This window comes from Pseudomonas sp. NY15463 (genome assembly GCF_048068415.1).
GTDB classification, from domain to species: Bacteria; Pseudomonadota; Gammaproteobacteria; order Pseudomonadales; family Pseudomonadaceae; genus Aquipseudomonas; species Aquipseudomonas mosselii_C.
The window spans coordinates 515661-567043 of record NZ_JBLUQD010000004.1; the positions used below are offsets into that span (position 1 = coordinate 515661).

Here is a 51383-nt window from a genome sequence, read left to right on the forward strand (position 1 = left end):
GACCACGAAGGTGCAGTCGCGGTGGGCGTTGATGTAGGGAGAAGCATGGCGCAGCCAGTTGACGTAATCGGGCATGACAGGGCCTGTGGATAAGTGAACGGAGAACGAAAAGGCGCACAACGTTCGAAAGTCATCGTCGGATCAGGCTTGCGGTCACGCGCGGTCTCCTCTAGGCAGGAACGAATCAGGTCAATGGACGTTTAGGTCAGGCAATAGTGCCGGATCAAGTCACGCAATAGACGCACGGTAGGCTCGATGCGTGACATTTCAAGGTATTCGCCGGGCTGGTGGGCACAGGCAATGTCGCCAGGCCCCAGCACGATGGTCTGGCAACCGAGCTGCTGAAGATAAGGGGCTTCGGTGCCAAAGGCCACCGCTTCGGCGCGATGGCCGGTCAGGCGTTCGGCCAGTTGCACCAGCTCGGCGTCGGCAGCCTGCTCGAACGGCGGCACCTCGGGGAACAACGGGGCGTAGTCGATGCGGACTTCGTGACGCTCGGCCAGTGGCGCCAGCTTGCTGCGGATCGCCGCGCGCAACTGCTCAACATCCATGCCAGGCAGCGGGCGCAGGTCGAACTCCAGGGCGCATTGGCCACAGATGCGATTGGGGTTGTCGCCGCCGTGGATGCAGCCGAAGTTCATGGTCGGCGTAGGAACGGTGAACTGCGGGTTGCGGTATTTTTCCTGCCATCCACGGCGCAGGTCCATCAATTCGCCCATTACCGCGTGCATCGCCTCCAGGGCGCTGTGGCCGAGGCTCGGATCCGACGAATGGCCGCTGCGCCCCAGGATATCGATGCGGTCCATGAGGATGCCCTTGTGCATGCGGATCGGCTTGAGCCCGGTGGGTTCGCCGATCACCGCAGCGCGACCGAGTGGTTGGCCGGCTTCGGCCAGGGCGCGGGCGCCGGACATCGAGCTTTCTTCATCGCAGGTGGCGAGGATCAGCAGGGGTTGCTTGAAATCATGTTCGAGCAGTGGCGTCACCGCCTCGATCACCAAGGCGAAGAAGCCTTTCATGTCGCAGCTGCCCAGGCCCACCCAACGGCCATCGACTTCGGTCAGCTTGAGCGGGTCGCTGCTCCACAGTTGCGGGTCGTAGGGCACGGTGTCGCTGTGGCCAGCCAGTACCAGACCGCCAGGGCCACTGCCACGGCTGGCCAACAGGTTGAACTTGCCGGGGGTGATCTCTTGGATTTCGCAGTTGAAGCCAAGATCGCCAAGCCAGCCGGCCAGCAGGTCGATCACCGCACGGTTGGACTGATCCAGCGCAGGCTGGGTGCAACTGACCGACGGGGCGGCGATCAGGGCGGCGAACTGGTCTTTCAGCGACGGCAACGGCATGCGCGAACTCCTCAAAAGCATGCGGGCATCATAACAACGCCTTCCCTGCGCAGGGCAACCCATTACCGGCGCCCAAATCCGGCAGGCTACAACCGACTCCTGTAGACTCCCCACCCACGATGCCCCTCCCTGCGAGCCCGCGATGCACAAAGAAACCGAACTCAAACTCCGCGCCAGCCGCGAGACCCTTGCCGCCCTGCGCGAGCACCCTTTGCTGAAAAAGCGCAACAAGTCCGGCTGGCAGACCCGCGAACTGCTCAATCAATACTTCGACACCCCTGAGCGCGACCTGTCCGCCGCGCGCGTGGCGCTGCGCCTGCGCCGCGACGGCGAGGTCATCATCCAGACCCTCAAGTGCCGCGGGCAAAGCGTGGCTGGCCTGTCCGAGCGCAACGAGTACGAATGGCACCTGGACAAGGTCAAGCTCGACCTGAAGAAGCTCGATGCCACCTGCTGGCCCGAGCAACTGGCCGAGCTGGACAAGAAGACCATCAAGCCGCTGTTCACCACCGACTTCACCCGTGAATACGCCGAGATCTCCTGGGGCCGTGGCAAGGCCAAGGTGGTGATCGAAGCCGCCCTGGACCAGGGTTTCGTGATTGCCGGCAAGCGCAAGGAAGAAATCTGCGAGCTGGAACTTGAACTGCGCGAAGGTGCGCCCGAAGCCCTGCTGGAACTGGCCGCCGAGCTGTCCGCCAGCGTCGCACTGATGCCGTGCGATATCAGCAAGGCCGAGCGTGGTTACCGCCTGCTGGACGAGAACAGCTACGAGCTGGACCTGCCTGCCAGCGAGCTGGACGCCGAAATGCCACTGGACGACGCCTATGCCGCGCTGGCCTGGCAACTGTTGGGCAGCAGCCAGCGCCTGGCCGAACAATATCGCCACAACGGCCACTGGCGCCTGCTGCAGGACTGGGTACGCTGCCTGGCCGAACTGCGCGCGCTCACCGCAAGTCTTGGCCAGGCAGCTCCGCGCCCGGTCACCCGCGCCCTGCGCGCGAGCCTCGACGCGCTGCTGGAAGACTGGCGCCCGCTGGTACAGGCGGGCAATGACGACGAAGACATTCGTCGCGCCGCGCCCGAACAGTTCGCCGAAGAGCTGCAAGACCCACGCTGGGGCCAGTTCTCGCTGGAAACCGCGCGCTGGCTGACTGCCCGTGCATGGACCGTCGAGCGCAAGGGCCGTGGCGAGCGCCAGGGCAAGGCGCAACTGGCTAGCTGGCTGCACCACCAGCTCGGTGAAGAGGCCCGCGCGTTGAAGCTGCCGTTGTACGTGCAACGCCCGGAAGACCTGGCCGAGCAATTGCCGCGCATCGAAGGCATCCTGGCCTGGCTGCATCATGCTCGCCAGGTACTCGATGTCCCGCAGCAAGACCGCCTGTACGGCGAGTTGAACAAGCTGCACGAGCTGGCCGAACAAGCGCTGGGCGAAGAACACCAGGACGAACTGCTGGAAGCGCGCATCGAGCAGGCTCGCGCCATCGAACAAAACCGCGCCTGGAAGCAACTGCTCAAGGCCTGACCTGTGCGCATTCGCGGGTAAACCCGCTCCTACGCCAGAAGCAAGCGCTGCACCTGTAGGAGATCACCCAGCCCTTTGGGCTGCGCTGTCGCGCAGAGAACTGATTTCGCAAGCGCTCCGCGTACCCTGTGGGAGCGGCGGTTCGGCGCCCCGACTTGCCCGCGAAGCAGGCGACTCGGTGGATGGCACCGGCTTTGCCGGTGTTCGCGGGCAAGCCCGCTCCCACAGATTCCTTATAAATCAACAAGTTATGTGTAGTTCCATGAGGGCGGCCTCGTGCCGCGATGGGCTGCGCAGCAGCCCCAAGAATCCCAGCTGCCGCACAAATCCTGGGGCTGCTTTGCAGCCCATCGCGGCACAAGGCCGCTCCTACGCGGCGGCGCTCAGCGGCCCAGCGGCAAGCTGGTGGTGCTCTTGATCTCCGACAGTGCCACGATCGAGTTCACCTCTTGAATACCCGGCACGTTCGACAGCTTTTCAAAGAAGAACTGCTCATACGCCTCGATATCCGAGGTGACGATCCGCAGCAGGAAATCCACCGCCCCCATCAATACGTAGCACTCCAGCACTTCCGGGAACCCGCGAATCGCCTCGGTGAACTCGGCAAAGTTCGAGCGCCCATGAGCGTTGAGCTTTACCTCAGCGAAGATCTGCGTGTTGAGCCCAACTTTCTTGCGATCGAGCAGGGTTACCTGGCCACGAATAACCCCCTCCTCCTTCAAGCGCTGGATACGCCGCCAGCACGGTGATTGCGACAGCCCCACGCGCTCGGCGATCTGCGCGCTGGAGAGCGAGGCGTCCTCCTGTAGCAATTCCAGAATCCGACGATCATAGGCATCCAACCCGCCCTGCATGATTGATTCTCCAATTTGCATGTTTATGAATTGTTCAATTCGCTATCAACGGAAATTGGTTGAGTTATAGCGAAACAATACCCGAATCGACGTGCAAGAATTTCCCCACTTTCGCGGAGATCCAGCATGAACGCACTCGAACGCCCCCTGGCCACACCCCGCCTCGATGCCTGGGCCGCCTCGGCCGCCCACAGCACCGTGCACTACCACCTGCACGCCGAGGCCGAACCCGACAGCCTGTGCCGGATTCTCAACCTCTTCGCCTTGCAGTTCCTGACGCCGTACAGCCTGCACGTGGAGCAACACGACGACCTGTTCGACGTGCGTATCGGCATCGGCGGCCTGAGCTGGCATCGCGCCGAGGTGATCGCGCAAAAATTGCGCAACCTGGTCTGCGTCGCCCAGGTCAGCCTGGAAAACCTACCGCAGCTGGCTGAGGTCACTGCCGGCGCCAGTGCATCACGGTAAAGTTCGGAAACCCTTTGCCGGCTCGCAGGCTGCCGCGTGCGGCTAGCCTTCCAGGTCCAACCACCTGGCAAGGATGCCGCCATGCTCGCCAACGACACCCTGGATCTCGACCTGCGCCGCCTGCTCGACGCCCTGCTGGACGAGCAACGGATCACCGCCAACGCAGCCCTTCAGGCCTTGGAGCGGGCCCAGACCAATGCCGCCGAACACCCACTCGAACTGATCGCAGGGCTGGCCTTGCCCGACCCGAAACAACCCGGCCAGCAACTGAGCCTTGAACGCCTTTGCCAGTGGCTGGCGGCGCGGGTAAAGCAGCCCTACGTGCACATCGATCCGTTGCAAGTCGACCTAGCCCAGGTTGGCGCACTGATGTCAGCCGCCTTCGCCAGGCGCCACGGCATCCTCGCCATAGCCATCGACGCCACGAGCGTGACCGTGGCAAGTGCCCAGCCCTACCAACGGGACTGGGAGGCCGACCTGGCCCGCAGCCTGGGCAAGCGCGTACGCCGGGTCGTGGCCAGCCCCACGCAGATTCGCCAGCTCGCCGCCACCTTGTTTGGCTTGGCCCACTCGGTACAGGGCGCCGACCAGCAGCAACCCGCCGCGCTCGGCGAGTTGGAACAACTGCTGGAGCTGGGCGCAGGAAACAGGCCTGCTGCGGCGGACGATGCGCATATCGTGCATGTGGTCGACTGGATGTTGCAGTACGCCATCGAGCAACGCGCCAGCGATATCCACCTCGAACCCCGCCGCGAACAAGGCCACCTGCGCCTGCGCATCGATGGCCTGCTGCACACGGTCTATGCGTTCCCAACAGGGGTCACGCTGGCGATGAGCAGCCGCCTGAAGCACCTGGGGCGCATGGACGTGGCAGAAAAACGCCGGCCACAGGATGGTCGCCTGAAGCGTCGCCTGCCCGGCGGCGACGAGGTCGAACTGCGGCTTTCCACCCTGCCAACGCCGTTCGGCGAAAAACTGGTGCTGCGCTTGTTTGATCCCGGGCAACGCCACGAAACTCTCGAATGTCTTGGCCTGGAAGGCACCCTGCTGGAGCGCTGGCGCTCTCTGCTCAGCCAACGCCAAGGCATTCTGCTGGTGACTGGCCCCACCGGTTCCGGCAAGACCAGCACCCTCTACGCCAGCCTGCGACACCTGGCGACCCCGCAGATGAACGTGTGCAGCATCGAAGACCCCATCGAACGCCTGGAACCTGCGATCAACCAGTTACAGGTGCAGCCCGCCCTGGACCTGGGTTTCGCCGACGGCGTGCGCGCCATGCTGCGCCAGGATCCAGACATCATCATGATCGGCGAGATCCGCGACGCGCAAACCGCGCAGGCGGCGGTGCAGGCTGCCCTGACCGGGCATCTGGTGCTCTCGACCCTGCACACCAACGATGCCTGCGCCGCCATCACCCGCCTGTTGGAAATGGGCGTGGCCCACTACCTGATCAGGGCCACGCTGATCGGCGTCATGGCGCAACGCTTGGTGCGGATGCTGTGCCCGCTGTGCCACCCCACGACACAAGCGAACGGGCAGGTTTGTCAGCAATGCCGGGGAACCGGCTTTCACGGCCGTACCGGGTTGTTCGAATTGCTCAGGGTCAGCGACGGCGTGCGTGAGCGGATCACCCCCGGCGTGGACTTGGCGGCTTTGCACCAGTACGCACAGGCCGAGGGTATGCGTGACCTGCGCCGCTGTGGCGAAGACCGCATAAACCGGGGCATGACCTGCGTGGAGGAGGTGCTCAGGGTCTGTGGATAACCGACAAATGCCCCGTGTGGCCGGGAACTTGGATCAGGGCAGGAGGATCAAAGCGAACATATCCACAACCCTCATCGACCGAGGTGATTCACCATGCGTTTCAAAACAGCCATCGCAGCCACCGTCCTGTTCGCACTGCCCATCGGTTCGGCCATGGCCGACGGCTTCTGGCGCAACATCATCTCGTCGGGAGCCACTACTGCCTCGACCTACCTGACCTTCAAGGACCATAAGCTGATCGTCGCTGCCCAGGACGATGCCGGCAGCTTCGTCGCAAGCGACGGGGCTATCCGTGGCCCGTTCTTGGAAGCGGCCATTCGCCAAGTGCGCGCCGACAACCCAGGCGTGCAGGCCAGTGACATGGACCTGGCCAACGCGATCCTGGCCAAGAACGCCGTGGCCGAGTGAGCCTCGTCGGATAAGCCCGTTCTCGCGCAGGTTCGATCAAGCCCCTGCGCGAGAGCCCCCGCCCGTTAGCGATAGGCTTGCAACGGAACACACGCACAGAACAGGTTCCTGTCCCCATAGACGTTGTCGACCCGGTTCACCGCCGGCCAGTACTTGTGCTGGCGCGCGTGAGCGCTGGGGGCGATGCCCTGCTCAATGCTGTAGGGGCGATGCCACGGTACTAGCACATCGGCCAAGGTATGCGGGGCGTGCTTGAGCGGATTGTCCTCGGCGGGCCAGTGGCCCTCCTGCACCTGATCGATCTCGGCCCGGATCGCCAGCATCGCTTCGACGAAACGATCGAGTTCGGCCTTCGACTCGCTCTCGGTGGGCTCGACCATCAGCGTGCCCGGCACCGGGAACGACATGGTCGGGGCATGAAAGCCATAGTCCATCAGGCGCTTGGCCACGTCCTCCTCGCTGATGCCGGTAAGCGCCTTGAGCGGGCGCAGGTCGAGGATACATTCATGCGCCACGCGCTGGTTACGACCACGGTAGAGCACCGGGAAAGCATCGTGCAACTGACAGGCCAGGTAATTGGCGGACAGGATCGCCACTTCGCTGGCATCAGCCAGTTGCCAGCCCATCATGGCGATGTACATCCAGCTGATCGGTAGAATACTGGCGCTGCCCCAGGGCGCGGCGCTGACCGCGCTGTTGTTCGGGTCCAGCCCAGGCACCGGCACTACCGGGTGACTGGCAACGAACGGCTTGAGGTGGGCGCGCACGCCTATCGGGCCCATGCCCGGCCCTCCTCCACCGTGGGGGATACAGAAAGTCTTGTGCAGGTTCATGTGCGAAACGTCGGCGCCGATGTCGGCCGGACGCGTCAGCCCGACCTGGGCGTTGAGGTTGGCGCCATCCATGTACACTTGGCCACCGTGCTGGTGGATCACCTCGCAGATCTCGCGAATGCCTTCCTCGTAAACCCCATGGGTCGACGGGTAGGTAACCATCAGGCAGGACAGTCGCTCCCCGGCGGCTTCAGCCTTGGCCTTGAGGTCGTCGATATCGACGTTACCGTGCACGTCGCACTCGACGATCACCACCTCCATGCCGGCCATCTGCGCCGACGCCGGGTTGGTGCCATGCGCCGAGGATGGGATCAGGCACAGCGTTCGCCCCGGCTGCTGGCGGCTGCGGTGGTAGCGGGTGATCGCCATCAGCCCGGCGTACTCACCCTGGGCACCGGAGTTGGGCTGCATGCAGATGGCATCGAAGCCGGTGATGGCGCACAACCAGCTTTCCAGCTCGTCGATCATCGCCTTGTAGCCCTGCATCTGCGCCGCAGGCGCAAAGGGGTGCGGCTGGGCGAACTCAGGCCAGGTGATGGGAATCATCTCGCTACTGGCGTTGAGCTTCATGGTGCATGAACCCAACGGGATCATCGACTGGTTCAGCGCCAGGTCCTTGTTCTCCAGTTGCTTGAGGTAGCGCAGCATCTCGGTTTCGCTGTGGTGCAGGTTGAACACCGGATGTTGCAGGATAGGCGTGCGCCGCAGCAGCGCAACGGGGATGCCCTCGGCCAGCGCCTGCTGGTCGAGGGCATCGATATCCAGGCCATGGTCGACACCCAGGAAGATGTCGAACAGCTTCAGTACGGTGGACTCATCGCACGTTTCATCCAAGCTCACACCCAACTGCCCGCGCCCGAGGATGCGCAGGTTGATGCGTGCGGCCTCGGCGCTTTCGATGATCGCAGCCTGGGTGCCGCCGACGTCCAGGGTAAGGGTGTCGAAAAAATGCGAATTGAGGCGCTTGAGGCCTTTGCTATGCAGCCCAGCGGCAAGGATGGCGGTCAGCCGATGCACCCGCTGGGCAATGCGGCGCAGGCCTTCAGGGCCGTGGTAGACGGCATAGAAGCCGGCGATGTTGGCCAGCAGCACTTGCGCGGTGCAGATATTCGAGTTGGCCTTCTCGCGGCGGATATGCTGCTCGCGGGTCTGCAGCGCCATGCGCAGGGCGGTGTTGCCACGCGCATCGCGAGACACGCCGATGATGCGCCCAGGCATGGCCCGCTTGTAGTCGTCGCGGCAAGCGAAATAGGCCGCATGCGGTCCGCCATAACCCATGGGCACGCCAAAGCGTTGGCTAGAACCCAGCACCACATCCGCCCCTTGCTCGCCGGGTGGGGCGAGCACCACTAGGCTGAGGATATCGGCGGCAACGCAGGCCAAGGCCTGCTGGCTGTGCAACTGGTCGATCAGCGGGCGCAGGTCGCGCACCTCGCCATGGGTGTTGGGGTATTGCAGCAAGGCGCCGAATACCGCGTGCTGGCCAAGGTTATCCACAGCATCGACGATCAGCTCGAAACCGAAGCCTTCGGCACGGGTCTTGAGTACCGAGAGCGTCTGCGGGTGGCAATGCTCGTCCGCGAAGAACGCGTTGCTCTTGCTGCGCGCGACACGCCGGGCCAGGGCCATGGCCTCGGCGGCAGCGGTGGCCTCGTCCAGCAGCGAGGCATTGGCCAACGGCAGGCCGGTGAGGTCGATGACCATCTGCTGGTAGTTCAGCAACGCTTCCAGCCGACCTTGGGCGATTTCCGGCTGATAGGGGGTGTAGGCGGTATACCAGCCCGGGTTTTCCAGCACATTGCGCAGGATGACCGTAGGCGTGAGGGTGGCGTGGTAGCCCATGCCGATCAGGCTGGTCCAGAGCTGGTTCTGTGCGGCGTAGCCGGCAAGCTTGGCCAGCGCGGCCTGCTCGTCCAGGGCCGCAGGTAGCGCCAGCGGGCCATTGAAGCGAATGCCTGGCGGTACGGTCTGCTCGATCAGTTCGCTGCGGCTGGCGACACCCAGCGCGGCGAGCATGGCCTGCTGCTCCTGGGCATCGGGCCCCAGGTGGCGTTGCAGGAACGGGTTGGCGACGTGCAGTTGACGCAGGGAGGGCGACTGGGACATGGCGAGATCTCTTCCTGGACCAGTTCTCTAGGAGACTTACAAGTCTAGGAAGGATTGCCGATTGTGCGGGGATTATTGCGCTTTTGCAGCGCACGCTATCGCCGAACAAGCCCGCTCCTAGCAGAAGGGGCATGCTCGGCGAACGATCATTCGCCGATAGCGGCCTTGTAGCCGGCAGCGTCGAGCAGCTTGTCCAGCTCGGCCTTGTCGCTTGGCTTGAGCTTGAAGATCCACGAGGTATAAGGGTCTTCGTTGAGCTGTTCCGGGCTGTCGGCCAGTTCGTCGTTGACGGCGATCACTTCGCCACTCACCGGGGCATAGATGTCCGATGCGGCCTTCACCGACTCGACCACGCCAGCAGCGTCGCCAGCGGCGAAGACCTTGCCGATTTCGGCCAGCTCGACGAACACCACGTCACCCAGGGCCTGCTGGGCGTGATCGCTGATACCCACAGTCACGCTGCCGTCGGCTTCCAGGCGGGCCCACTCGTGGCTCTCGGCGAAACGCAGGTCGGCGGGAATATTGCTCATGTCTTGTCTTCCTCGTTTGGGTCAGCGGTCGGCCCGCCGTTGAATGTTCAGATCAGGATCTTGCCGTGACGCACGAAGGTGGGCTTGACCACCCGTACCGGGTACCACTTGCCGCGAATCTCCACCTCGGCACGCTCGCCAGTGGCCATGGGCACCCTGGCCAGGGCAATGGACTTGCTCAGCGTAGGCGAGAAACTACCACTGGTGATCTCCCCTTCGCCAATCCCGGATACCCGCACCACCTGATGGGCGCGCAATACACCGCGCTCTTCGAGCACCAGCCCGACCAATTTTTCCTTAACGCCCTGCTCGATTTCCGCCAGCAGGCCGGTACGGCCAATGAACGCGCGGGCGGCGGGCTCCCAGGCGATACTCCAGCCCAGGTTGGAGGTCAGCGGGGTATGGGCTTCGTCGAGGTCCTGGCCGTAGAGGTTCATGCCGGCCTCAAGACGCAAGGTATCACGTGCGCCAAGGCCGCTCGGGGCGATGCCGGCGCCCACCAGGTCGTTGAAAAACGCAGGCGCCTGATCACCCGGCAGGATGATCTCCAGGCCGTCTTCACCGGTATAGCCGGTACGCGCGATGAACCAGTCAGCTTCGGCGACGCCCTCGAACGGACGCAGCTCACGAATCAGGGCAGCGCGCGACGCACTGAGCAACGCGGCGACCTTTTCGCGGGCGTGCGGGCCCTGGATCGCCAGAATCGCCAGCTCCGGCCGGGCGTGCACGCCGACCTTGAAACCCTCGCTCTGAGCACGCAGCCAGTCCATGACCTTGTCACGGGTAGCAGCGTTGGCCACCAGGCGGTAGCCGTCTTCGGTGCGATAGGCGAGCAGGTCGTCGATGACCCCGCCGTCGTGCTTGAGCAGAGGGCTATAGAGTGCCATGCCGGGGCGCTCCAGGCGTGCCACGTCGTTGGCCAATACGTGCTGCAACCAGGGCGTGGCGGCGGCGCCGTCGATGTCGATCACCGTCATGTGGGAGACATCGAACACCCCACAATCACTGCGCACCTGATGGTGCTCCTCGACCTGCGAGCCATAATGCAGGGGCATTTCCCAACCGCCGAAGTCGACCATCTTGGCGCCAAGCGCCAGGTGAAAGTCATACAGAGGCGTACGCTGTCCCATGGGTTTCTCCTTCCGGGCGTGGCGAGGCGGCGGGTGGGCGGTGTTTATTCACCACCTGTTCTTGTAGGAGCCGCCGCGCGAATGCCGCGCATTGTAGCCGCAAGGGCACGGCCTGACACCCTTAGCGCGATTGTCCCGGACGATGGGCCGAACGGCGGATCAGGCCAATAACTGGCAACAGGCCAACCAGCACCAGGCTCAGTGCTGGCAGCGAGGCCCGCGACCACTCGCCCTCGCTGGTCATCTCGAACACCCGCACCGCCAGCGTATCCCAGCCAAATGGGCGCATCAGCAGGGTGGCCGGCATTTCCTTGAGCACGTCGACGAACACCAACAGCGCAGCGCTCAGGGCACCGGGCACCAGCAGCGGCAGATACACCCTGAAAAACAATCCTGGCCCCGAAACCCCGAGGCTGCGTGCCGCCTCCGGCAGCGACGGGCGGATACGCTCAAGACTGCTTTCCAGCGGACCATAGGCCACGGCGATGAAGCGCACCAGGTACGCCAGCAACAGCGCCGACAGGCTGCCCAGCAGCAATGGCTTGCCAGCGCCACCGAGCCATAGCGACAGCGGGATCACCAGTTGGTTGTCCAAGTAACTGAACGCCAACATGATCGCTACCGCCAGGACCGAACCTGGCAAGGCATACCCCAGGTTGGCCAGCCCGACCCCGGCAGCAACCGCAGGGGTCGGCGCCTGACGCCGGGCGAAAGCCAGCAGCAGGGCCACGCATACCGTGACCAGCGCGGCCATCGCGCCCAGGTAGAGTGTGTGCAGCACAAGGCTCACGTAGCGCTCGTCGAGGTCGTGCCGGCCGCGTTGCCAGAACCACGCCAGCAGTTGCAGCAGCGGGATCACGAACGCGCACGCGAATACCAGCAGGCACCAGCCGCTGGCCGCCCAGGCCTTGAGGCCATGCAGGTGATACAGCGCCTGCCCGCGTGGCCGCTCGTGGCCGCTACGGCTGGCACCGCGCGCACGGCGCTCGCCGTACAGCACTAGAATCACCGCCAACAGCAACAGGCTGGCCAACTGCGCCGCGCTGGAAAGGCTGAAGAAGCCGTACCAAGTCTTGTAGATGGCGGTGGTGAAGGTGTCGAAATTGAACACCGCCACCGCGCCGAAATCGGCCAGGGTCTCCATCAACGCCAGCGCGATACCGGCGCCGATGGCAGGGCGCGCCATGGGCAGCGCCACGCGCCAGAACGCTTGCAGCGGCGACAACCCCAGTACCCGCGCAGCCTCCATCAGGCCCTTGCCCTGGGCCAGGAAGGCGGTACGCGCCAAGAGGTACACATAGGGATAGAACACCAGCACCAGCACGGTGATCACGCCACCGGTGGAGCGCACCCGAGGCAGGCGCATGGGCCCGAACACTTCGCGCAGTGCGGTCTGCACGGGGCCGGCGAAGTCCAGCAGGCCGACGAACACGAACGCCAGCACATACGCCGGGATGGCGAACGGCAGCATGAGTGCCCAGTCCAGCCAGCGCCGCCCGGGGAATTCGCAAAGGCTGGTCAGCCACGCCAGACTCACACCCAGCACGCTCACCCCCACACCCACGCCCACCACCAACGTCAGCGTGTTGCCCAGCAATCGGCCCATCTGGGTATCGAGCAGGTGCGCCCAGATCTGCCCGTCGACCGTTTGCCAGGACAGCAGCAGCACGCTCAGCGGCAGCAGCACCAGGATGGCAGTGAGGCCGACGGGGACGTACCAGCGGCGTTGAGGGGTGTGGGGCAAGGGCAAAGATCTCGGTGGCGGTGCAATCGCATCGCGGGCATGCCTGCGCCCACCAGGGCCGTATTCGCAGAACCGGTGGGAGCGGACTTGCCCGCGAAGGGGCCGCAGAAGGCCCCGCAAGGATAAAGCCTGGCGCTTAGTTCCAGCCAGCCCGGTCCATCAGCTTGATGGCTTCGGCCTGGCGTTTGCCGGCCACTTCCACCGGGATGCTGTCTGCCTTGAAGCTACCCCAGGCCGCCACCTCCTGCGATGGCTTGACCTGCGGGTTGGCCGGGAATTCCTGGTTGATGTCGGCAAACAGCTTCTGCGCCTTCTCCCCGGTCATCCATTCCACCAGCTTGGTGGCGGCCTGCGGGTGCGGTGCATGCTTGGTCAGGCCTATACCCGAAAGGTTGACGTGTACACCACGGTCGCCCTGGTTGGGCCAGAAAATCTTCACCGGCAGCTTCGGATCCTGCTGGTGCAGACGTCCGTAGTAGTAGGTGTTGACGATGCCGACGTCGCACTGGCCGGCTGCAATCGCCTGGATCACCGCGTTGTCATCGGAGAACACGTCGGTGGACAGGTTGTTGATCCAGCCTTTGACCAGCTTCTCGGTGGCAGCCTCGCCGTGGTTCTCGATCAGGGTGGCGGTCAGCGACTGGTTGTACACCTTCTTCGCCGTGCGCAGGCACAGGCGGCCTTCCCATTGCTTGTCGGCCAGGGCTTCGTAGGTGCTCAGTTCAGCGGGCTTGACGCGATCGGTGGAGTAGACGATGGTCCGCGCGCGCAGGCTCAGGCCGGTCCAGTCATGCGACGAAGCGCGGTACTGCGGCGGGATGTTCTGGTCGATGATGCTCGACTTGATCGGCTGCAGGATGCCCATCTGCTCGGCCTGCCAGAGGTTGCCGGCATCGACGGTCAGCAGCAGGTCGGCCACGCCGTTCTGCCCTTCGGCCTTGATGCGCTGCATCAGCGGCGCTTCCTTGTCGGTGATGAACTTGACCTTCACACCCGTTTCGGCGGTGTAGGCGTCGAACACCGGCTTGATCAGCTCGTCGATACGCGAGGAATACACCACCACTTCGTCGGCTGCCTGGGCGGTGCCACCGAACAGGGTGAGGGCCAGAGCGGCCAGTAGGGGCTTGCGGGGCAACATGGGGGCACTCCTCGCTGAAATGAGAGGTGCGAATGGTAGTGAATCCCATTTTTGCGCTCATCCCTGGAGCAGTTACCGGATGTTGCAGAAGGTGTTGCGGGGCACGTCGCAGCGGTGCGCCCCGCGCCTGGCCTCAAGCCCTGGCCAGCGCCGGCAGGTCCCCGGACAGCCCCAGTGCCTGGCGCACGAACAACGCCTTGGCCTCGGGCATTTGCTCCACCAGCTTCAGGCCACTGTTGCGCAGCCAGCGCAACGGCAGCGGGTTGGCCTGGAACAGGCGCTCGAAGCTCTCCATGGCGGCCATCAAGGCCAGGTTGTGTGGCATGCGCCGACGCTCGAAACGGCTGAGCACCTTCACATCGGCCAGACGCTCGCCGCGCTCGCAGGCCCGTACCAGCTCTTCGGCCAACACCGCCGCGTCAAGAAAGCCCAGGTTCACCCCCTGCCCCGCCAGCGGGTGGATGGTGTGGGCCGCATCACCGATGAGCGCCAGACCTTCCTGGACATAGCGCTTGGCGTGGCGCTGGCGCAGCGGTACGCAGAGCCGAGGGTCTGCCGCCAACACCTGTCCCAGGCGCCCTTCGAAAGCGCGCTCGAGCGCCTGGCAGAACGCGGCATCGTCCATTGCCATGGCCTGCTCGGCCTGCTCGGGGGTAGTCGACCAGACAATCGAGCACCAATCCTGCTGGCCGTCCCGGTTCAACGGCAGAAACGCCAGCGGGCCTTCGTCGGTGAAACGCTGCCAGGCCGTGGTGCGGTGCGCCTGGCTGCAACGCACGCTGGTCACGATGGCGTGGTGCAGGTAATCCCACTCGCGGGTTTCGCAGCCGGCCAAGCGGCGTACGGCGGAATTGGCGCCATCGGCGGCGATCACCAGCGGCGCGCGCAAGCGGCGGCCATCGGCAAGGGTCAGCAGCCACTCGTCACCCGAGCGGCGCAATTGCTCCAGGCGCGCGTTGGGTAGCAAGCCCACGTCGCTGTCGTGCAGACGCTCCAGCAGGCCGTCCTGCACCACCCGGTTCTCAACGATATGCCCCAGCACCTGGGCATGCACACTGGCAGCCGAGAAGTGGATCTGGCCTGTGCCGCTGCCGTCCCAGACGTGCATGTCCGAATACGCCGACACCCGTCGCCGGGCGATGCCTTCCCACGCACCCAGGCGCTCGAGGATACGCTGGCTGGCCGCCGACAGGGCACTGACGCGCGGCTCGAATGGCGCCTGCGCATCGAACGGTTTGACCGACAGCGCACTGCCATCGAGCAGGAGAATCTCCAGGCCACTGTGACGCAAGGCCAGGGCCAGGGCGCTGCCGACCATACCGGCACCGACAATCACTAGATCTGCGCGCATTTCCATGCCTTACGCCTGCCTCGCTTGCGGCTTGAGCCGCACATATAGGGTTTTCTCGACCCGCGCCACCAGCTCGCCGGCCGCGTCGCGGATCTCTACCTGCAGATGTGGCAGGTACTTCTTGCCGCTGGCGGTCTGCTGGCGGATGTCCTCAAGCAGCGCATCATCGACGTGGAACTCGGCGTACACCGGGCCTTTGCCGGGCGAGATGAAATCGATGCTGGCAGCCTTGTCCCAGACGATGTAGTCGCGCCCCAACTGCTCGATCAGCAGCAGCATGTAGAACGGGTCGACCATCGAATACAGGCTGCCGCCGAACTGGGTGCCGACGTAGTTGCGATTCCACCGCGTCAGCTTCATGCGCACCTTGACGCTGCGCATGTCAGGGCTGATCGACAGGATGCGAATACCGGCACCGAGGTAGGGCGGGTAAAGGTTCAGCAGCCAACGCAGCATGCGCGCGCGCCGCACCCGTTTACGCGTCTGGCTCATGCCTGGCCTCGCGGATCAGGGCGAGTACCCAGGCCCATGGCCTGGCGGGCAAACCAGCTTCTTGCCGGTGGCAGCAGGTCCAGCCCCAGCAGGCCGATGTTGCGCCCAGCGGCCATCAACGGCTGGTTGCTGCCGAACAGGCGTGTGACCTGATCGGAGAAGCCGATGGTCAAGGCCTGGTCGAGGCGCTGGCGCTGATGATAGCGCTGCAGCGTGGCCAGATCACCTGGGTGTTGCGGACCGGCCAACAGTGCATCGGCGAGCGACTGCACATCGCGCAGCGACAGGTTGAAGCCCTGCCCGGCGATCGGGTGCAGGCTATGGGCGGCATTACCGAGCACGACCAAGTGCGGGCGCACCTGCTCCTGGGCCTCGACCAGTGCCAGCGGATAGAGGTGCCGCGCACCGACCTGGCGCAAGCCGCCAAGCCGATAGCCGAATACCTCCTGCAACTCGCGCAGGAAGCTGCGCTCGTCCAGTTCGGCCAGACGCCGGGCGTCCATTCCCTGGCGCGTCCAGACCAATGCGCAACGGTTGTCCGGCAATGGCAGCAAGGCCATCGGGCCCTGCTCGGTGAAACGTTCGAAAGCCTGGCCGCGGTGGGGCTCGCCTGGGGTGATGTTGGCGATCAGCGCGCTCTGATCGTAGGGGGTGTTGCGCACATGGATGCCCAACTGCTCGCGCAACCCGGAGCGCCCGCCGTCGGCCAGTATCGCCAGGTCGCATTCGAGCGACGTGTCATCGTCCAACTGCACGCAATAGCCACCGGCTATCGGCTGCAACGCCTTGACTTCGGCAGGGCAGCGCCAAGTGACGACCTCGCTGTCCAACGCCTGCCACAGGCACTGTCCAAGCCAGGCGTTCTCCACGACGTAGCCGAGCGCCGGCACGCCCTCCTCCTGCGCGTCCAGACGCGTCGCGCCGAAACGGCCACGGTCGGACACATGGATCTGGCGAATCGGCTCGGCACGCCGACCGATAGTCGACCACAGGCCCAACTGGTCGTAGATCTGCCGGGTGCCATAGGACAGCGCCGAGGAGCGCGCGTCGTAGCTGGGCTGGAAGCTGTCGCCGGGGGCGAACGGCTCGATCAGCAGGATCTTCCAGCCGCGCGCCTTGGCACCGGCTTGCAACGTGAGAGCCAGGCTGGCACCGACCAGCCCGCCACCGATGATCGCGAGGTTCACCCGACTCATGCCACCGCCTTGCGGGCATCGTGCATCAGCGCCTCGATCTCGGCGACGGTCTTGGGCACGCCGGTGGTCAGGATTTCACAGCCTTGTCGGGTCACTACCACGTCGTCCTCGATCCTTATGCCGATACCGCGCCACTTCTTCGCGACATCCTGATTGTCGGCGGCAATGTAGATGCCAGGTTCCACCGTCAGCGCCATGCCGGGCTCAAGCACCCGCCACTGGCCGCCGACCTTGTATTCGCCCACATCATGCACGTCCATGCCCAGCCAGTGCCCGGCACGGTGCATGTAGAAGGCGCGATAGGCCTCGCTGTCGATCAACGCCTGCACCTCACCCTTGAGCAGGCCCAGTTCCACCAGGCCTTCGGTGATCACCCGCACGGTCGCCTCGTGCGCGTGGTTCCAGTGCTTGCCTGGGGCGATCTGGGCGAATGCCGCTTCCTGGGCCTTGAGCACCAACTCGTAGATAGCCTTCTGCTCAGGCGAAAAACGCCCGCTCACCGGGAACGTACGGGTGATGTCGCTGGCGTAGCAGTCGATCTCGCAACCGGCATCGATCAATACCAAGTCACCGTCCTTGAGCGGGGCGTCGTTCTGCTGGTAATGCAGGATGCAGCCATTGCGTCCAGCGGCGACGATCGAGCCGTAGGCCGGCATCTTCGCCCCGCCTTTGCGAAATTCGTAATCCAGCTCGGCCTCCAGGCTGTACTCGTGCAGCCCAGCACGACAGGCCTGCATTGCCCGCACGTGGGCACGGGCGGAAATCGCCGCAGCTTCGCGCATCACCTTCACTTCTGCCGCCGATTTATACAGGCGCATGTCGTGCAGCAGGTGATCCAGGGCAACGAATTCGTTCGGCGGCTGGGCCCCCAGGCGGGCCTTGGAGCGGATCACATTGATCCAGTCCATCAGCCGGCGGTCGAACTCGGGGTTGCTGCCCATGGCGCTATAGACGCGCTCGCGGCCCTCGATCAGGCCGGGGAGGATCTCGTCGATGTCGGTGATCGGGAAAGCGTCGTCGGCGCCGAAGTCGCGTACCGCGCCCTCCTGCCCTGCACGCAGGCCATCCCACTGCTCACGTTCAGGGTTGCGCTCGCGGCAGAACAGCACGTACTCGCCGTGCTCGCGGCCTGGGATCAGGGCGATCACGGCCTCGGGCTCGGGGAAACCACTCAGGTACTGGAAATCGCTGTCCTGGCGGTACACGTGCTCGACGTCACGGTTACGAATGGCAACGGCGGCAGCGGGCAGGATGGCAATGCTGTTGGGGACCATCTGCGCCATCAGCGCCTTGCGCCGACGGGCGTACTCCGCCTTGGGTATGTGGCTCATGGGCAAACGTCCCCGCTCGAAATCAGTGCAGCGATGGTTTTGGCGCAGGTGCGGCGGGCGCGGCCAGCTCCGTGTAGAGCAGCAGCGGGGCGACGCGCAGGTACTCCATGACTTCCATGTAGTCGCTTTCGCCGTCTTCGGATTCTTCCAGCGCTTCCTGCACCTGCGAGATTGCGACCAGGTCCTGGAGCACTTCCTTCGCATCGGTGGACAGGTCCTTGCCGCCGGCGTTCAGCCCAAAGCCGGTGATGAAGCCCTGACACCACTGGCCCAGCGCAGCAGCACGGTCGGTCAGCGCCGCGTCATCGGAAGGCAGCAGCAGGACGATGGCGACGTCTTCGCCGGTCAGCTCGGCCTTGACCATCTCTTGCAGGCCGATCAGGGCGTTGCGCACGTTGTCGCCAGGCTCGGTCTCGAGCAGTTGGGCGGCATCGGCCAGCCAGGCGTCGGCATCGAAGCCGGCACCGGCGCAGCTGCGGCCGATCAGTAGGCCGTGCAGCTCAGCCGGGGTGACAGGATGGCCATTGCTCGAAAGCAGCATGGCGAAGGCAATGTAGGGCGATTGGGTATTGGGCATGGGCAGCTAGGCGCCAGACGGCGCAATGACTAGAATGAAGGCCTTGTATCCTAGCACCGGCAGGCGCGCCAAGACCATCAGCACTGGCCGCCAAGCCCCCGTGCAGGCATGATCGCCAGGTGAGTCGACGATGGAGCGAATCGAGTGCAAGCCATGCAAGAGAACGACCTGCAAGCGTTGATGAGCCGGTTCGAGTTGCTGATCGAGCGAGTCGAGCAACTAAAGCGGCAAAACGCACTCTTAGTAGCTCAGGAAAAAACCTGGCGCGAGGAGCGCGCCCACCTCATCGAAAAAAACGAGATCGCCAAACGCAAGATCGAATCGATGATCATGCGCCTCAAGGCCCTGGAGCAAGACTCATGAGTTCAAGCAATAGCGTCACCGTCCAGATCCTCGACAAGGAATACTCGATCATCTGTCCGCCCGAGGAGCGTAACAACCTGGTCGGTGCCGCCCGCTACCTGGATGGCAAGATGCGCGAAATCCGCAGCAGCGGCAAGGTGATCGGCGCCGACCGTATTGCCGTGATGGCCGCGTTGAACATCACCCATGAACTGCTGCACCGCCAGGACCGCCCGGAAGCCGCCAGCGGCGGCGCCACCCGCGAGCAGGTGCGCGACCTGCTGGAACGGGTCGACCAGGCACTGTCCGACGACCCGGTTAGCAAAAGCGACTGAGATTGGTATACTGGCGCCACTCCCTGGGGGATGCGCCAGTCGGTTATGTCCCTGAGCCGATACGCACAACCACGGGGGTTGCACGCTGGGGCCGGTGTGCATGTCCGCCCGACGGAAAGCCTTAACGCCCCCTGCAATCTCCACCTTGAACTTTCGGGTTCAAGGGCTACACCGATAGCGGTCTTATCGGGGAGCCTCATTCCATTGCCCGCCTTCATGGCGGGCGATTCGTTTTGGTCGCCAGCCTGGATCACCCGTGCCATGACCGATACCTCGCCACTGACCCGCCCCCAGCTGCGCCGCCTGTTACGCAACGCCCGCCGCGCCCTCACCCCGGCCCAGCAGCGCCAGGCCGCGCTTGGTCTGTACCGCCAGCTGGCACAGCACCCGCTGTTTCGGCGGGCCCGGCATATTGCCCTGTACCTGCCCAACGATGGCGAGATAGACCCGCGCCTGCTGCTGCGCGAGGCGCACAAACGCGGCAAGTCCGTGTATCTGCCGGTGCTGCACGCCTGGCCACGCACACGCATGGTGTTCCAGCGTTTCGAGCAGGGCGAGCGCCTGCGTCCTAATCGCTTTCGCATCGCGGAGCCGGTGATCGAGCGCAGACGGCAACGACCGGTCTGGGCGCTGGACCTGATCCTGCTGCCGCTGGTCGGTTTCGATGAGGTGGGTGGACGACTGGGGATGGGCGGGGGCTTCTACGATCGCAGCCTTGCCTACCAAGGGCGGCGTAAAGGCTGGAAAAAACCGTTGCTGCTGGGACTCGCCCACGAGTGCCAGAAGGTCGAGCGCCTGGCTCAGGCGAGTTGGGATGTGCCGCTGCGTGGGACGGTTTCGGACCGTGACTGGTACTGGGCGCCCACGTAAGACCGGAGCCGGCTCAGGCTCAGCGCTGCGCCTGTTGCGCGGGATTGACCGGCGCCTGCTGGTAGGCGGCGTCGAGCTTGCGCTCCCAGAAACCCTGCGCATAACCGGTGGTGACCACGCCCAAGCCAAAGATGAAGGCGAGGATCCAGAGCAGGTCCGGCTTGCGTTGTTTCATGGTTTGCCCCCTAAGTGCCACTGTCCATGCTCGGCGGCTTTCTGGATGGCTGCCGGAGCGTCTAGCGTTAAAATCGGCGCATTTTCCGACAACATGAGTCGACACGCAAACGTTGACGCCAACCGACTGTCGGTTTGATGCAACTAGTTATTACAAACTTTTTCAGGAGCACCCGGCATGGCCTATTGGCTGATGAAATCCGAGCCAGATGAGCTGTCCATCCAAGCCCTGGCCCGCCAGGACGGCGCGCGTTGGGACGGGGTACGCAACTATCAGGCACGCAATTTCGTACGCGCCATGAATGTGGGCGACACGTTCTTCTTCTACCACTCCAGCTGCCCGCAGCCAGGGATCGCCGGAATCGCCCGGATCACCGCGTCAGCCTACCCCGACCCAACCGCACTGGACCCCGAGAGCCACTACTTCGACACCAAGGCCAGCGCCGAGAAAAACCCTTGGAGCGCAGTGGATGTGGCGCATGTGCGCACCTTCAGCCAGGTCCTGGGCTTGGGCCTGCTCAAGCAACAGGCCGCGCTGGAAGAGCTGCCCCTGGTGCAAAAAGGTAGCCGCCTGTCGGTGATGCCGGTGACCGAGGCCCAGTGGGCAGCCATCATGGCCCTGGCCGGTTGATTACTGCACGATCAGGTTGTTGAACAGCAGGTCCTCGACGATGGGCTTGCCCTCTTCGGACTCCATCACCTGCTGAACCTGCTTCAGGGCTTCCTGACGCAGCTTTTCCTTGGCTTCGACATTGCTCATGTCATCCACCCCTTGTTGGGTGAACAGCGCCACCAGTTGGTTGCGAATCAACGGCTCGTGGTGCTTGACCGCCGCAGCGGCCGCGTCGCCGGTTACCCGCAGGGCCACGTCGGCCTTGTAGACACGCAGCTTGGGGCCGCCATCGAGGGCGTAATTGCCGACGAAGGGCGGACTGAGGCTGATGTAGGCCACCTTCGGCTGCCCGTCCTTGGCTTCCTCGGCCATCGCTGCGGCCGGCAACAACAGGGCCAGCACCATCAAGATCCACGCTTTCACGAATTCGCTCCTCAAAACAGTTGGCGCCAGCTTACCCAGCGCACAGGCCAAACCCAAGCCCCAGGTTATACAGGCGTATCAGGGTCGGCCATGCTCGTTGACCCGCGTTGCGGACTTCCTCTACATATCGGCCAACACCGACAAAGGAATAGCCCTGATGAAAGCCTTGTTGTGCAAAGCGCTCGGCCCGGCGCAAGACCTGGTCCTGGAAGAGGTGGCAAGCCCTTCGCCGAAGAACAACGAGATCCTGCTGCAGGTCCATGCTGCGGGCGTCAATTTTCCCGATACCCTGATCATCGAAGGTAAATACCAGTTCCAGCCGCCACTGCCGTTTTCGCCGGGCGGCGAGGCGGCGGGCGTGGTGGCAGCGGTCGGCGAGAAGGCCGGCGCCTTCAAGGTGGGTGACCGGGTCATGGCCCTGACAGGCTGGGGGGCGTTCGCCGAAGAAGTGGCGGTGCCGCACTACAACGTGCTGCCAATTCCCGCCGGCATGGACTTCACCACCGCTGCCGCCTTCGGCATGACGTACGGCACCTCTATGCACGCCCTGACCCAACGCGGCCAACTCAAGGCCGGGGAGACCTTGCTGGTCCTCGGTGCCTCGGGCGGCGTGGGTTTGGCGGCGGTGGAGATCGGCAAGGCGCTGGGCGCACGGGTAATCGCCGCAGCCAGCAGCAGCGAAAAGCTTGCCGTGGCCAAGGCTGCCGGGGCCGACGATCTGATCGACTACGGCCAGGCCAGTCTCAAGGACGAGATCAAGCGCCTGACCGGTGGCCAGGGCGTCGATGTGATCTACGACCCGGTTGGCGGTGCGCTGTTCGACCAAGCGGTGCGCGGCCTGGCCTGGAACGGTCGGCTGTTGGTGGTGGGTTTTGCCAGCGGCACAATCCCGCAGTTGCCAGTCAACCTGGCGCTGCTCAAGGGTGCGGCAGTGATCGGCGTGTTCTGGGGCGCATTCGCCCAGCGTCAGCCCCAAGACAACGCCGCCAACTTCCGCCAGCTGTTCGCCTGGCATGCCGAAGGCAAACTCAACCCACTGGTCTCACAGACTTATCCGCTGGCTGAAGGCGGTGCGGCCATTGAGCAACTGGGCCAGCGCAAGGCTGTGGGCAAGTTGGTGGTAGCGATCCAGTAGGTGCACGGCACTGCGAGCCTCGCAGGCAAGCCCGCCCCGCCAGAAACCGCATGACCTGCGGGAGCGGGCTTACCAGCGCAGAGGTCGGCAGATTGAATCAGACCTCGCGCAGGTTGTGGCAGCGACGAAACCGCGCTTCCAGGTTGCGATCGGGCATCTGGTGGCTGCGCAAGGCGTTGAGGGTCTGCTCGACATACTCACGGGTGGTGCCATAGCGGCCCTTGGCACTGGCCAGGATCTGGCTGAGCAAGGTGTCTGGCAGGTTGCCGGCATAGCATGGCAAGTGCCGTTCCAGCACAAAACCCAGCGCCTGCACCTTGCTGCCATCGTTCAAGCGGCAGCTTAGCCAATGCGGACGGTACGCCGGATAAGGCATTTCGCGTTGCCACAGGGCCATCAGCGAATCGTCGAGGCGGCTGTCGTCCAAGCGGTAGGCGAAGCCGCTGCATGAACCACCTCGATCCAGGCCGAACACCAGCCCAGGGCATTCCGGCGTGCCACGGTGTTCGTGGGACCACAGGTAAAGACCGCGGTGATAGCCATGCACGCGGGCACGCTGGCGCTCCACTGACTGGCATTCCGGTCGCCATATCAGCGAGCCGTAGGCAAACAACCAGACCGGGCCACCGTCATGTTGTGACATGGTCGCCTGCATCGAATGCTGCAATTGCTCGCGCGTCAACTGTTCGCCGAAGTCCAGCGAGGGGGGATATGAAACTTGCCAGGAAACACTTTCAAGCGTCGACATGGGCTGCCGCCATCAAAACCGATATACCGTTCGGACGCCCCCGCACAACGGCGTAGCAGACCGTGGGAGCGGGCTTGCCCCGCGATTGGATCTGGCCTCTAACGTAAAACAGGAGACGGCTTAGGCTCAACCCCCGCAGCAAACTTTCACGCAATCTTCCGCCCAACGGAAAGTCAGCGTGCGCATCTAACGAAAGTTATAAGTCAGTTAGGTAAGTATGGGCGCTATATAGCCGAGGTTGAAAAACGGCTCATATAACCCCGGCCTGCCCTTGCAGCAGGCCGGGCGACAGTCAACCGCGAGGCGCGTAGGCGAACACGTCAGCGCGCATGCGGTGGGCGTCCATCCCGGCCTCGACCAAGGCGTCGAGGGTGGCGTAGACCATGTTCGGCGAGCCGCTGGCGTACACATGCACCTGGTTCAGGTCGCCGATATCTTCGCAGACGGCTTCGTGTAACAAACCGCAGCGCCCTTCCCACACACACTGATCACTCACTACCTTATGCAGGAACAGATTAGGCAGTTGCTGCCACTCGCTCCAGTGCTCGATCTGGTAGAAATCCTCGGGCCGCCGTACCCCCCAGTACAGGTGAACCGGGTGCTTGAAGCCCTGCGCACGGCAGTGTTCGACCAGGCTGTGCATCTGGCCCATGCCCGTGCCGGCCGCGATCAACACCAGCGGGCAGTCGGGCAGCTCGGCCAGGTGCGTGTCGCCAAAGGGCAGCTCGATGCGCGCCAGGCCGTTACGTTGCAGTTGCTCGATCAACTGCACCGCGCTGCTTTCACGCGCCAGAACGTGCAGTTCAAGCTCGCGCCCCGCGTGGGGTGCCGACGCCAGCGAGAACGCCGCCTTGTCGGCGCCTGCCCGCTCGATCATCAGATACTGCCCGGCGTGGTAGCGCAGCGGCTTGCCGGCCGGAGCACGCAGACGCACCCGCCAGACATCGCCACCCACCTCGACGCACTCGCTGACGGTGCAGGCGAGCGAGCGCACCGGCAGCTCGCCCAACGCCAACACGCCATCCCACAGCAGCACGCAGTCTTCCAATGGCTCGGCGATGCAGGTGAACAGCTCGCCATGATCGCGCACCTGCCCCTCCTGGCGCACTCGGCCTTCCACCAGCAATGCAGCACACACATGACAGTTGCCGTTGCGGCAGCTGTTCGGGCAGTCGTAGCCCAGGCGCCGCGCCGCATCAAGGATCCTCTCGCCCGGTTCGACGGCCAGCACTGCCCCGGACGGCTGCAACGTTACCTGCATCAATCTATTCCCAACTGATCCCACAGCTCATCGATACGGCGGGTGACGGCCTCGTCCTTGACGATGGCGCGCCCCCATTCACGCGTAGTTTCGCCCGGCCATTTGTGCGTGGCGTCCAGGCCCATCTTCGACCCCAGCCCCGATACCGGCGATGCGAAATCGAGGTAGTCGATGGGCGTGTTGTCGATCATCACCGTATCACGCTTGGGGTCCATGCGCGTGGTGATGGCCCAGATCACGTCGTTCCAGTCGCGGGCATTGATGTCGTCGTCGGTGACGATAACGAACTTGGTGTACATGAACTGTCGCAGGAACGACCACACACCCAGCATTACGCGCTTGGCGTGACCGGGGTACTGCTTCTTCATGGTCACCACCGCCATGCGGTACGAGCAACCCTCCGGCGGCAGGTAGAAATCGACGATTTCAGGGAACTGCTTTTGCAGGATTGGTACGAACACTTCGTTCAGCGCCACACCCAGGATCGCCGGCTCATCCGGCGGTCGGCCGGTGTAGGTGCTGTGGTAGATCGGCTTTTGTCGGTGAGTGATACGCTCGACGGTGAACACCGGGAAGCTGTCCACCTCGTTGTAGTAGCCGGTGTGATCGCCATACGGGCCTTCAGGGGCCATTTCGCCGGGATGGATCACGCCTTCGAGGATGATCTCGGCAGTGGCCGGCACTTGCAGGTCGCTGCCGCGACACTTGACCAGCTCGGTCCGGTTGCCGCGCAACAGGCCAGCGAAGGCGTACTCGGACAGGGTGTCCGGCACCGGGGTGACGGCGCCCAGGATGGTCGCGGGGTCAGCGCCCAGGGCCACGGCCACCGGGAACGGCTGGCCTGGGTGCTTCTCGCACCATTCGCGGTAGTCCAGCGCGCCGCCGCGATGGCTGAGCCAACGCATGATCACCTTGTTGCGGCCAATCACCTGCTGGCGATAGATACCCAGATTCTGGCGGTCTTTGTTCGGGCCGCGGGTGACGGTCAGGCCCCAGGTGATCAAGGGTGCCACGTCACCAGGCCAGCAGTGCTGGATTGGCAACTGAGCAAGGTCGACGTCCTCCCCCTGCACCACCACTTCCTGGCACACCGCGTCCTTGACCACCTTGGGCGCCATGGAAACGACCTTCTTGAAGATCGGCAGCTTGGACCAGGCGTCCTTCAGCCCCTTGGGCGGCTCGGGTTCCTTGAGAAAGGCCAGGAGTTTACCGATTTCGCGCAATTCTTCGACCGACTCGGCGCCCATGCCCATAGCCACGCGCTCGGGGGTGCCGAACAGGTTGCCGAGCACCGGCATGTCGAAGCCGGTGGGCTTTTCGAACAGCAACGCCGGGCCCTTGGCGCGCAGGGTGCGGTCGCAGACTTCGGTCATTTCCAGAACAGGCGAGATGGGAACCTGGATGCGCTTGAGTTCACCGCGCTGTTCCAGGCCACGGATGAAGTCGCGCAAATCGCGATACTGCATGCAAGGGCCTCGTGTGGGGCATGTCGGTCGGGGGACAGAGTGTAGCGCCGTTGAGGGGGTAAAGGCCAAAAATGACTTGGGGCTGCTTCGTGCCCATCACGACACAAGGCCGCTCCTACAGGATGACACGTTGCCCTGTAGGAGCGGCCTTGCGCCGCGATGGGCTGCGAAGCAGCCCCAATCAATACCGGTCTGAAACGCTTACTTACGTTTCATCGATAGGAAGAACTCATCGTTGGTCTTGGTCTGCTTGAGCTTGTCGACCAGGAACTCGATGGCGGCAATTTCGTCCATCGGGTGCAGCAGCTTGCGCAGGATCCACATACGCTGCAGTTCGTCGTCAGCGGTTAGCAGCTCTTCGCGGCGGGTACCGGACTTGTTGATGTTGATGGCCGGGAACACACGCTTTTCGGCGATGCGGCGATCCAGTGGCAGCTCCATGTTGCCAGTACCCTTGAACTCTTCGTAGATGACCTCGTCCATCTTCGAACCGGTCTCGACCAGCGCGGTGGCGATGATGGTCAACGAACCGCCTTCCTCGATGTTACGAGCGGCACCGAAGAAGCGCTTCGGCTTCTCCAGGGCGTGGGCGTCGACACCACCGGTCAGGACCTTGCCGGAACTCGGGATCACGGTGTTGTAGGCACGCGCCAGACGGGTGATGGAATCGAGCAGGATGACCACGTCCTTCTTGTGCTCAACCAGGCGCTTGGCCTTCTCGATCACCATTTCGGCGACCTGCACGTGGCGAGTCGGCGGCTCGTCAAAGGTCGAGGCGACCACTTCGCCGCGCACGGTGCGCTGCATTTCGGTCACTTCTTCCGGGCGCTCGTCGATCAGCAGAACGATCAGGTGGCACTCGGGGTTGTTGCGGGTGATGTTGGCCGCGATGTTCTGCAGCATGATCGTCTTACCGGCTTTCGGCGGCGCGACGATCAGGCCACGCTGGCCCTTGCCAATTGGAGCGCACAGGTCGATGACACGGCCGGTGAGGTCTTCGGTGGAGCCGTTACCGGCTTCCATCTTCAGGCGCTTGTTCGGGAACAGCGGCGTCAGGTTTTCGAACAGGATCTTGTTCTTCGCGTTTTCTGGACGGTCGAAGTTGATGGTATCGACTTTCAGCAGGGCGAAGTAACGTTCCCCTTCCTTCGGCGGGCGGATCTTGCCGACGATGGTATCGCCGGTGCGCAGGTTGAAGCGACGGATCTGGCTGGGCGAGACGTAGATGTCGTCAGGGCCGGCCAGGTAAGAGGCATCTGCCGAGCGCAGGAAACCGAAACCATCCTGGAGAATCTCCAGCACGCCGTCACCCGAAATCTCTTCGCCGCTCTTCGCATGCTTTTTCAGCAGGGCGAAAATCACGTCCTGTTTGCGCGAACGGGCCATGTTTTCGATGCCCATCTGTTCGGCCATTTCCAAAAGATCGGTAATCGGCTTTTGCTTGAGTTCAGTGAGATTCATAAGGGGAATGACGTAATCATGTAAGAAGGGGAGAAGTTAAGCATTTGGCTTAATGAGGCCGCGCCGCTAGATGGCGACAGGATCGCGTACTGATTCGAATTAGGGATGCTTCGGCGACGGCGTGCAGAGGGCACTGGAGAAGCAGTGCGAGGCCGAATGTAACACTTGCTTTTTTCGACGTCTAGTGGTTTTGGCCATGGTCGTCGGCCCGTTTTTGTCCAAGAGGCCCATATTCTGGGTCGTGCCTGCCTCCGCAGAAATGTCCTACGTCAATAAAAGAAAAGCCCCGCATTTGCGGGGCTTCTTCACATCACAGGTTGGCGTCGAGGAACGCCTTGAGCTGCGACTTGGACAACGCGCCGACCTTAGTGGCCTCGACGTTGCCGTTCTTGAACAGCATCAGGGTCGGGATACCACGTACACCGTGCTTGCCAGGAGTCTCCTGGTTTTCATCGATGTTCAGCTTGGCGATGGTCACCTTGCCTTGATACTCGGCGGCGATGTCGTCCAGCACAGGCGCGATCATCTTGCATGGGCCGCACCATTCAGCCCAGTAGTCGACCAGCACCGCGCCCTCGGCCTTCAGTACTTCGGCTTCGAAGCTGGCGTCAGTGACATGTTTGATAAGATCGCTGCTCATGGATATCTCCAGGTCGTAAGCAAAAAACGTTGCCCATCATAGCCGCACCCTCGCGCGACAGGAAGCCACAAGCGATTGAGTGTATCTATAGTTGAGCAAGACGCCACGAATCGAAACTGTCATGTGTCTGTCATAGCATTGCTACGACGTTGCCATGTATCAAGCCCGGCGATGCCGCGCGTTGGCGTATGGCCACGATCGTGGCACGATTGCCGGGTTAACGACCGAGAACATCCAGATCATGCCGCATACCACCGCGAAGAACCTGTCTCTGATCGCTGCCATCGACCTTGGCTCCAACAGCTTCCACATGGTCGTGGCCAAAGCCCACCATACCGAGATTCGTATTCTCGAGCGGCTGGGGGAGAAGGTTCAACTGGCCGCTGGCATCAACGAAGAGCGCCATCTCAGCGAAGAAGCCATGCAGCGCGGCCTTGAGTGCCTCAAGCGCTTTGCCCAGCTGATCAACGGCATGCCCGCAGGCGCTGTCCGCATCGTGGGCACCAACGCCCTGCGCGAGGCCCGCAACCGCAATGAGTTCATCCAGCGCGCCGAGGCTATCCTGGGGCATCCGGTTGAGGTCATCTCCGGCCGAGAAGAGGCGCGCCTGATTTACCTCGGGGTTTCGCACACCCTGGCCGACAACCCAGGCAAACGCCTGGTGGCTGACATCGGCGGCGGCAGTACCGAGTTCATCATTGGCCAGCGCTTCGAGCCGCTGCTGCGCGAAAGCCTGCAGATGGGCTGTGTGAGCTTTACCCAGCGCTATTTCCGCGACGGCAAGATCACCCCGGCGCGCTATGCCCAGGCTTACACCGCCGCCCGCCTGGAGTTGATGAGTATCGAGAACGCCCTGCACCGCCTGACCTGGGACGAGGCCATCGGCTCGTCCGGGACCATCCGCGCCATTGGTGCCGCGATCAAGGCCGGTGGCTTGGGTAACGGCGAGGTCAATGCAGAGGGCCTGGCCTGGGTCAAACGCAAACTGTTCAAGCTCGGCGACACCGACAAGATCGACTTCGAAGGCGTCAAACCCGACCGCAGGACGATCTTCCCAGCAGGCCTGGCAATCCTCGAAGCCATCTTCGATGCCCTCGAACTACAGCGCATGGACCACTGCGACGGCGCGCTGCGCGAAGGTGTGTTGTTCGACCTGCTGGGGCGCCACCACCACGAGGACGTGCGCGAGCGCACGCTCAATTCGCTGATGGAGCGCTACCACGTCGACCAGGGCCAGGCCGCGCGCGTGGAGCGCAAGGCATTGCACGCCTTTGACCAGGTGGCTGAAGCCTGGGGGCTGGAGGAAGGCAACTGGCGCGATCTACTGGGATGGGCAGCGAAAATCCATGAAGTCGGGCTGGATATCGCCCACTACCACTACCACAAACACGGTGCCTACCTGATCGAGCACTCCGACTTGGCCGGTTTCTCCCGTGAAGAGCAGCAGATGATGGCGCTGCTGGTACGTGGCCACCGCCGCAATATTCCCAAGGACAGGTTCAACGAACTCGGCGATGAGAGCGTGCAACTGATTCGCCTGTGCGTACTGCTGCGCTTTGCCATTCTGTTCCACCATATCCGCGGCACCCAGCAGATGCCGAAGGTAGAGTTGAAAGCGAGCGAGAACAGCCTGGAAGTGGTTTTCCCGGACGGCTGGCTTGAAAAAAACCAGCTGACCCAAGCCGACTTCGCCAACGAGGCGGAGTGGTTGGCGCGGGTCAATTTTGTGCTTAGTGTCAGGTAATCGCGTTATGGGGGCTGCTTTGCAGCCCTTTCGCGGCACAAGGCCGCTCCTACAAGGATCGCGGTTCCCTGTAGGAGATCACCCAGCCCTTTGGGCTGCGCTGTCGCGCAGAGAACTGATTTCGCAAGCGCTCCGCGTACCCTGTGGGAGCGGCGGTTCGGCGCCCCGACTTGCCCGCGAAGCAGGCGACTCGGTATATGGCACCGGCTTCGCCGGTGTTCGCGGGTAAACCCGCTCCCACAGGTCCTCGCTAAATCAACAAGTTATGTATAGTTCTATGAGAGCGCCCTTGTGCCGCGAAAGGGCCGCAAAGCGGCCCCAGCCTCACCCCTACCGAACGTTCAACACCGGATTGCTCAGGCGCTCGAGCAATGTCGACTGGGCACTGCGGGGGTTCTGGTTACCCGTCGGCGTACTGCGCACATAGCGCCCGTCCGGTTGCAGCGTCCAGGCCTGGGTGTTGTCAGTCAGGTAGCCTTCAAGCTCCTTTTTCACCCGCAGCAAGAGCTTCTTGCCTTCCACCGGGAAGCAGGTCTCGACGCGCTTGTCGAGGTTGCGTTCCATCCAGTCGGCGCTGGACAGGTAGATCTGCTCCTCACCACCGTTGAGGAAGTAGAACACCCGGGTATGTTCGAGGAAGCGGCCAATGATCGAACGTACATGGATGTTGTGCGACACCCCGGCAATGCCTGGACGCAGGCAGCACATGCCACGCACCACCAAGTCGATGCGCACGCCCGATTGGCTGGCCTTGTACAGCGCCTTGATCACCTTCGCGTCGGTCAACGAGTTGAATTTGGCGATGATGTGCGCAGGCTTGCCCTCCAGGGCGAACTGGGTCTCCCGGGCAATCATGTCGAGCATGCCTTTCTTCAAGGTGAACGGCGCATGCAGCAGCTTCTTCATGCGCAAGGTCTTGCCCATGCCGATCAACTGGCTGAACAGCTTGCCGACGTCTTCGGTCAGGGCGTCGTCGGAGGTCAGCAGGCTGTAGTCGGTGTACAGACGGGCGTTGCCGGCGTGGTAGTTGCCAGTACCCAAGTGGGCGTAACGCACGATCTCACCCTGTTCGCGACGCAGGATCAGCATCATCTTGGCGTGGGTCTTGAAGCCCACCACACCGTAGATCACCACGGCGCCCGCCGCTTGCAGGCGGCTGGCCATCTGCAGGTTGGACTCTTCATCGAAACGCGCGCGCAGCTCGATCACCGCGGTGACCTCCTTGCCGTTGCGCGCCGCATCCACCAACGCGTCGACGATCTCGGAGTTGGCACCGGAACGGTACAAGGTCTGGCGTACGGCAAGCACGTGCGGGTCCTTGGCGGCCTGGCGCAACAGGTCGATCACCGGGGTGAAGGACTCGAAAGGGTGCATCAGCAGAATGTCCTGCTTGCCGATCACGCTGAAGATGTTGTCGGCGTTCTGCAACAGCTTGGGGATCGCTGGGGTGAACGGCGTGTACTGCAACTCCGGGTGGCTATCGAGCCCGGTGATGCTGAACAGACGGGTCAGGTTGACCGGGCCATTGACCTGATACAGCTCGCTCTCGCTCAGGCTGAACTGCTTGAGCAGGTAGTCCGACAGGTGTTTCGGGCAAGTGTCGGCCACTTCAAGACGCACCGCGTCACCGTAGCGGCGCGAGAACAGCTCACCGCGCAAGGCCCGGGCCAGGTCATCGACCTCCTCGGAATCCAGCGCCAGGTCGGCGTTACGGGTCAGGCGGAACTGGTAGCACCCCTTCACCTTCATGCCCTGGAACAGGTCATCGGCGTGGGCGTGGATCATCGAGGAGAGGAACACATAGTTGTCGCCAGGCCCACCGACCTCTTCCGGCACACGGATCACCCGCGGCAGCAGGCGCGGCGCCGGGATGATCGCCAGGCCCGAGTCGCGCCCGAAGGCGTCTACACCTTCGAGCTCCACGATGAAGTTGAGACTCTTGTTCACCAGCAGCGGGAACGGATGGGTCGGGTCGAGGCCGATCGGGGTGATGATCGGTGCAATCTCGTCGCGGAAATAGCGGCGCACCCAGGTCTTGAGCTTGGTCGTCCAGTAACGCCGGCGAATGAAGCGGATCTGGTGCTTCTCCAGCTCCGGTAGCAGGACGTCATTGAGGATCGCGTACTGACGCTCCACCTCGATATGCACCAGTTCACTGATGCGCGCCAGCGCCTGGTGCGGCTGCAAGCCGTCGGCGCCGGCCTGTTCGCGGGCGAAGTTGATCTGTTTCTTCAACCCCGCCACGCGGATCTCGAAGAACTCGTCCAGGTTGCTGGAGAAGATCAGCAGGAACTTCAAGCGCTCGAGCAGCGGATAGGATTCATCCAGCGCCTGCTCCAGCACGCGGATGTTGAACTGCAACTGCGAAAGCTCGCGATGAATGTACAGGCTGCTGTCGTCCAAGCCCGGCACGACGATCGCCGGGGCTGGGGCCGGCGCAGGGGCTGGCGTCTCGACCACGGGCTCGGCGGACGCGGCTGGCAGGTCCGGCGGGGTCTGCACCATCTCTTCGGGCACGGCCTGGGCATCCTTGATCGCGACAGGGGTTAGCACTTCGTTATTCATCTGACGTTCCTGTGAGGGCGTTACTGCCCTCTCATCAATTGAGCGGCACGCACGGCGAAATAGGTCAGGATGCCATCGGCGCCTGCCCGTTTGAATGCGGTGAGGGATTCGAGGATCACGGCCTCGCTGAGCCAGCCGTTCTGGATCGCCGCCATGTGCATGGCGTACTCGCCACTGACCTGATAGGCGAAGGTCGGCACCTTGAACTCGGCCTTGACCCGGTGAACGATGTCCAGATACGGCATACCCGGCTTGACCATGACCATGTCGGCGCCTTCGGCGAGGTCGGTGGCCACTTCATGCAGGGCCTCGTCGCTGTTGGCCGGGTCCATCTGATAAGAGGCCTTGTTGGCCTTGCCCAGGTTCAGCGCCGAACCTACCGCGTCGCGGAACGGGCCGTAGTAGGCGCTGGCGTACTTGGCCGAATAAGCCATGATGCGCACGTTGACGTAGCCGGCTTCTTCGAGGGCCTGGCGGATCGCGCCAAGGCGACCGTCCATCATGTCCGAGGGAGCCACCACCTGGGCGCCGGCCTCAGCGTGGGACAGTGCCTGACGTACCAGGGCCTCGACGGTGATGTCGTTCTGAACGTAGCCCTCTTCATCGAGGATGCCGTCCTGGCCGTGGGTGGTGAACGGGTCAAGTGCCACATCGGTGATCACCCCCAGTTCCGGGAAGCGTGCACGCAGGGCACGTGTAGCGCGCTGGGCGATGCCGTCCGGGTTCCAGGCTTCAGCGCCGTCGAGGGATTTCTTCTCGGTCGGCGTGACCGGGAACAGCGCCAGCGCCGGAATCCCCAGCGCCACCCAACCTTGCGCGGCTTCCAGCAGCAGGTCGATCGACAGGCGTTCGACACCCGGCATGGAAGGCACGGCCTCACGGCGGTTTTCGCCATCGAGCACGAACACCGGATAAATCAGGTCGTCGACGGTCAGGGTATTCTCGCGAACCAGGCGACGGGAGAATTCATCCCGGCGATTGCGACGCAGGCGGGTGGCAGGAAACAGACGGTTAGCGGGGGTAAAGCTCACGGCAGACTCCTGAGCCCGCGCGGGCGGGCAGCGCGACAGTTATAAGCGGCCATTATGACGCCTGTGTTACACCCTGAGGCAACCCTGCGACTTGTGGCCGCAGCCATTGTCCGCGCAGGAAATGTTCACGTCGAGACACATTTGGACACTTTCGCGAACGCCCGCGAAGGCGTAGGCTGCGCGTTCATTTCGCCAGCATGCCTGCAAAATGCTCCAACAATTCCTGAACGATTTTGGCTACTTTGCCCTTTTTCTCGGCACGTTCTTCGAAGGCGAGACCATTCTCGTGCTCGCGGGCTTTCTCGCGTTCCGCGAATACATGGACATCAAGCTGGTGGTCCTGGTGGCCTTCTGTGGCAGCTATGCCGGTGATCAGCTGTGGTACTTCATGGGGCGGCGCCACGGGCGCAAGATCCTGGCGCGCAAACCGCGCTGGCAAGCCATGGGCGACCGGGCGCTGGAGCATATCCGTCGCCACCCGGACATCTGGGTGCTGAGTTTTCGCTTCGTCTACGGCCTGCGCACGGTGATGCCGGTGGCCATCGGCCTGTCGGGCTACCCACCGCGCCGCTACCTGCTGCTCAACGGCATCGGCGCGGCGGTCTGGGCGTTGGCATTGGGCCTTGCAGCCTACCACTTCGGGGCAATCCTCGAAGGCATGCTGGGCAGCATCAAGAAGTACGAACTATGGGTGCTTGGCGGCTTGCTGCTGCTGGGCCTCGGGCTGTGGCTGCGGCGGCGCTTTCGCAATATCCGCGCCCTGCGTCGCGCGGCGGCAGAAGGCCAGGCCAACGAGGCTGAGCAGGCTGTATCCGAGCAGCACGAGCCAGACCAGGGGCGTCACCACCACTAGTCCCGTGGCGCCGGCCAAGTACAGCGCCGGTCCCCCCGACAACAGCCGCGCCAGCTCCAGGCGCGGTGCCCAAGGCCGGTCCTCGAGGGCCGCGCCGAGCACGAACAAGCCGAACACCATCACGCCCCAACCCAGCACCAGCGCCATACCCGACACGCGCCCGGCTGCCGCCATCAGGTAACTGCCCATCCCCACGTACACCGCGAACTGCGCCGTGACGTACAACTGCTGCGCGCGCCCCAGGGGAATGCAGAACTTGCGAAAACGCGTCAGGTCCTGCTTCACCTGTGGATCACCTGCCGCCACGTCTGCCGGGCGCCAGCCGGTGGGCATGAACCAGATTCGCAACTTATCCTGCCAGCGCGCCGTACGCCGCGCATCGCGGTACAGCTGGGCATAAAACTGCAAATTGGCCCACAGCGGATTCCAACTCGCCAGGGGCGTGGTTACGCCGAAGATCACGGGCTCGCGCTCGTCTTCTTCCTGAAAGGTGCCGAACAGTCGGTCCCAGAAGATGAACACCCCGCCGTAGTTGCGATCCAAGTACACAGGATTCTGCGCATGGTGAACACGGTGGTTGGACGGCGTGATCAACACCCACTCAAGCCAGCCGAGCTTGGGCACATGGCGGGTATGTACCCAGAACTGGTACAGCAGGTTCAGCGACGCCACGGTGACAAACACCAGAGGTGGCACGCCCAGCAGTGCCAGCGGCAGGTAGAAGATCCACGAGAAGATGAATCCGCTACTGGTCTGGCGCAGGGCGGTGGTGAGGTTGTACTCCTCACTTTGGTGATGCACCGAATGCGCCGCCCACAGGACGTTGCGCTCGTGCCCGAGACGGTGCAGCCAGTAGTAACAGAAGTCATACAGCACGAAGGCCAGTACCCACACCCAGGCTGCATTCGCCGGCAGGTCAAGCAGCGCCAGGTGCTCCCAGGCCACAGCATAGGTGGCCAATCCTACGCCCTTGGTCAGCAGCCCAGTGCTGGTGGAAAGTACGCCAGTGCTCAGGTTGTTGATCGAGTCAGCCAGCCGATAGTTGCGCTGGCCACGCAAGCGATCGGCAGCCAGCTCGACAGCAATCAGCACGAAGAACAACGGCACGGCCAGCAGAACCAGGTCCATGGGCGAAGGTCTCTGAAGTTATCCACAGAGCCTAGGCCGCCGATGCAGGAAACCCTATGGCGACATCTGCCAAACTAGAGGACATTTAGTGCCTCGATTCTGGAGTAATGAGCATGACGAAAAAAGTTGCGGTGATCCTGTCCGGCTGCGGTGTCTACGACGGTGCCGAAATCCACGAAAGCGTGATCACCCTGCTGCGCCTCGACCAGCGTGGCGCGCAAGTGCAGTGTTTCGCACCAAACATCGCGCAGATGCACGTGATAAACCACCTGACCGGCGAAGAGATGCGCGAGTCGCGCAACGTACTGGTGGAGTCGGCGCGCATAGCCCGGGGTGAGGTGAAGGACATCCGCGAGGCCAAGGTCGAGGACTTCGACGCGCTGATCGTGCCCGGCGGTTTTGGCGCGGCCAAGAACCTGTCCAACTTCGCGGTCGAAGGCGACAAGTGCAGTGTGCAACCCGATGTGCTGGCCTTGGCGCAAGCCTTCGCCGACGCCCGCAAGCCGGTGGGCCTGATCTGCATCGCCCCGGCGCTGGCAGCGAAGATCTACGGGCCAGGCGTGGTCTGTACCATCGGCAGCGATGCCGACACGGCGGCGGCCGTGGTGAAGATGGGCGGCACCCATGAAGAATGCGATGTGCACGACATCGTCGAGGATACCCAGCGCAAGCTGGTGACCACGCCGGCGTACATGGAGGCCAAGTCCATCAGCGAGGCGGCAGGTGGTATCTACAAGCTGGTGGATCGTGTGTTGGAACTGACCCACGAGAACGATTGAGAACATTCCTTACAGTGAGCGGCGCATCTGCCTTGCAAGCGCGCCGCATACCGTGTGGGAGCAGGCGGTCAGGCTTTCGACAAACGCGTGAGGATGCGGTCCAGGGCATTGGCGAAGGCCTGCTTCTCGCGCTCACCATACGGCGCCTGCCCGCCACCGACCTGCCCCTGCTCGCGCAGTTCGGTGAACAGGTTACGCACCGCCAGCCGCTCGCCCATGTTGCGCTCGTCAAACTCGCGGCCACGCGGATCCAGCGCGGCCACGCCCTTCTTGATCAGCCGATCGGCCAATGGCACATCGCTGCAAATCACCAGTTCGCCGGGCACGGCGTTGTCCACCAGGTAATCGTCGGCGGCGTCCATACCGCTGGGCACCACGATCAATCGCACGCAGGCGAACGCCGGTTTGATCTGCGGCTGGCCGGCCACCATCACGACCTCCAGCTTGCGCTTGAGGGCAAACTTGACGATCAGGTCCTTGGCCGCCTTGGGGCAGGCGTCGGCATCGATCCATACACGCATTGAGGCTGTTCCGATTTTCAGTTCACGAACCGCTAGTGTCTGACCTGGCCGCTTCGCGGGCAAGCCCACGAACGCAGCCACACCGCTCTCAGTTGGTCACCGCCCGCCGCCGCTCAGCCAACCAGCTCCGCCCGTACAGGCACAGGATCGCCAGCAGCGCCAAGGCCTGGGCACTGAGCGAGTAGGCGTCGGCGTGGATGCCCAGCCAATCGAACTCGAAGAACGCGACCGGCCGCGTCCCCAGCACGCCAGCCTCCTGCAAGGCTTTGACGCCATGCCCGGCGAACACCACCGACAGCGTGCACAGCAACGCGGCGTTGATGCTGAAGAACAGCGCCAGCGGCAGCTTCGCCGATCCGCGCAAGATCACCCACGCCAGCCCCACCAGCAGCACCAACGCCGTGGTGCCACCGGCCAGCACCGCCTGGTGTCCGGCAGGCCCAGCCTGTAGCCACAGGGTTTCATAGAACAGGATCACCTCGAACAGCTCGCGGTACACCGAGAAGAACGCCAGCAAGGCGAAGCCGAAACGCCCGCCGCCGCTGACCAGGCTGCTCTTGATGTAGTCCTGCCAGGCCGCCGCGTGGCGCCGGTCGTGCATCCACACCCCCAGCCACAGGACCATAACCGCCGCGAACAGTGCCGTGCAGCCTTCGAGCAACTCGCGCTGGGCGCCGCCCACGTCGATCACGTATGCGGCCACAGCCCAGGTGGCGAAACCTGCGAGCAACGCCAAGCTCCAGCCGATGTTGACGCTACGCACCGCAGACTGCTGCCCGGTGTTACGCAGGAAGGCCAGGATCGCCGCCAGCACTAGAATCGCCTCCAGGCCTTCGCGTAGCAGGATCAACAGGCCGGAGAGGTAGCTCAACGACCAGCTCAGACCGTCGCTGCCAAGCAGCTTGGCAGCCTGGTCGAGCTTGGCCTTGGCGTCGGCCAGGCGCTGCTCGGCCTGGGCCAGCGGCAAGCCGTCCTGCAACGTCTGGCGGTAGGCCATCAGGGATTTTTCGGTGTCCTTGCGCGTGCCGGCGTCGATGTTGTCCAACGAGCTTTCCACCAGCTCGAAACCTTCCAGGTACGCCGCCACCGACAGGTCGTAGGCCTGGTCATGCTCACCTGCGCGGTAGGCCGCCAGGCTCTTGTCCAAGGTATTGGCGGTGTATTCGAGCAACTGCGCCGGGCCACGCTTGACCTGCGGCGGCTGCGCGCGCTGGGCGCGGAAGGTGGCCACGGCTGCCGCATCCGCATTGGCCGCGATTTCGGCCGGGGTCTGACGTGCCAGATCGGCGATGTTCCAGGCCTGATCAGCGTTGCCCGCCTGCGGATCAGCGCTGAAACTGGCGATATAGGCCGCTACATCCCAGCGCTGGCGCTCGTCGAGCTGATCGGCGAACGATGGCATTTCGGTGCCATCGATACCCAACCCAAGGGCGTTGTACAGATCGAACAGGCTCAGTTGATCCATGCGCTCACGGTCGCGCAGATTGGACGGTGCAGGTTCCAGCCCAACCCCGGCCGGGCCGTCGCCCAACCCCGTGTCGCCATGACAGATCGAGCAGTTCTGTGCATACAGCGCCGCGCCACGGGCCGGGTCGGGGGTAATCACCGGTGCCTGGCTCAGTTCGTAGGCCACCGCCAGGCGTGCGCTCAACTGACGGGCCTGACGGGCCACGGCAGCACCGTCCTGGTACTGCTGCATGGCGTGACGCAGACGCTGCACCTGCTGCTCAAGTGCGGCCTGCTCGGCATGGGCCGGTAGGCCCTGGAGCAGTTCGCTCAGCTCACCGGTACGGTTCAGTTGCTCGCGGTACTGGCGCGTGTCCACCACCTTGCCGTCATGCACCGTCAGCGGGTAGTCGGCAGCCAGGTAATCCAACAGGTGCAAGGCCTTGCCGGCCTCGACAGGGGCTTGGGCCTGCACCGCAATGCTGCACAACGCCAGCAGCGGGGCAAGGATCACGGCAGGCAACCAGGCAAGCGCACGGGAAGGGGATTTCATGGCCACTCTCGAAGAGAAATGCGAAAGAAAACATTGTTCACTTCCACTCATGACCACTCAAGGCTCACCGGTCGATTTCATGAAAAATTTTGCGACAAATTTGTCTCCAGCGCTTAACCCAGATCCATGCCGCGCCGTGACGCAATGCGCCATCTTCATGCCATCACTTTAGGTATACTGCGCGCGGCCGAAATAGCCAGTTGCAATCAAAACGCCTCCATCCAGAGGCTCTGGTAATAACCAGAGGGACCGCCGCCCCGCCCCGTGGCCTCCACCGATTCAGGGAATGATGAAGTCCGATGGTATCCCGTGCCCTAACCCTGGCGACCTTGTTCGCCGCTGTGCAGCTCGCTGGTTGCTCGGTGTTCCGCAGCTACGACAGCGAACTGCAAGAGACCAATCAGCAACTGGCCGCTGGTAACGTCGATGCCGCCCTGGCGCTGCTCGAAAGCCATAACAAGGGCGAGCAGAAAGACCTGCTCTACTACTTCGAAAAAGGCGAACTGCTGCGTTCGAAAGGTGATCTGCAGGGCAGTCAGGCCGCCTGGCGTTCCGCCGACAGCGTAGTGCTGCAATGGGAAGATACGGTCAAGCTGGATACCGCCAAGTACCTCAGCCAGTTCGGCAGCTACCTGGTCAACGACAAGGTCCGCCGCTACGAAGGCTATGACTACGAAAAAGTCATGCTGACCACGCAGATGGCCCTGAATCTGCTGGCGCAGAACGACTTCGACGGTGCCCGCACCGAGATCAAGAAGACCCACGAGCGCGAGGCGGTGATCGCCGAGTTGCGTGACAAGGAATACCTCAAGCGCGAGCAGGATGCCGAGCAACAAGGCATCAAGACCGAGTACAAGGACCTTCAGGGTTACCCGGTCGCCAGTCTCGATGCCCCGGAGGTGGTCAGCCTGAAGAACAGCTACCAGAGCGCCTTCAGCCACTATCTTTCCGGCTTCGTCTATGAGGCGCTGGGCGAGAAAGGCCTGGCTGCACCGGGCTACCGCAAGGCGGCCGAATTACGCCCGAACACCGCGCTGCTCGACCAGGCTTTGCTGGACCTGGACAAGAACGCCGCCAAGCCTGGCGAAAGCGACGTGCTGGTGGTGGTGCAGAGCGGCCTTGCCCCAGCCCGCGATTCGATTCGCATTCCCTTGCCGTTGCCGTTGCCGATCGACAACCAGTTGGTGATCGTCCCGCTTTCGTTCCCGATCATCCGCGAAGATACCTCCACCGCTGCGCTGGGTGAAATCCGCCTGGACGACAAGGTCCTGGCCCTGACTTCGCTCAACAGCACCAGCGCCATGTCGCGCCGTGCCCTGCGCGACGACATGCCGGGCATCATCCTGCGCACCAGCGTGCGCGGCATCAGCCGTGGCGTGGCGCAACACAACCTGAACAAGGCCAACCCAATGGCCGGTCTGGTGGTCGGCTTGGCCTCGGCCGTGGTCGAAGGCGCCGACACCCGTACCTGGCGTACCCTGCCCGACCAGACCCAGGTCGCTCGCCTGCGCCTGGCGCCGGGTGAGCATCAATTGAGCCTGCCCTCGAACCTGGGCGGCACCCCGGTCAAGGTGAAGATCGACCGGCCCTATCAGGTCGTGAGCCTACGGGTCATCGGCAACCGCGTGTTCGCCGGCGGCCCGGCCGTCGAGGTTGCACCGCAGGCCCCGGCCCAAGCCATCGCCACACTCAAGTAACCTTCAAGGATCGAACATGCGCAAAACATGCCTCGCCCTGGTCGCCGCCGCTTTCTTGGCAGGCTGCGCCACTGCACCTCCACCTGCCCCGGGCAGTGCCGCCAGCAAGGTGGTGACCATGGGCCAACTGGATGACATCGAGATCGGCCAGATGCGTGTGGCCCGCGAGAACGGTTTCCTGACCGTCAACGTGGCGCTGACCAACACCAGCCGCAGTAACCAGACCCTGTTCTACCGCTTCGCCTGGCTGGGCGACGACGGCTTCCCGGTGGCCGACGCAGAGAGCTGGAAAGCCCTGCCGCTGTACGGCAAGCAGGCCCAGTTCCTGCCCGCCATCGCGCCGACACCCGCCGCCCGCGACTTCCGCCTCGAAGTCCACACCCGGTAATCCCTTTCAGGAGCACACCCCATGTTTGCACGCCTTTCCCTCGCTGCCGTCGCCATCGCCCTGGTCAGCGGTTGCAGCACCCCGTCGCCGGTCCTCGGCGGCAAGAACATCAGCTACGGCGATAGCAAGGCCGTGGAACTGGTCACCAACGAGTTCGGCTCCACCGACTTGCAGATGATCGCCGAAAGCATGACCCGCTCCCTGGCCCAGTCCGGCGTACTGCACGGCCGCCCGGTGGTTCAGGTATACGATGTGAAGAACAAGACCAGCGAGTATATCGATACCCGCGAGATCACCACGTCCATCAAGACCCAGTTGATGAAGTCTGGCACTGCCCGCTTCGCCAGCGACAATACCGACATGCAGAGCCAGGTCGATCAGCTCAAGTTGCAGAATCAGAGCGGCCTGTACAAGAAAAGCAGCGTGGCCAAGACCGGCAACATGATCGCCGCCCAGTACCGCCTGGAAGGCTCGATCAGCTCCATCGTCAAGCGCAGCAGTGACTACAAGGACGTGTTCTACAAGTTCAGCCTGCAACTGATCGACGTCGAGAGCGGCCTGGCCGAGTGGATGGACGAGAAAGAAATCCGCAAGACCACGGAGCGCTGACCGATGCGTGCATGGATGGCGATGATTGGCCTGGCCTGCGCCTTCGGCGCCCAGGCAGCACCGAAGGTGGCGGTGACGGACCTGGCCTATGAAGCGCAGGTGCAGGAGTACATCCACACCGTCAACGCTCAGAGCAGTGCCCAGGCGAGCATGTACCACGCCAGTGGCCAATCGAGCTACAGCGAGTACGAGAGCCTAAACAGCTACATCGAGCAGACCGAGCTGCGCAAGTTCGGTGGTGACATCAAGGGAGAGATTCTCAAGACCGGCCTGTTCCAGCTGGTACAGGGCCGCCCCTACACCGCCGACGCGAAGGAAGATGTCTACGACGTGATCCGCCGGATCAAGGGCGGCGCTTTTCCAGGTGCCGACTACGTGCTGTTCGGCACCTTGTCGGACATCGACTTCCAGCAGGACACCAACGCCCTGGACCATACCGACAGCTATTCGGCGGTGCTGGGCCTGAGCGTGGTCGCTGACTTCAGCCTGATCAACACGCGCACCTACGAGATCACCTCGGCTTTCACCGCCACGGGTGAAGGCCAGGACACCAAGTTGGTGAATGGTCGCGACCGCCGCGTGACGTTGAACCGTCCCCGGGTGGTGCGTGAGGTGTCGAAAGCGCTGGGTGAGGATGTGGCCCAGCAACTGGCCGAACAGCTGGGTGGCCCGGTATCGGGTAAACCAGGCCGAGCGCGTAGCCAGAACTACCTGCCGCCGGACGAGCCGGCACGGGTGCTGAACTGAGCGTCTGATGCTATACAGTTGCTCTCACGGGACTGCGCATCACTTGATGATGTGTAAAGGTCCTGTGAGAGATTACCCAGCCCTTTGGGCTGCGCTGCCGCGCAGAAAACTGATTTCGTAAGCGCGCCGGTACCCTGTGGGAGCGTGCCATATGCTCGACCACGGTTCTGTGGACGAACTTGGCGGTTACCTATCAAATCAACCCGCTGCTCTCTTCTTCTTCGATCAAATTGGTCAGGCTGCCCAACGCACGACGCGCCGACGAGCGGCTGAGTAATTTGGCCTGAGCGCCAGCCGGCAGATCGGTGATGCTGATCACACCTTTGGTGGTCAGTACCTCGATCAAGTCTTCGAGCACCCGGATCATGTCCAGGTCGCTTTGCTTCAACTGCCTGAGGCTGTTTTCGACCAGGTTGTCGGCAAACCACTCCTGAATATCCACATGATCAGCCGGCAATGTCTCGGTAAACCCGGGATACTCGGCAGCCTCTACACGCAGCAACTCGCCGTCGGCGTCCCGTTGCACGTAGTACATGGCGTGGTCCCTCGTCACGATGTTTCCTTCTTGGTAGTCAGCAGCATAGGCGAAGTTCCCGGGCATGCGTCCCGGCGCCCGAGTATGCGCGCGATGCAAAGATGGTGAAAGCCCGAGCTCCGTAGACGGCCAGCTCAGGCCGTCTACGGAGAGGGGGATCAGCTGTTGGAGTTGTCGATCTTGATGGTCGGGTCGGCGCCGCTGATCAAGGAATTGATCGTGGTTGTGGACCAGTTCACACCTTCGAGCTTGATGGTCACATCGGCGTTGGCCAGGCCACCGACGGCGTTGAGCTTGCCTTCGGTACTGACCTGCAGGGTCGATTCGCCATTGACGGTGGTGATCTTCAGGAAGTTGTCGATGGTGGTGCCCTTCTCGCCCTGCAGCAGGTCGCTGAGGTCGAGGCGGTCGCCTTCCTTGACATTGAAGTCCTTGATCACATCGTTGCCCACGTCACCGGCTTTCCAGACGAAGGTGTCGGCACCGCTGCCACCGGTCATGATGTCGTTGCCCTTGCCGCCGATCAGGGTGTCGTTGCCGGCACCGCCGAACAGCAGGTCGTTGCCTTCGCCACCGAGCAGTGTGTCGTTGCCCGAGCCACCCAGCAGGATGTCGTTGCCCTTGCCACCATCGATGTAGTCGTTGCCGCCCTGACCGAAGATGATGTCGTCGCCGGCACCGCCGAGTAGCGTGTCAGCACCGTCATTGGTGCGCGACACGTCGAACTCGGTGTAATGCTCGGTGATGTACTGGTGCATCATCTTGGCACTGACATCGCCCAGCTCGACACCCAGCTTGCCGGCGACATACGCCTGGATCGCTTCGACGCCGGTACCGGCGATGTTGTCGAAGGTCATCAGGTCACCGAAGATGATGTCGTTGCCATCACCGCCGTTGACGGTGTCGTTGCCCGGCAGGAGCGCCTCGGTGTGGCCAAGGATGGCATCGGCCAGCTTGGTCGGGTCGATGTTGGTCTGCGGCACACCGTCGGAGTCGTAGGGCTTCAGGTCGCTGGCCTTGACGTCGCTGTTCAGCCCGATGGCCTCGACCGTCGAGAGACCCGACAGCAGCTTGAAGCTGTCCTGCGAGTTGGTGGTGGTGGCGCTGTCGGTGCTATTACCAGTACCGGCGCGCGTCGATATTTCGTATGTACCGTCGCCTTGGGCATGGATCGTGCCCCAGCCGAAGTTACTCCAGTTGCCCGATGAATTCTTGTACTCCACATACAGGTTGCCGTTGGCATCGATGGTCGCACGCGTGTTGGCATCCACTGTGCCACGGGTCACGACATCGCCGATCTTGTAATTGATCGACGACAGGTAACCGTCCAGGGTCGAGCCACTGTAGCCAAGTTTCGGGTTGGTCGACTCATTGGTCTGGTAGTACGTCGGCTGCCCGTCGGTGATGAAGAAGGTCTGGTTGCTGGCAGTACTACCAGCGTCCTTCAGCGCCTGGAACCAGTTCGCGGTGGTTTTGAAGGCATCTTCGTAGTTGGTGCCGCCATCGGAACTCAATGTACCCAACGCCGCCAACAGCTTTTGCAGCCCCGCGTCGTTGAGCGTCACCGAAACGGTGCTCTTGACTTGGGTCGCGAAGTCCACCAGCAGGATGTTCACCGAACCGGACTGAGCGCCCTTGACGCTGGCGGCCAAGGTCTTGAACACCGACTCCAGGGACTTCTTCGCCGCATCCACGCCGCTCGAACCCATACTGCCCGAGGTATCAACGATGAACGCGATGTTGTAGTTCTGCCCAGGGACCACATGCAGGCCATTGACGTCAGCGACGATGATGTCGTTGCCATCGGTGCCGGTGATGCTGTCGTTGTCCGAGGTCAGGTTGCTTGTGGTGTAGGTTTGCGGATAGACCGTGACCTTGATGGTGCCCTCGTTGAGCGCCGTGCTGCCGCCCACGCTCTCGGTGGAGGTCGAGCTGACCTTCACATCGAACGAGCCGGAGTAGTAGGCCGGCGGCTTGATGGTCAGGCTGCCCAGGTTCCAACCGGTGACATCCACCGCGCTTGAACCGACGGTGAAGGTGTGGCCGGCGTTGTCGGCCACCACCGAGCCTGTCGGGATACCAGACAGCTTGACGCTCAGGGTTTCGGAGCCATCGGTGTCGGTCAGCGCGGTGCTGATGCTCACCAACTTGACCGGGGCACCGTTCTCGCCGCCTTCGTTCATCTTGTAGCCGTCGTAGTAACCGGTGCCGTTGCTGCCGTGCAGGTCGGACACCGTCACGCCGGCGTTGGCCAGGGCGGTAACGTTCGGGTACAGCGGGATGTTGGCGCTGGAAAGGTCGGTAACCGCCCCACTGCCGATCTTGATGTTGACGTCCAGACTGCCTGGGCCGGCCTGGTTGGCGTTGTAGATTTCCAGGGTGTAGTAACCGCTGGTGGTCGGCGTGAAGCTGCCGGAGAACACCCCGGAGTTACCGGCCCAGGTGGCGCCGGCCACGTTCTTGCCACCGACCACGACCTGCACGCTGTCGTCACCGACGCCGCTGAAGGTGTAGGTCTTGCCGGCTTCCAGGTAGATCAGGCCGGAGGTTTTCGAGCCCGAACCTGGTGTCACGGTGGCCGAGGTATCGGCGGTGGTAACCTGCTCGGACTTGCCAGCGCTGCCGGAATTGGCGAACACGTTCTTCAACGCATCGCCCGTGATGCCGTTGCCGTTGGTGCCCAGGCCAGTGAGGCTGGTCCAGGTTTCCTTGGTCAGGCCCAGCGAGTTGACGTTGTTGTTGCCGATCGACAAGGTCGGCTGGTCGGCCACTGGATTGATATCGACCTTCAGCGTGGCCTCGCTGCCCGTATCCTTGCCATCGGTTGGCTTGTACTTGACCTGTGCGTAGTCGGCTTGCTTGTTGCCGACACCGGTACCGCCGTAGCCATCCGCGCCGGACTGGTTGGCCAGCGGCACGAACTTCAGCTTGCCAGCGGCGATATCGGCCTGGCTGACGGTCTGGCCCACCTTCACATCGACCCAGCTGGTGCCGTTGTACAGTTTGAGCGTGCCAGCGCCCGGCAGTTGGGTGATGGTCACGCCCAGGCTGCTGGTCGGCGAGTCGACGTCGCTGACCTTGAAGTCGCTCCAGTTCAATACCAGGTCGGTGTCCTCCGTACCTGTCACGGCACCGCCGGTGCTGACCGGTGCGTCGTTGACTGCCACTACGTTGACCGTGGTGGTCGCGGTGTTGGAGGTGTTGACGCCGTCGGTCACCGTCACCGTGATGATCCGTGGCGTGGTGCTCGGGTCTTCGCTGGTGTTGATGAAGGTGATGTTCTTGATCGCCTGGATGTAGTCGGCCAGCGAGGCCGTGCCACTGAGGGTCAAGACCACTTTGCCGTCCGTGCTGTTGGCATTGATGGAAATGCCGTTGACGCTGTTACCCAGGTTGAGCGCATCGCCTGGCTGACGGTTGGTCAAGGTCACCGTGGCGCCGGTCAGGTTGGTGCTGTCGAAGTCGGTGATCGAGACATCGATATCGCCAATCGACACACCGCTGCCCGGCTGATTCTCGGTGAAGGTGGTCTGGTAGTCGGCACCGGTCTTGCCGCTCGAATCGTTGGCGTCCAGGTCCAGCACAGGTGCTGGCTCGAAGATCTGCGTGGTGACGCTACCGGCACCCGTGCTGATCGCCAGGTTCTCGAAGCTGCCGCCGGCGGCCGAGTCGATCTTGACCGTGAACTGCTCAGTCCCTTCGGTGACGTTGTCCTTGATGGTCGGGATGGTGAACGTCGTCGACGAGGTGTTGGCCTTGATCACGACAGTGGCCACACCGGTGTAGTCCGAACCGTTGGTGGCAGTCCCGGAGTACACCAGCTTGACCGTCACATCGGTCTTGGCCGGATTGGTCAGGCTCAGCGTGTAGGTGGCGTTGTTACCCTCGGCCACCGCCGAGGTGCCGCTGATCGACAGGGTAGTGGTGTCGATGGTGTCGGCGATGGTGGCCGTTGCGGTCGCGCCGGTCACGCTGGTGGCTTCGAAGTTGCCGCCATTGATCGAGGTGACGATAGCAGTCAGGGTGCTGGCGTCGGTGTAGACGTCCTCGCCGTTCGGGTTCGGTACCGCCAGGGTACCCTTGCCGGTGGCGTCGATGTTCACCGTGTAGTTGGTGCCACCGACGTTCACGCTCAAGGTGGCCGGGCTGCCGGTTTGCGGCGGGTTGCTCAGCTGGAAGTTGAAGGTGACGGTGGCATCGCCTTCCTTCGCGTTCACGGCGGTGACCGTGACACTGGTGGTATCGATGGTGTCGGCGATGGTCGCGGTGGCGGTGGCACCGGTCAGGCTGACGTTCTCGAAGTTACCGCCGTTCACGGCGGTCACCGTGGCCTTGAGGGTACTGGCGTCGTTGTAGGCGTCTTCACCGTTCGGGTTCGGCACCGTCAGGGTGCCCTTGCCGCTAGCGTCGACCTTGACCGAGTAGTTGGTGCCACCGACGTTGACGGTCAGGGTGCTGGTGGTGCCCGTCTGCGGCGGGTTGCTCAACTGGAAGTTGAAGGTGACGGTCGCGTCACCCTCCTTGGCGTTGACAGCAGTGACCGCCACGGTCGTGGTGTCGATCGTGTCGGCGACGGTTGCGGTCGCCGTGGCGCCGGTCAGGCTGACGTTCTCGAAGTTGCCACCGTTGACCGCAGTGACCTTGGCCGTGACCGAGGAGGCGTCGAGATAGACGTCTTCAGTGTTGGTGTTGGCCACCACCAAGGTGCCCTTGCCGGTGGCATCGATATTGACGGTCCTGCTAACACCACCGACATCGACGGTCAGCGTGGTGGTGCTGCCGTTTTGCGGCGGATTGCTCAGCTGGAAGTTGAAGGTGATGCTGGCATCGCCTTCTTTGGCCGGGTTGGCCGTGACCGCCACGGTGGTGGTGTCGAGGGTGTCGGCGATGGTTGCAGTTGCCGTTGCACCGGTCAGGCTGACGTTCTCGAAGTTACCGCCGTTGACCTTGGTCACGCTGGCGGTGAGGGTGCTGGCGTCGTTGTAAACGTCCTCACCGTTCGGGTTCGGCACGCTCAGGGTGCCCTTGCCAGTGGCATCGACGTTCACGGTGTAGTTAGTGCCGGCCACATTCACGGTCAGCGTCGTGGGGCTGCCAGACTGTGGTGGGTTGCTCAGCTGGAAGTTGAAGGTGACGGTCGCGTCGCCCTCCTTCGCATTGACCGCAGTGACGGCCACGGTGGTGGTGTCGAGGGTGTCGGCGATGGTTGCGGTCGCGGTCGCGCCGGTCAGGCTGACAGCCTCGAAGTTGCCACCATTCACAGCCGTGACGGTTGCCTTGAGGGTGCTGGCATCGTTGTAAACGTCCTCGCCGTTCGGGTTCGGCACGTTCAGCGTGCCTTTGCCGGTGGCATCGACATTGACGGTGTACTGGTTGCCGCCCACATCGACGGTCAGGGTGGTCGGACTGCCGGTTTGCGGCGGATTGCTCAGCTGGAAGTTGAAGGTGACGGTCGGATCGCCTTCCTTCGCATTCACGGCGGTGACCGCGACACTGGTGGTGTCGATGGTGTCGGCGACCGTAACAGTGGCCGAGGCGCCGCTCAGGCTGACGTTCTCGAAGTTGCCGCCGTTGACGGCGGTGACCTTGGCGGTGACGCTGCTGGCGTCCAGGTACACGTCTTCGCCATTGGTGTTGGCCACCACCAGGGTGCCCTTGCCCGAGGCGTCGATATTGACAGTCCTGCTGACGCCACCGACATCGACGGTCAGGGTAGTGGTGCTGCCGTTTTGCGGCGGGTTGCTCAGCTGGAAGTGGAAGCTGAGGGTGGCGTCGCCTTCTTTCGCAGCGTCCGCGGTAACCGCCACGGTGGTGGTGTCGAGGGTGTCCTTGATCTCGGCGGTGCCGGTGGCCGTGGTCAGGTCGACGGCCTCGTAGTTGCCGCCGTCCACCTTGGTCACGCTGGCAGTCAGCGTGGAGCTGTCCTTGTACACGTCTTCAACGTTGGTGTTCGGCACCTGCAGCGTGCCTTTGCCGCTGGCGTCGACATTCACGCTGTAGTTGGTGCCGGCCACGTTGACGGTCAACGTGGTGGCGCTGCCGGTTTGCGGCGGGTTACTCATCTGGAAGTGGAAGGTGACATTGGCGTCGCCCTCCTTGGCAGGGTCGGCCGTGACCGCAATGGTGGTGGTGTCGACGGTGTCGGCCACGGTCGCGGTCGCCGTAGCGCCGCTGAGGCTGACGTTCTCGAAGTTGCCACCTTCGACCTTGGTGACGGTCGCGGTGACCGTGCTTTGGTCCTTGTACACGTCTTCTACGTTGGTGTTCGGTACGTTCAGGGTACCTTTGCCAGTCGCATCGACGGTCACTTGGTAGTCAACCGCGCCCACCTTGACGGTCAGCGTGGTGGGGCTGCCGGTTTGCGGCGGATTGCTCAGTTGGAAGTTGAAGGTGACGTTGGCGTCGCCTTCCTTCGCGGGGTTGGCAGTGACCGAAACAGTGGTGGTATCGATGGTGTCGGCCACCGTTGCGGTCGCCGAAGCGCCACTCAGGCTGACGTTCTCGAAGTTGCCACCGCTGATCGCTGTGACCTTGGCCGTCACGGTGCTGGCGTCCAGGTAGACGTCATCGCCGTTGGTATTGGCCACAACCAGGGTGCCCTTGCCGGTAGCATCGAGGTTGACGGTCCTGCTGACGCCACCCACGTCCACGGTCAGCGTGGTCGCGCTGCCATTCTGTGGCGGGTTGCTTAGTTGGAAGTGGAAGGTGATAGCCGCATCGCCCTCCTTGGCCGGATCAGCAGTCACCGCGATGGTGGTGGTGTCGAGGGTATCGGCGATGGTCGCGGTCGCCGTGGCGCCGGTCAGGCTGACATTTTCGAAGTTGCCACCATTGACTGCGGTGACCTTGGCGGTAACCGAGCTGGCGTCCAGGTAGACGTCTTCGCCGTTGGTGTTGGCCACCACCAGGGTGCCTTTACCAGTCGAATCAATATTGACGGTTTTGCTCACGCCATCGACATCGACGGTCAGCGTGGTGGTGCTGCCGGTTTGTGGCGGGTTGCTCAGTTGGAAGTGGAAGGTGATGTTCGCATCGCCTTCTTTCGCGGCATCAGCAGTGACCGCAACGGTCGTGGTGTCGAGGGTGTCGGCCACGGTCGCGGTCGCCGAAGCGCCGGTCAGGCTGACATTCTCGAAGTTGCCACCTTCGACCTTGGTGACGGTCGCGGTAACAGTGCTCTCGTCTTTGTAGACGTCATCGATGTTGGTGTTTGGCACTTGCAGCGTGCCTTTACCGGAAGCATCGACGTTGACCTGGTAATCGGTGCCGCCGACGTTCACGGTCAGGGTGGTTGCACTGCCAGTCTGTGGCGGATTGCTCAGCTGGAAGTTGAAGGTGACGTTCGCATCACCTTCCTTCGCCGGATCTGCGGTGACAGTAACGGTGGTGGTATCGATAGTGTCTTCGATGTTGGCCGTGACACTGGATTTGCTCAGATCCACGGCTTCGAAGTTGCCGCCGTCTACTTTAGTGACGGTCGCGGTCAGGGTCGAACCGTCTTTGTAGACGTCATCGGTGTTGGTGTTCGGGACTTGCAGCGTGCCTTTACCGCTGGCATCGACGTTGACCTGGTACTCAGTGCCGCCAACGTTCACGGTCAGGGTGGTTGCACTGCCAGTCTGCGGTGGGTTGCTCAGCTGGAAGTTGAAGGTGACGTTTGCGTCGCCTTCTTTCGCTGGGTCTGCTGTGACGGTGACGGTGGTCGTGTCGAGAGTGTCGGCCACGGTCGCGGTCGCCGAAGCGCCATTCAGGCTGACGTTCTCGAAGTTGCCGCCTTCGACTTTGGTAACGGTCGCAGTGACAGTGCTTTCGTCTTTATAAACGTCTTCGACGTTGGTGTTCGGCACTTGCAACGTGCCTTTACCGCTGGCATCGACGTTGACCTGATATTCGGTGCCGCCGACGTTCACGGTGAGCGTAGTAGCGCTGCCAGTCTGCGGCGGATTGCTCAGCTGGAAGTTGAAGGTGACGTTTGCGTCGCCTTCTTTCGCTGGATCTGCCGTCACGGTGACGGTAGTGGTGTCGAGAGTGTCGGCCACAGTCGCGGTCGCCGAAGCGCCGTTCAGGCTAACGTTCTCGAAGTTGCCGCCCTCGACCTTGGTAACGGTCGCGGTAACGGTGCTCTCGTCTTTGTAGACGTCATCGACGTTAGTGTTCGGCACTTGCAGCGTGCCTTTACCACTGGCGTCGACATTGACCTGATATTCAGTACCACCGACGTTCACGGTGAGCGTCGTGGCGCTGCCGGTCTGCGGCGGATTGCTCAGTTGGAAGTTGAAAGTGAGGTTCGCGTCGCCTTCTTTCGCCGGGTCTGCTGTCACAGTGACGGTGGTGGTGTCGAGGGTGTCTTCGATGTTGGCCGTGACACTGGATTTGCTCAGGTCCACAGCTTCGAAGTTGCCGCCGTCCACCTTGGTGACAGTCGCGGTCAGGGTCGACGGGTCTTTGTAGACATCATCGGTGTTGGTGTTCGGGACTTGCAGAGTGCCTTTACCGCTGGCGTCGACGTTGACCTGGTACTCAGTGCCGCCG

The 51383-nt window shown here is 63.0% G+C and carries 42 protein-coding genes, 1 other RNA gene and 1 pseudogene (1 of these 44 only partly in view); 17 read left to right on the forward strand and 27 right to left on the reverse strand.

What is annotated here, in order from left to right; translation table 11 throughout:
* Together argA and argE are read right to left on the reverse strand one after the other, a co-directional pair.
* Positions 1–75: the 5' end (the start) of an amino-acid N-acetyltransferase gene (gene argA, locus ACNFIC_RS13055; RefSeq protein ID WP_138221532.1), read on the reverse strand. 1224 nt of this gene lie to the left of the window's left edge; only the first 75 of its 1299 coding nucleotides appear in the window; it begins with the start codon at positions 73–75; its stop codon lies off the left edge, out of view.
* A 125-nt stretch (positions 76–200) separates the two neighbouring features.
* Positions 201–1343 (reverse strand): acetylornithine deacetylase, encoded by a 1143-nt coding sequence (gene argE, locus ACNFIC_RS13060; protein ID WP_138221531.1) that lies wholly within the window; start codon positions 1341–1343, stop codon positions 201–203.
* Between the two features lie 142 nt (positions 1344–1485).
* On the opposite strand from argE, the gene ACNFIC_RS13065 reads away from it, so the two are divergent.
* The gene (locus tag ACNFIC_RS13065; protein ID WP_416781151.1) at positions 1486–2865 is read left to right on the forward strand and encodes an inorganic triphosphatase; all 1380 of its coding nucleotides are present in this window, start codon (positions 1486–1488) and stop codon (positions 2863–2865) included.
* 383 nt (positions 2866–3248) lie between these two features.
* On the opposite strand, the gene ACNFIC_RS13070 is transcribed toward ACNFIC_RS13065, so the two are convergent.
* Positions 3249–3719, reverse strand: a complete 471-nt coding sequence (locus ACNFIC_RS13070; RefSeq protein WP_416781152.1) for an Lrp/AsnC family transcriptional regulator — start codon at positions 3717–3719, stop codon at positions 3249–3251.
* A gap of 126 nt (positions 3720–3845) precedes the next feature.
* Here ACNFIC_RS13070 and ACNFIC_RS13075 point away from each other — a divergent pair, with 126 nt between their 5' ends.
* The 3 genes from ACNFIC_RS13075 (at position 3846) to ACNFIC_RS13085 (ending at position 6359) form a co-directional block, all read left to right on the forward strand.
* Positions 3846–4187 (forward strand): hypothetical protein, encoded by a 342-nt coding sequence (locus tag ACNFIC_RS13075; RefSeq protein ID WP_416781153.1) that lies wholly within the window; start codon positions 3846–3848, stop codon positions 4185–4187.
* An 81-nt stretch (positions 4188–4268) separates the two neighbouring features.
* Positions 4269–5951, forward strand: coding sequence for a GspE/PulE family protein (locus tag ACNFIC_RS13080; protein WP_138221527.1), 1683 nt, complete (start codon positions 4269–4271; stop codon positions 5949–5951).
* Positions 5952–6044: 93 nt separating this feature from the next.
* The gene (locus tag ACNFIC_RS13085; RefSeq protein WP_138221526.1) at positions 6045–6359 is read left to right on the forward strand and encodes a DUF2388 domain-containing protein; all 315 of its coding nucleotides are present in this window, start codon (positions 6045–6047) and stop codon (positions 6357–6359) included.
* Between the two features lie 65 nt (positions 6360–6424).
* Here the strand turns inward: ACNFIC_RS13085 and gcvP are convergent, their stop codons facing one another.
* From gcvP to ACNFIC_RS13135, 10 genes are all read right to left on the reverse strand, one after another.
* Positions 6425–9298 (reverse strand): aminomethyl-transferring glycine dehydrogenase, encoded by a 2874-nt coding sequence (gene gcvP, locus ACNFIC_RS13090; RefSeq protein WP_416781154.1) that lies wholly within the window; start codon positions 9296–9298, stop codon positions 6425–6427.
* Positions 9299–9444: 146 nt separating this feature from the next.
* Positions 9445–9828 carry a glycine cleavage system protein GcvH gene (gcvH, locus tag ACNFIC_RS13095; protein WP_416781155.1) on the reverse strand — a complete coding sequence of 128 codons (384 nt, stop codon included), beginning with the start codon at positions 9826–9828 and terminating at the stop codon, positions 9445–9447.
* 47 nt (positions 9829–9875) lie between these two features.
* Positions 9876–10958 carry a glycine cleavage system aminomethyltransferase GcvT gene (gene gcvT / locus ACNFIC_RS13100; protein WP_138221523.1) on the reverse strand — a complete coding sequence of 361 codons (1083 nt, stop codon included), beginning with the start codon at positions 10956–10958 and terminating at the stop codon, positions 9876–9878.
* Between the two features lie 121 nt (positions 10959–11079).
* Positions 11080–12702 carry an ABC transporter permease gene (locus tag ACNFIC_RS13105; protein ID WP_416781156.1) on the reverse strand — a complete coding sequence of 541 codons (1623 nt, stop codon included), beginning with the start codon at positions 12700–12702 and terminating at the stop codon, positions 11080–11082.
* Between the two features lie 136 nt (positions 12703–12838).
* On the reverse strand, positions 12839–13840 hold the full coding sequence (locus tag ACNFIC_RS13110) for an extracellular solute-binding protein (protein ID WP_416781157.1): 1002 nt from the start codon (positions 13838–13840) through the stop codon (positions 12839–12841).
* A gap of 133 nt (positions 13841–13973) precedes the next feature.
* On the reverse strand, positions 13974–15191 hold the full coding sequence (locus tag ACNFIC_RS13115) for a 2-octaprenyl-3-methyl-6-methoxy-1,4-benzoquinol hydroxylase (RefSeq protein ID WP_171031011.1): 1218 nt from the start codon (positions 15189–15191) through the stop codon (positions 13974–13976).
* A 9-nt stretch (positions 15192–15200) separates the two neighbouring features.
* The gene (locus ACNFIC_RS13120) at positions 15201–15683 is read right to left on the reverse strand and encodes a DUF4442 domain-containing protein (RefSeq protein ID WP_138221519.1); all 483 of its coding nucleotides are present in this window, start codon (positions 15681–15683) and stop codon (positions 15201–15203) included.
* Positions 15680–16879: a 2-octaprenyl-6-methoxyphenyl hydroxylase gene (gene ubiH / locus ACNFIC_RS13125; RefSeq protein WP_138221518.1), complete on the reverse strand. Its 1200-nt coding sequence runs from the start codon at positions 16877–16879 to the stop codon at positions 15680–15682. The genes ACNFIC_RS13120 and ubiH overlap by 4 nt, the downstream gene beginning before the upstream one ends.
* Positions 16876–18210, reverse strand: coding sequence for a Xaa-Pro aminopeptidase (gene pepP, locus ACNFIC_RS13130; protein ID WP_138221517.1), 1335 nt, complete (start codon positions 18208–18210; stop codon positions 16876–16878). The genes ubiH and pepP overlap by 4 nt, the downstream gene beginning before the upstream one ends.
* A gap of 22 nt (positions 18211–18232) precedes the next feature.
* A complete protein-coding gene (locus ACNFIC_RS13135) occupies positions 18233–18787 on the reverse strand; it encodes a YecA family protein (RefSeq protein WP_138221516.1) in 555 nt (184 codons plus the stop codon).
* 153 nt (positions 18788–18940) lie between these two features.
* On the opposite strand from ACNFIC_RS13135, the gene ACNFIC_RS13140 reads away from it, so the two are divergent.
* The 4 genes from ACNFIC_RS13140 to ACNFIC_RS13155 all read left to right on the forward strand — a co-directional run bounded on the left by ACNFIC_RS13140 (position 18941) and on the right by ACNFIC_RS13155 (position 20334).
* Complete coding sequence (locus ACNFIC_RS13140; RefSeq protein WP_416781179.1) at positions 18941–19150, forward strand: TIGR02449 family protein; 210 nt, start codon at positions 18941–18943, stop codon at positions 19148–19150.
* Complete coding sequence (locus ACNFIC_RS13145) at positions 19147–19464, forward strand: cell division protein ZapA (protein ID WP_416781158.1); 318 nt, start codon at positions 19147–19149, stop codon at positions 19462–19464. Before ACNFIC_RS13140 ends, ACNFIC_RS13145 begins: the two co-directional genes overlap by 4 nt.
* A 17-nt stretch (positions 19465–19481) precedes the next feature.
* Positions 19482–19661, forward strand: a non-coding RNA gene (gene ssrS / locus ACNFIC_RS13150) — 6S RNA.
* Between the two features lie 64 nt (positions 19662–19725).
* Positions 19726–20334: a 5-formyltetrahydrofolate cyclo-ligase gene (locus ACNFIC_RS13155; protein WP_416781159.1), complete on the forward strand. Its 609-nt coding sequence runs from the start codon at positions 19726–19728 to the stop codon at positions 20332–20334.
* Positions 20335–20353: 19 nt separating this feature from the next.
* On the opposite strand, the gene ACNFIC_RS13160 is transcribed toward ACNFIC_RS13155, so the two are convergent.
* Positions 20354–20509 (reverse strand): hypothetical protein, encoded by a 156-nt coding sequence (locus tag ACNFIC_RS13160; protein WP_171031010.1) that lies wholly within the window; start codon positions 20507–20509, stop codon positions 20354–20356.
* Between the two features lie 177 nt (positions 20510–20686).
* On the opposite strand from ACNFIC_RS13160, the gene ACNFIC_RS13165 reads away from it, so the two are divergent.
* On the forward strand, positions 20687–21139 hold the full coding sequence (locus ACNFIC_RS13165) for an EVE domain-containing protein (RefSeq protein WP_416781160.1): 453 nt from the start codon (positions 20687–20689) through the stop codon (positions 21137–21139).
* Here the strand turns inward: ACNFIC_RS13165 and ACNFIC_RS13170 are convergent, their stop codons facing one another.
* A complete protein-coding gene (locus ACNFIC_RS13170) occupies positions 21140–21544 on the reverse strand; it encodes a flagellar basal body-associated protein FliL (protein WP_138221512.1) in 405 nt (134 codons plus the stop codon). It abuts the gene before it with no gap.
* Between the two features lie 157 nt (positions 21545–21701).
* Here ACNFIC_RS13170 and ACNFIC_RS13175 point away from each other — a divergent pair, with 157 nt between their 5' ends.
* Positions 21702–22679, forward strand: a complete 978-nt coding sequence (locus ACNFIC_RS13175; protein ID WP_416781161.1) for an NADPH:quinone oxidoreductase family protein — start codon at positions 21702–21704, stop codon at positions 22677–22679.
* A 97-nt stretch (positions 22680–22776) separates the two neighbouring features.
* On the opposite strand, the gene ACNFIC_RS13180 is transcribed toward ACNFIC_RS13175, so the two are convergent.
* The 5 genes from ACNFIC_RS13180 to trxA form a co-directional block, all read right to left on the reverse strand.
* Positions 22777–23427 carry a gamma-glutamylcyclotransferase gene (locus ACNFIC_RS13180; protein ID WP_138221510.1) on the reverse strand — a complete coding sequence of 217 codons (651 nt, stop codon included), beginning with the start codon at positions 23425–23427 and terminating at the stop codon, positions 22777–22779.
* Between the two features lie 292 nt (positions 23428–23719).
* Positions 23720–24688, reverse strand: coding sequence for a CDP-6-deoxy-delta-3,4-glucoseen reductase (locus tag ACNFIC_RS13185; protein ID WP_138221509.1), 969 nt, complete (start codon positions 24686–24688; stop codon positions 23720–23722).
* Positions 24688–26154 carry a 4-hydroxy-3-polyprenylbenzoate decarboxylase gene (gene ubiD / locus ACNFIC_RS13190; RefSeq protein ID WP_138221508.1) on the reverse strand — a complete coding sequence of 489 codons (1467 nt, stop codon included), beginning with the start codon at positions 26152–26154 and terminating at the stop codon, positions 24688–24690. Before ubiD ends, ACNFIC_RS13185 begins: the two co-directional genes overlap by 1 nt.
* Before the next feature lie 201 nt (positions 26155–26355).
* Positions 26356–27615, reverse strand: coding sequence for a transcription termination factor Rho (gene rho, locus ACNFIC_RS13195; RefSeq protein WP_011536308.1), 1260 nt, complete (start codon positions 27613–27615; stop codon positions 26356–26358).
* Between the two features lie 310 nt (positions 27616–27925).
* Positions 27926–28255 carry a thioredoxin TrxA gene (gene trxA / locus ACNFIC_RS13200; protein WP_138221507.1) on the reverse strand — a complete coding sequence of 110 codons (330 nt, stop codon included), beginning with the start codon at positions 28253–28255 and terminating at the stop codon, positions 27926–27928.
* A gap of 241 nt (positions 28256–28496) precedes the next feature.
* Here trxA and ppx point away from each other — a divergent pair, with 241 nt between their 5' ends.
* Positions 28497–29999, forward strand: a complete 1503-nt coding sequence (gene ppx / locus ACNFIC_RS13205; RefSeq protein WP_416781180.1) for an exopolyphosphatase — start codon at positions 28497–28499, stop codon at positions 29997–29999.
* Positions 30000–30329: 330 nt separating this feature from the next.
* On the opposite strand, the gene ppk1 is transcribed toward ppx, so the two are convergent.
* Together ppk1 and hemB are read right to left on the reverse strand one after the other, a co-directional pair.
* A complete protein-coding gene (gene ppk1, locus ACNFIC_RS13210; RefSeq protein WP_416781162.1) occupies positions 30330–32564 on the reverse strand; it encodes a polyphosphate kinase 1 in 2235 nt (744 codons plus the stop codon).
* Positions 32565–32584: 20 nt separating this feature from the next.
* Positions 32585–33595, reverse strand: coding sequence for a porphobilinogen synthase (gene hemB / locus ACNFIC_RS13215; RefSeq protein ID WP_138221505.1), 1011 nt, complete (start codon positions 33593–33595; stop codon positions 32585–32587).
* Between the two features lie 208 nt (positions 33596–33803).
* Here hemB and ACNFIC_RS13220 point away from each other — a divergent pair, with 208 nt between their 5' ends.
* Positions 33804–34448, forward strand: coding sequence for a DedA family protein (locus ACNFIC_RS13220; protein ID WP_138221504.1), 645 nt, complete (start codon positions 33804–33806; stop codon positions 34446–34448).
* Between the two features lie 501 nt (positions 34449–34949).
* Here the strand turns inward: ACNFIC_RS13220 and ACNFIC_RS13225 are convergent.
* Positions 34950–35576: pseudogene (locus ACNFIC_RS13225) on the reverse strand (sterol desaturase family protein); the annotation flags it as partial.
* Between the two features lie 113 nt (positions 35577–35689).
* Here ACNFIC_RS13225 and elbB point away from each other — a divergent pair.
* Positions 35690–36355, forward strand: coding sequence for an isoprenoid biosynthesis glyoxalase ElbB (gene elbB, locus ACNFIC_RS13230; RefSeq protein WP_416781163.1), 666 nt, complete (start codon positions 35690–35692; stop codon positions 36353–36355).
* Between the two features lie 68 nt (positions 36356–36423).
* Here elbB and ACNFIC_RS13235 read toward each other — a convergent pair whose 3' ends face one another.
* The gene (locus ACNFIC_RS13235) at positions 36424–36876 is read right to left on the reverse strand and encodes a YaiI/YqxD family protein (protein WP_138221502.1); all 453 of its coding nucleotides are present in this window, start codon (positions 36874–36876) and stop codon (positions 36424–36426) included.
* A gap of 88 nt (positions 36877–36964) precedes the next feature.
* Positions 36965–38875: an FTR1 family protein gene (locus tag ACNFIC_RS13240; protein ID WP_416781164.1), complete on the reverse strand. Its 1911-nt coding sequence runs from the start codon at positions 38873–38875 to the stop codon at positions 36965–36967.
* 299 nt (positions 38876–39174) lie between these two features.
* Here ACNFIC_RS13240 and ACNFIC_RS13245 point away from each other — a divergent pair, with 299 nt between their 5' ends.
* From ACNFIC_RS13245 to ACNFIC_RS13260, 4 genes are read left to right on the forward strand one after another with little or no spacing between them, the layout of a single operon-like run.
* A complete protein-coding gene (locus ACNFIC_RS13245) occupies positions 39175–40572 on the forward strand; it encodes a COG3014 family protein (protein WP_416781165.1) in 1398 nt (465 codons plus the stop codon).
* A gap of 16 nt (positions 40573–40588) precedes the next feature.
* Positions 40589–40960 carry a YcfL family protein gene (locus ACNFIC_RS13250; RefSeq protein WP_138221499.1) on the forward strand — a complete coding sequence of 124 codons (372 nt, stop codon included), beginning with the start codon at positions 40589–40591 and terminating at the stop codon, positions 40958–40960.
* Positions 40961–40981: 21 nt separating this feature from the next.
* Positions 40982–41569: a penicillin-binding protein activator LpoB gene (lpoB, locus tag ACNFIC_RS13255; protein WP_138221498.1), complete on the forward strand. Its 588-nt coding sequence runs from the start codon at positions 40982–40984 to the stop codon at positions 41567–41569.
* 3 nt (positions 41570–41572) lie between these two features.
* Positions 41573–42316: a penicillin-binding protein activator LpoB gene (locus ACNFIC_RS13260; protein WP_416781166.1), complete on the forward strand. Its 744-nt coding sequence runs from the start codon at positions 41573–41575 to the stop codon at positions 42314–42316.
* Positions 42317–42509: 193 nt separating this feature from the next.
* On the opposite strand, the gene ACNFIC_RS13265 is transcribed toward ACNFIC_RS13260, so the two are convergent.
* Positions 42510–42851, reverse strand: coding sequence for a tryptophan synthase subunit beta (locus ACNFIC_RS13265; protein ID WP_138221540.1), 342 nt, complete (start codon positions 42849–42851; stop codon positions 42510–42512).
* A gap of 158 nt (positions 42852–43009) precedes the next feature.
* Positions 43010–51383 (reverse strand): immunoglobulin-like domain-containing protein (locus ACNFIC_RS13270; protein ID WP_416781167.1); only part of this gene is annotated, 8374 nt, incomplete at its 5' end.

Bases quoted from the DNA above. Each gene is read 5' to 3' on its own strand.
- ACNFIC_RS13070 (WP_416781152.1), bottom strand. From the start codon at position 3,719: ATGCAGGGCGGGTTGGATGCCTATGATCGTCGGATTCTGGAATTGCTA.
- argE (WP_138221531.1), bottom strand. From the start codon at position 1,343: ATGCCGTTGCCGTCGCTGAAAGACCAGTTCGCCGCCCTGATCGCCGCC.
- ubiD (WP_138221508.1), bottom strand. From the start codon at position 26,154: ATGCAGTATCGCGATTTGCGCGACTTCATCCGTGGCCTGGAACAGCGC.
- ACNFIC_RS13165 (WP_416781160.1), top strand. From the start codon at position 20,687: ATGGCCTATTGGCTGATGAAATCCGAGCCAGATGAGCTGTCCATCCAA.
- ubiH (WP_138221518.1), bottom strand. From the start codon at position 16,879: ATGAGTCGGGTGAACCTCGCGATCATCGGTGGCGGGCTGGTCGGTGCC.
- ACNFIC_RS13240 (WP_416781164.1), bottom strand. From the start codon at position 38,875: ATGAAATCCCCTTCCCGTGCGCTTGCCTGGTTGCCTGCCGTGATCCTT.
- ACNFIC_RS13245 (WP_416781165.1), top strand. From the start codon at position 39,175: ATGGTATCCCGTGCCCTAACCCTGGCGACCTTGTTCGCCGCTGTGCAG.
- ACNFIC_RS13140 (WP_416781179.1), top strand. From the start codon at position 18,941: ATGCAAGAGAACGACCTGCAAGCGTTGATGAGCCGGTTCGAGTTGCTG.
- trxA (WP_138221507.1), bottom strand. From the start codon at position 28,255: ATGAGCAGCGATCTTATCAAACATGTCACTGACGCCAGCTTCGAAGCC.
- ppx (WP_416781180.1), top strand. From the start codon at position 28,497: ATGCCGCATACCACCGCGAAGAACCTGTCTCTGATCGCTGCCATCGAC.
- ACNFIC_RS13235 (WP_138221502.1), bottom strand. From the start codon at position 36,876: ATGCGTGTATGGATCGATGCCGACGCCTGCCCCAAGGCGGCCAAGGAC.
- ACNFIC_RS13080 (WP_138221527.1), top strand. From the start codon at position 4,269: ATGCTCGCCAACGACACCCTGGATCTCGACCTGCGCCGCCTGCTCGAC.
- ACNFIC_RS13220 (WP_138221504.1), top strand. From the start codon at position 33,804: ATGCTCCAACAATTCCTGAACGATTTTGGCTACTTTGCCCTTTTTCTC.
- ACNFIC_RS13110 (WP_416781157.1), bottom strand. From the start codon at position 13,840: ATGTTGCCCCGCAAGCCCCTACTGGCCGCTCTGGCCCTCACCCTGTTC.
- ACNFIC_RS13135 (WP_138221516.1), bottom strand. From the start codon at position 18,787: ATGCCCAATACCCAATCGCCCTACATTGCCTTCGCCATGCTGCTTTCG.
- ACNFIC_RS13115 (WP_171031011.1), bottom strand. From the start codon at position 15,191: ATGCGCGCAGATCTAGTGATTGTCGGTGCCGGTATGGTCGGCAGCGCC.
- ACNFIC_RS13065 (WP_416781151.1), top strand. From the start codon at position 1,486: ATGCACAAAGAAACCGAACTCAAACTCCGCGCCAGCCGCGAGACCCTT.
- lpoB (WP_138221498.1), top strand. From the start codon at position 40,982: ATGTTTGCACGCCTTTCCCTCGCTGCCGTCGCCATCGCCCTGGTCAGC.
- ACNFIC_RS13180 (WP_138221510.1), bottom strand. From the start codon at position 23,427: ATGTCGACGCTTGAAAGTGTTTCCTGGCAAGTTTCATATCCCCCCTCG.
- ACNFIC_RS13145 (WP_416781158.1), top strand. From the start codon at position 19,147: ATGAGTTCAAGCAATAGCGTCACCGTCCAGATCCTCGACAAGGAATAC.
- ACNFIC_RS13120 (WP_138221519.1), bottom strand. From the start codon at position 15,683: ATGAGCCAGACGCGTAAACGGGTGCGGCGCGCGCGCATGCTGCGTTGG.
- ACNFIC_RS13250 (WP_138221499.1), top strand. From the start codon at position 40,589: ATGCGCAAAACATGCCTCGCCCTGGTCGCCGCCGCTTTCTTGGCAGGC.
- ppk1 (WP_416781162.1), bottom strand. From the start codon at position 32,564: ATGAATAACGAAGTGCTAACCCCTGTCGCGATCAAGGATGCCCAGGCC.
- ACNFIC_RS13075 (WP_416781153.1), top strand. From the start codon at position 3,846: ATGAACGCACTCGAACGCCCCCTGGCCACACCCCGCCTCGATGCCTGG.
- gcvH (WP_416781155.1), bottom strand. From the start codon at position 9,828: ATGAGCAATATTCCCGCCGACCTGCGTTTCGCCGAGAGCCACGAGTGG.
- ACNFIC_RS13265 (WP_138221540.1), bottom strand. From the start codon at position 42,851: ATGTACTACGTGCAACGGGACGCCGACGGCGAGTTGCTGCGTGTAGAG.
- ACNFIC_RS13175 (WP_416781161.1), top strand. From the start codon at position 21,702: ATGAAAGCCTTGTTGTGCAAAGCGCTCGGCCCGGCGCAAGACCTGGTC.
- gcvT (WP_138221523.1), bottom strand. From the start codon at position 10,958: ATGGGACAGCGTACGCCTCTGTATGACTTTCACCTGGCGCTTGGCGCC.
- gcvP (WP_416781154.1), bottom strand. From the start codon at position 9,298: ATGTCCCAGTCGCCCTCCCTGCGTCAACTGCACGTCGCCAACCCGTTC.
- ACNFIC_RS13155 (WP_416781159.1), top strand. From the start codon at position 19,726: ATGACCGATACCTCGCCACTGACCCGCCCCCAGCTGCGCCGCCTGTTA.
- rho (WP_011536308.1), bottom strand. From the start codon at position 27,615: ATGAATCTCACTGAACTCAAGCAAAAGCCGATTACCGATCTTTTGGAA.
- pepP (WP_138221517.1), bottom strand. From the start codon at position 18,210: ATGAGCCACATACCCAAGGCGGAGTACGCCCGTCGGCGCAAGGCGCTG.
- elbB (WP_416781163.1), top strand. From the start codon at position 35,690: ATGACGAAAAAAGTTGCGGTGATCCTGTCCGGCTGCGGTGTCTACGAC.
- ACNFIC_RS13185 (WP_138221509.1), bottom strand. From the start codon at position 24,688: ATGCAGGTAACGTTGCAGCCGTCCGGGGCAGTGCTGGCCGTCGAACCG.
- ACNFIC_RS13085 (WP_138221526.1), top strand. From the start codon at position 6,045: ATGCGTTTCAAAACAGCCATCGCAGCCACCGTCCTGTTCGCACTGCCC.
- ACNFIC_RS13260 (WP_416781166.1), top strand. From the start codon at position 41,573: ATGCGTGCATGGATGGCGATGATTGGCCTGGCCTGCGCCTTCGGCGCC.
- ACNFIC_RS13160 (WP_171031010.1), bottom strand. From the start codon at position 20,509: ATGAAACAACGCAAGCCGGACCTGCTCTGGATCCTCGCCTTCATCTTT.